This is a genomic window from Pradoshia eiseniae (assembly GCF_002946355.1).
Lineage (GTDB): Bacteria > Bacillota > Bacilli > Bacillales > Pradoshiaceae > Pradoshia > Pradoshia eiseniae.
This window is the reverse complement of record NZ_PKOZ01000005.1, coordinates 1-56,546: the sequence shown is the minus strand read 5'-3', so window position 1 is coordinate 56,546 and position 56,546 is coordinate 1. Positions and strand designations below refer to the sequence as shown.

Below are 56,546 nucleotides of genomic sequence, written 5' to 3'. Positions count from 1 at the left end.
CTAGGAGCAAACGGAGCTGGCAAGAGCACGCTATTCCGTGCAATCAGCGGGCTTCAAAGAGTTGCCTCGGGCTCCATCAGTTTCTTTGATGAACCGATCCACTCATTGAGTGCAGACCGGATTGTTCAAAAGGGAATTGTTCAATGCGCGGAAGGACGGAAGTTGTTTCCGCAAATGACTGTTCATGAAAACCTTCAGCTTGGCGCTTTTGTCCATAAACGAAAGAAAGAGCAAATCAAAGAAACAATGAATCATGTATATGAATTATTTCCGATTTTGAAAGATAAAGATACTCACGCGGCAGGCAGTCTGAGCGGGGGGCAGCAGCAAATGCTTGCCATTGGCCGGGCGCTTATGGCTAAGCCCAAGTTAATGATGCTTGATGAGCCATCCATTGGCTTGGCTCCTCTGATTGTTGAGCAGATGTTTAACATCATAGAAACCATCAATAAGGAAGGCACAACCATTCTTCTGGCTGAGCAAAATGCAAATGCCGCTTTGAAAATTGCCGATAAAGGCTATGTATTTGAAAGCGGTTCCATCGTTTTATCAGGAACATCGGAAGAGTTAATGTCCAACGAGAAGGTTAAGAAAGCGTACATTGGAGCTTAAAATGAATCCAATTCGAGAGGGGTATAGCCATGAAAAAAATTATGATGTTTTCTTTGCTGGGAGTACTGTTACTGGGCTTGATAGGCTGTTCATCCAATAATACGGCTGGCGGGAGCAATGGGGACACCGTTACAATTGGATTCACGGGTCCATTGAGCGGAGCGGCAGCCTATTATGGTGAGCGGACATTACAGGGTCTTGAGATGGCTGCGGAGGAGATTAATGAGGCTGGCGGCTTTGAGGCAGATGGAAAAACATATAAGCTGGAAATCAAAGCCCTTGATGATAAATATTTGCCTAATGAAGCAGCTGCCAATGCAAAACGCCTTGTGCAGGAGGATAAGGCCCCGATTATTTTCACGCCGCATAGCGGGGGAGTGCAGGCCTTGCAGGTATTCAATGAGCGTGACAAATTTATTATCGGAGCCTATACAAGCGAACCAGGTGTCGTTGAATCAGGGAATGAACTGACCGTACAGGTTGCTCCGCAATACAGCGGATATATTGAGCCTTTCACGACCTATTCGATAGAAACATCAGGCAAGAAATTAGCTATGCTGCCGCCTGCAACAGAATATGGGAAGGACTGGGCAGAAAGCCTTCAGCCTGAATGGGAAAAGCAAGGAGGAGAAGTCGTTTATCATTCAGCGATTGACTTTGCGAAAGATACAGACTTCTTTACGATTATCACAAATGCCCTTAAGAAGAAACCGGATGTGATGTTTATCGGGGGAGCTTCAGAAGCAACGGCAAAGGTGGCCAAACAAGCACGAGAGCTTGGCTTTAAGGGCGGATTTATTGTCATGGACCAGGCGAAGTTTGATCAAATGAAGACCATCACCGGAAGCTATGATACGTTCAACAATTCTATTGGGGTGACACCATTAATCTATTCTGACTTCCCAGGGACAGATGGATTTTTGGAAAAATATCGTGATAAATATGACGGTGTGGACCCAAGCTCCGAGTCTGGTCTCGACTATATCGCTTTATACGCCCTAGTCGGGGCTATGGAGGCTGCGGGAACGGTGGACGATGTAGAGAAGATCAGAAGCCATGTTCAGGATGGATTGGATAGTATTCCAGATGAAAAGAAAGTATACAGTATTCCAAGCATTACAAAGGAAGGCTCTTTTGAAATTGATCGAAGGCTTACGATTATAGAAGACGGGGAAGTCAAGGAATATAAAGAATAAGACTGTGTGACAATGAGGAGCCTAAGCAGTTAGGCTCCTTTTCTTTAGCAAAATGAGCCCAATTGGATATGAACAAGTGTTATAATGTGGTGTAACATACAAATGTTTCCTTTGGGCAAAGGGGGGTATTCGATTTTATGCCGCAATCCATCTTCTTTATCATGGGCTTATTTTTATATTTTCCTGAGGATAAGCGTGAATATATTCCGGCTGGCCTGACGATGGCGATTTTTCTTATTTTCACTGTATTGGCGATGAGGTTCATCATTGTGTACAATCGCAAGGAAGTACAAAAGGCGAAGGAATTTGAGGAGCAGCTGAGAAAGAAAAACATTATTGACTAAAGATTTGCTGCACTCTGGGAGTGCAGCTTTTTTAGTGATGGGGCTGGTCTAAAAGGGACAGCCTTTTCGTTTGACGGAACACTTCCTCAGAAGGTCACGCATCTAAAAAATGGCCACCCCCATAAAGAACCGCCTATAGTGTAGTTGGATCGCTCTTTAATCTAGGCGCTTGCCCTTCGTTTTCTCTAAAAAACAGCTCAAAAAATGCTTTTTAATAAATACAGGATGAAAAGCAATATACAGGCTCTTCATCCTGGAGATTAAGCTATTAAATTAAATCATCAAAGGCAGTGTATAGTCGGTTAAGTCCTTCCTTGACTGTCTCTGGACTGCAGCCAATATTCATACGTACAAATCCGCTGCCGGCTTTGCCGAATTTTGCCCCGGGTTCAAGAGCAATCCTCCCCTTTTGGATGAGGCGTTTGGTTATTTCACTATCGGTAATGTCGAGTCCGCGCAAGTCAATCCAAACGAGGAAGGATGCCTCAGGTTTGATAACCTTTACGACAGGCAGTTTGTCGTTAATGAAGCTGGTTACAAGCTCGACATTGTCTTCGATGACAGAAACAGCCTCCTTAAGCCAATCGGCACCATATGTATAAGCGGCTTCCATCGCTGGGTAGGCTAAAACATTGAGGCCGTAGAATCCTTGCTTTAGGAATTGTCCGGTCAGTTTCTTCATGATTTCCGGATTTTCAGCGATGGCAAGCGATGCTTGCAGACCTGCGATATTGAACGTTTTACTTGGCGCCATAAGCGTGATGGAGTTCGGATTTAATTTCGCGATTGGTGTATGCTCATTCCCATATAAATTTAAATCAGCATGGATTTCATCAGAGATGATTAGGACATCATATTCTTTACATAATTCAGCCATGCGGGTAATATCAGCCTTGCTCCAAACCATCCCGCCAGGATTATGAGGGCTGCATAGGATAAAGAGCTTGACGCCATCTTTTAATTTATTCTCAAAGTCTTCGTAATTAATTTCGAGGCGGTTATCCCTAATGATGAGCGGATTATCGACCAGCGTCCGGTTGTTCTCGTTAATGCAGCTGTAAAAGGGAGCATAGACAGGTGATTGAATCATGACCTTATCTCCTGGTTCTGTGAATGCATTAATAGCTGCCGCAATAGAAGGTACCACCCCAGAGCTGAAAAAGACTTGATCCTTATTTATGGTCCAATTATGCTTATCCTTCATCCAATTGATGACGGCATCATACAATGAATCATGCGGGCGGGCATACCCAAATATGGGATGGTTCACTCGTTCAATCAATGCTTCCTGAACTTGATGGGGTACACCAAGGTCCATATCCGCTACCCACATCGGCAATAGACCTTCTCCATTGAATAAGACATCGGCGTGGTCCCACTTCAGTGAGCCAGTTCCTCTTCGTTCAATGAAATTTATATTCGAATTGTCCATACTATTCCCTCCATCCATCTACTATCTGTCTATTTTAGCATACTAAAATATAGAGCCTGAAAGATGTTGCCTGTAATTAACAATCTGACTATATAGTATATTGATTGAATTTCTTACCTAATTAATGCTATGAATGATATAATATAAAAAGTTTAGACTAAATTTTCAGTCAATTAGAAAATGGAGGTGGGGTCAATGCACCTTACTGATAAAGAAATCGAAATTATGAAGATTGTGGAAGAAAATGCGAGGATCTCTGTTGACGATATAGCGAAAATGACAAGCCTCACGGTTTCGGATGTGGAAGTGACACTGAAGAAACTGGAGGATTCCAATATAATTGTCCGTTATGCAGCCCTTGTGGACTGGTCAAAGGTGGAGGAGCATGAGGGCGTGACAGCCATGATTGATGTGAAGGTAACACCGAAAAGAGGCGTTGGATTTGATGAAACGGCGAAACGGATTTACCGTTATGAGGAAGTGTCGTCAGTCTATTTAATGTCAGGCGCCTATGATTTATCTGTCGTGATTGAAGGGAAGTCCATGAATGAGGTAGCCCGATTTGTGTCAGATAAACTGTCAACGCTTGATTCCGTTATTTCGACGACTACTCATTTTATCCTTAAGAAATATAAGCATGATGGAACCGTGTTTTCCCCTCCGGAAGAAGATAAAAGGATAGTGGTATCACCATGATTAAAACGAATTATGTATCAGACACTGCGCGCAACATGAAGCCTTCCGGCATTCGTAAGTTTTTTGATTTGGCATCTGGTGTTGAAGGGGTTGTTTCTCTTGGTGTGGGGGAGCCTGACTTTGTCACTCCGTGGCGCTATCGTGAAGCAGCCATCAATTCACTTGAGGAAGGCTACACCTCTTATACGGCTAATGCGGGATTGATACAATTGAGGGAAGAGATTGCTTCCTATATGAGCAGGCGCTTCCATGTTAATTATGCGCCTGACAAACAGATCATTGTGACAGTCGGGGCGAGCCAAGCGATTGATATTGCTCTTAGGGCCATTTTGAACCCTGGTGAAGAAGTGATTGTTGTGGAGCCTTGTTTTGTCTCTTATGCACCGCTCGTGGTGATGGCAGGCGGGAAAGCAGTATCGGTTGGGACAACGAAGGAATCGGATTTCAAACTGTTGCCGCAGCAGCTGGAGGCAGCTGTCACGCCAAATACAAAGGCGATCATGATTTGTTCGCCGAATAACCCGACTGGCAGTCAGCTTTCCAAGGATGATCTGGAGGCGCTCGCCAAGATTGCTATTAAGCATGATTTAGTTGTCCTGTCTGACGAGATATATGCTGAACTTGTGTATGATGATGATTATACAAGCTTTGCCTCGATTGAAGGGATGATAGACCGGACGATTCTTATTTCCGGTTTCTCTAAAGGGTTTGCCATGACTGGCTGGCGTCTAGGATTTGTCTGTGCGAATGAGGAAATCAGCGCAGCCATGCTGAAGATTCATCAATACGCCATCATGTGTGCTCCAACCGCAGCACAGCACGCAGCCCTTGAAGCGCTCCGCTATGGCTTTGATTATGTGGAGGACATGCGAAGAAGCTATTTGCATAGACGGAATTATCTGGTTGAATCCTTCAATGAGATTGGGCTTACTTGTCATAAGCCTGGCGGAGCCTTCTATGCATTCCCATCCATTGAGAGTACGGGGATGACTTCAGAGGAGTTTGCCGAGAGGCTTTTGCTGGAGGAGAAGGTAGCGGTTGTGCCGGGTGATGTTTTTGGACTCGGCGGAGAGGGGCATATCCGCTGTTCATATGCAACATCCATGGATCAATTGCGTGAGGCGGTAACTCGTATCGAGCGCTTTATTAAGAAAACGACGTAACCATAAAGAATGGCCATGCGGTTCAAAATGAACCTCATGGCCGTTTTTTTCTTAATTATTCACTGGATCAGAGAGCATTTGAATCATGCGCAAAAAATCGGCTTCTTCGATATTTTGCGTATTTCTTAGGATGAGCTTTGCCTTTTTTTGCCCCATCTGTTGAATAAGGGTTTGTAATTCATCATCCATCTGACAGGGACCTGTTGACGAGGATATCTGTTCAATCAATTCAGAAGCTGGGCATTCAAGCGCGGATGACAGGTTTAAGATTACTTGAAGGTTGGGAATCAGTTCATTTGTTTCAATCTTCTCTAGCTTATGGGTGCCGATTCGGGAACGCATGGCCAGCTCCTCTTGACTGAGCCCCTTTTCCAGCCGGTGTGCACGTATGTTTTCACCGATTGACATATTCAATCCCTCCTAAGCTCTTTTCTTTTATTTTACCATTATTATGCAGGTAGAATGCTTGTTAATTGTTACAATAATCCGACTGAATAAAATAAAACTGCAAGAATTGCGATTGGGCAAAGATAGCGGACGGTGAAATACCAGGCTTTAAAAAATGAAACTGAAATCGCTGATCCTTTTTGCAGTTCGTTATAAATGGCTTTTCGATCCATGGCATATCCGACAAAGAGGGAAATGAATAAAGAGCCAAGTGGCAGTGCGAGATTTGATGTAATATAATCAGCTAAATCAAAGATTGTTTTCCCAAAAAGAGTGAAGTCACTCAATATTCCGAACGAAAGGGCACTAGGAATTCCGACAAGGAAGGTGACAAATCCAGCAATCCAGGTCGAGCGCTTTCGTCTTGAAGGGTTCTCACGTGAAATGACAGATACAGTGATCTCGAGAATAGAGAAAGCCGAAGTTAAAGTCGCGAACAGCAGCAGTATCATAAAAATGAAGAAGAAAACTCCCCCAAACGCCAATTCGTTAAAGACGGCAGGTAAGACGACAAAGACAAGCCCAGGACCAGAAGTAGGATCAAAGCCAAGAGCAAACACAGCTGGGAAAATTACAAGTCCAGCCAAGATTGAAATAATAATATTCAATCCTACAACCGATAGGGCAGAACGACTTAAATCCTCCGAATCATTCAAGTAGGAAGCATAGGTAACCATCACAGAGAGTCCAACACTTAAGGCAAAGAAGGCTTGACCCAAGGCTTCTAGCAAGGATTCAGTCGATAATTTCCCAAAATCGGGCTGAAGAAGGAACTTCACCCCCTCCATTGCTCCATCTAATGTAAGGGAGCGAATGGCAAGCATAAGGAACAACAAAAATAGGGCTGGCATCATGACCTTGCTCGCCCGTTCAATCCCTTTATGAATCCCGCCTTGGACGACAAGGATGGTTAAAATCATGAAGATGATTTGAGCGACCAAGGATTCGATGGGGTTTTCGATGATTTGGGCAAATAGCTGTTCAAATTGTCCATTTGCTGTCACCATGCCAAACAGAGCCCTGCCTAAATAGGAGAGAATCCAGCCGCCGACAACACTGTAAAATGATAAGAGCAATAAGGAAGCAGCCACTCCGCCTATTCCAAGGAGCTTCCAGCCCCGCTTGGGGGAAATGGCCGTATAGGCACGGATGGCATCCTTTTTGGCATGCCGCCCGATGATAAACTCAGACATTAGGATTGGTGCACCAATTAATAGCGTAAAGACAATGAAGAGAATAAGAAAGGCGCCACCGCCATTTTCGCCAGCCATATAGGGGAATTTCCATATGGCCCCAAGACCGATGGCCGAACCGGCTGCCGCCAGAATGAATCCAATCCTGGATGACCATTGTTCATGTTTTTGCATAAGAACTACACCTCAATAATTTAAAATAGATCTTTAATTGTTTTATCCTAGCATGAAGTGTTCCTGTTTGGGAAAGATAAATGATTATTTGCCATGTTTAAAACAGTGAAAAAGGGGAATGAATCTTACAACTCGGGTGATTTTTGATATTGGCTAAATTTTATGATATAATTTTATATTGCGTATTATAACGAGGATTAAATACATTGTTGGGAGTGTTATTATGACTGCAAAATATGAAGCAGGACAAGTTTTGACAGGTAAAGTAACGGGAATTCAACCATACGGTGCTTTCGTATCATTGGATGAATCCACACAAGGACTTGTTCATATATCTGAAATTACTCATGGTTTCGTAAAGGATATCAATGACATCCTTAAAGTTGGGGATGAAGTAAACGTAAAGGTTTTATCAGTGGATGAAGGAGCAGGCAAAATTGCCCTATCTATTCGTGCAACTGAAGAGGCGCCGGCAGAAAAAACAGAAGGACGCAAGCCGAGGAAAAAAGCACCGCAGCAAACGATGAAGACACCTCCGGCAGAAACTCCACAAGGCTTCAATACGTTAAAGGACAAGCTTGAAGAGTGGATTGAACAATCTAAGCGTGAAGACTTAATCAAGAAGTAATGGAATGCGAAACAGTCCAAGGGTACAAACCCAGGACTGTTTTTTTTGCCTTTAAAAAGCAATTCAATAATCAAACAGTATTAAAAAACATTAGGAATATAGAGTGGAATGGGAGATAATAACATTGTAGGCTGAATATTTATTATATTTAGAATTGGTCAATTCATTAAACGTGAAAGAATGAACATAAAGGCGTATGATGAAATAGAGTACTGTTATGATTGGAGGATTTTGCAATGAAAACATCTGAATCCAGTAAGTTGATTGAACAAACAGAAAAGTATGGAGCTCGGAATTATAATCCTTTGCCAATCGTTGTTTCAGAAGCGGAGGGCGTTTGGATCCATGATCCTGAAGGAAACCGCTATATGGATATGCTGAGTGCCTATTCGGCTGTCAATCAAGGACATAGACATCCCAGGATCATCCAAGCACTCAAGGATCAGGCTGACCGTGTTACATTGACATCCCGTGCTTTTCATAATGACCAGCTCGGGCCCTGGTATGAAAAGATATGCCAAATCACAGGGAAAGAAAAAGCTCTGCCAATGAACACGGGGGCAGAAGCAGTAGAGACTGCCTTTAAGGCAGCCAGGAGATGGGCATACGATGTGAAAGGGGTGGAGGCTGGCAAGGCAGAAGTGATTGCCTGTACAGGCAATTTTCACGGAAGAACAATGCTAGCAGTTTCTTTATCCTCTGAAGAAGAGTATAAACGCGGATTTGGGCCAATGCTGCCTGGAATTAAGCTAATCCCGTTTGGTGATATTAAAGCACTTGAGGAGGCTATCACACCGAATACGGCCGCTTTCCTGTTTGAGCCAATTCAAGGGGAGGCCGGTATTAATATTCCTCCTGATGGATTTATGAAAGAAGCTTATGAGCTTTGCAAAAAAAATAATGTTTTGTATATCGCAGATGAAATTCAGGTTGGGTTAGGACGAACAGGCAAGATGTTTGCCTGTGAATGGGAAAATGTCGTTCCGGATATCTACATATTAGGGAAGGCTCTTGGGGGAGGCGTGTTCCCAATTTCCTGTATTGCAGCCAACCATGATATCTTGGATGTCTTTAATCCGGGTTCACACGGCTCAACCTTCGGAGGAAATCCGCTCGCTTGCGCTGTTTCATGTGAGGCGCTTGATGTTATTGTCGATGAACGTCTTGCTGACCGCTCGCTCCAGCTTGGTGATTATTTCAGAGAGGAGCTCGGGAAGATAGTTAATCCAATCATTAAGGAGGTCCGCGGCAAAGGATTATTTATCGGAATGGAATTACATGGTGAAGCTCGTCCTTACTGCGAAAGATTGCAAAAGGAAGGATTATTATGTAAGGAAACACATGACACCGTGATTCGATTTGCTCCGCCGCTCATCATTTCAAAGGAAGATCTTGATTGGGCCATCGACAAAATCAAACATGTCTTTTCTTCATGAATTAAACAATGAAGAAGCCCATCCACCAAGAGAGGATGGGCTTCTGCTACTTACTTTATTTAGGACACACGCTGTGTGCTGACTTCTTCACTCGGTTTAAAGAGGAGGCCGAGATTAATCAGTCCGGCAATTCCAACGAGGGCATAAATAACGCGGGCAAATCCGCCAGCTTGGCTTCCGCCGCCAAATACGGTTGCCACTAAATCAAATTGGAAAAATCCAATTAGTCCCCAGTTGATTGCACCAATGATGGTTAATAATAGTGCAGTACGTTGAATCCAACTCATTTCAATTCCTCCTTGAAGGTGAATCTTACATATATAGAATGGATTATCTTATTGAAACTTATGCATGTTTTATGTTTCTTTCAATTGAAAAAGAGGAATTGATACAATAAATATCAAGATTGCTCAAATTTGTTTTGGGCTGTCCATACAAAAGGAGTGTCATCATGCAAAATTTTGCTTATTATAATCCAACCAAGCTTGTTTTTGGAAAAGACACAGTTGAACAATTAGCCGACCTGATTCCGGCGAAGGTGGAGCGGATTCTCTTGGTTTATGGCGGGGGAAGCATTAAGAAGAACGGTTTATATGACCGTGTCCTCGCCCAGGTTGAAAAGAGGGGTCTCCATTATCACGAATTACAAGGCGTTGAACCGAATCCTCGACTTAGTACGGTTCAAAAGGGTGTAGAAATTTGCCGAAGTGAAGGAATTGAATTTATCCTTGCCATTGGGGGAGGAAGTGTTATTGACTGTACAAAGGCAATAGCGGCAGGAGCTCTATATGATGGAGATGCCTGGGATTTGATTACGAAGAAGGCTCCTGTGGAAGCAGCTCTTCCGTTTGGGACAATATTGACGATTGCAGCGACTGGTTCAGAGATGAATGCTGGCAGTGTCATTACCAATTGGGAGACGAAGGAAAAGTATGGCTGGGGTTCTGCCTATACATATCCTCAATTCTCTATCCTTGATCCTGTTAACACATTTACTGTACCTAAGAATCAGACGATATACGGGATTGTGGATATGATGTCTCATGTGCTTGAAACGTATTTCAATCATAATGAGAACACTCCTCTGCAAGATAAGATGTGTGAATCGGTTCTAAAGACAGTCATGGAAACCGCTCCAAAACTGCTACAGGATTTAGAGAATTATGAATTGAGGGAGACCATTTTGTACTGCGGCACCGTTGCACTAAATGGTACCTTGAGTGTGGGAATCCGCGGCGATTGGGCCACCCATAATATTGAACATGCCGTTTCAGCCGTATATGACATTCCGCATGCGGGAGGGCTTGCGATTATCTTCCCGAACTGGATGGAGCATTGCATGAATGAGAATCTTCAAAAATTTGTCCGCTTAGGGGTAGAAGTATTTGATGTAGATCCTGCAGGCAAAACGGATGAGGAGATTGCCAAGGATTGTATTCGCAATATCCGCTATTTCTGGACAAGCCTTGGGGCACCATCCCGCTTGGCTGATTATGATATAGATGATCGTAATCTTGACTTGATGGCCGATAAAGCCATGGCAAATGGCGAATTCGGCAATTTCAAGAAATTGAAGAAAGAGGATGTCTTAGCAATCTTACGTGCATCTCTCTAATAGTGGAGGGATTATCCAAATGGAGGGGGAACGGCTTGAAAAAGCTGTTTTCTCTCCTTTAAAGCTGTTATCTCCTCTTTTTGTTCCATCCCTAACTTGATTATCAGAAATGGATTCTGTAAAGTGTTTTATGAGTAAACTAAATGGAGGCCTAGCAATGACTCATATTAAATTTGATTATTCCAAGGCATTATCTTTTTTCCAAGAGCATGAAGTGACGTATTTGAAAGATACTGTGAAACAATTGCACCATACAATCCACGAGAAGACAGGTGCCGGCAGTGACTATCTCGGTTGGCTTTCCTTGCCTTCAGATTATGATAAGGAAGAATTCTCCCGTATCAAGAAATCTGCTGAGAAAATCAAAAATGATTCTGACATCCTTTTGGTTATCGGTATTGGCGGTTCTTATCTTGGTGCAAGAGCAGCTATCGAGATGCTTCAGCACAGTTTCTATAACTTACTTCCAAAAGAAAAGCGCAATGCCCCGCAAATCATATTTGCAGGGAACAACATCAGTTCTACATATATGAGAGATATTATGGATTTATTGGAAGGTAAAGATTTCTCCATCAATGTCATCTCTAAATCCGGTACAACAACTGAGCCGGCGATTGCCTTCCGTATTTTCCGTAAAGTACTAGAAGAAAAGTACGGAAAAGAAGAGGCGAAAAAGCGGATTTATGCGACTACAGATAAAGCACGCGGCGCATTGAAAACCGTGGCAGATGAAGAAGGGTTTGAAACATTCGTCATCCCTGATGATGTAGGCGGCAGATACTCTGTCTTAACGGCAGTTGGTTTGCTTCCGATTGCAGCCAGCGGTGCTGATATTGATGCCATCATGAAGGGGGCGCAGCAGGCGGAGAAAGACTATTCTGAATCTGAGCTTGAGAACAATGAGGCATATCAATATGCAGCTGTTCGTAACCTTCTCTATCGCAAAGGCAAAACAATTGAAATGCTCATTAACTATGAGCCATCCCTTCAATACTTTTCCGAGTGGTGGAAGCAGTTATTCGGTGAAAGTGAAGGGAAAGACCAAAAAGGGGTTTATCCATCATCAGCGAACTTCTCAACAGACCTTCACTCTTTAGGCCAATATGTGCAAGAAGGGCGTCGTGACATCTTCGAGACGGTTATTAAGGTGGAATCTCCACGTCATGAATTGATTCTTGAAGAAGCAGATAATGACCTGGATAATCTGAATTATTTGGCGGGCCAGACTGTTGATTTCGTCAATAATAAAGCATTTGAGGGCACATTGCTTGCTCATACAGATGGCGGAGTGCCGAACCTGGTGGTCAGTATTCCAGCCTTGGATGAATACACATTCGGCTATTTAGTTTATTTCTTCGAAAAAGCATGCGCCATGAGCTGCTACTTAATGGGCGTAAATCCATTTGACCAGCCAGGTGTAGAAGCTTACAAAGTAAATATGTTCGCATTATTGGGCAAAAAAGGCTTTGAAGAGAAAAAAGCAGAGCTCGAAAAACGACTGGAAAAATAAATCGTAAGACATATCATAGGGATGGAATAAACATGCATGTAAGCATTTTATTCTATCCCTATTTATTTTGCTAAAAAACTGCATAGTGCCATTATGATAGGAAGCGGCTGCATTTTTAGACATCGACATAGTTTTACCATACATACCTACAGGCCAGGTGGAGGACGATATGGATACAGTAAATATCCAGGGGGGCTACATATGATTATTCTTCCATCAAGATTGAAAAATACCGTTGTTGCCTATTTGCACGCTCGCAGCCAGCTTAGCTCACGGGGATATATCGTCGGCGGAAATTGGGATTATGAGATGGGCTATTTCGATTATCTGCTTGATGACTCAACAAGAACCAATTATTTGCGTATTCCTTTCTATGCATGCAAAGGATCGATTGAGGACAAGAATGGGATTATCAGGATGGGGAATCCATATCTTCTATCGGTTTATGACAGGATGGGGCTGGCATGCTCAAGGGTAGATGAGGATGAGCGTGGGATACCGGCAAGCTATATCAATAGAGGGATGGAGCTGCTTGAGCAAGCGGAAGAAGCCCTCTTAGGAAGCTAAGGGACTTCAATCTGATTGGTAATCACGTCAATGAACGCCATGCCGACCAAATCATTTGTTTTGATTATAGCTGATGCACCTGCTCGCAATGCGTTCTGCACATGTGAAGGTGTTAAGATTTCACTAATACAATAAGCAGATTGATAAACCCCCTTAACGGCTAATAAAGATGTGATGACAGTCATATCCGAATCCTTCTCTGTTTTAGAAGGGTCTGCAGTGATGACGACAAGCCTGGATTTAGTTACATTGGCTTGTATCCAGATTTCCTCCCTTGTGCTGTCACCGCGGATAAAAAAGAGATCAGAATGAGGGAGGGGATGCTCCTTAAGAGTTGCATCCACAAGGACAATCGGGATGTGTGGATATGCTTCTAACGAATGGATGATTTTTTTTGACCGTTCATTATATCCGATTAAAATGATATGACCGTCTCCTTTATAGGCTTCTGTTCCAAGTGTAAGGCTTGTTTGTGTACGTATCATATAAGAAGCCATGGAGGTGAAGTAATAGGCGACAAAACCTCCTCCTAACAAGATGGCGAAGAAGGCGACTGCCCTCCCAAAAGTGCTCGTGGGTACAATGTCTCCATACCCAACTGTTGCCATCGTTTGAATCGCCCACCAAACTCCTTCTCCGATTGTGTGGAATGTGCCAGGCTCTATGAGATGAATCAGGCAGCCAAAGACAAAAACTAATAGGAGAACAACAATGATAAGCCTTATCAAAATGTGAAGCCTATTAAATAGATAATGAATCGTCCCCAACGCCGTCATCTCCTTTTGGGTATGCCTGGTTTTAATATAAGATACCATTACTGATAATATGAACTTTTACTTTCGGAACGACCTTAATATCTTTAAAATCCTTATCCCAATCATAGCCTTTAAATTTCTCTGGATTTTGAACCTGCATAATATGGCCGAGACCTAAAGCATCGCTATTGCTTTCATTCAGTGTTTTTGTGACTTCCTCGGCCATATTAGTCATCTTTTTAGATAAGAATGCAGCCAATTTATCCACATCTCTTTTGTTTAGAATCCCTTTTGTATATTCCGAGATAAATACATTTAATTTCAAATCAATGGTATAAATCGGTTTCCCTGAATCCCATTTTAGCCTGATTTTAGATTTGGATTTATTTGTAATAATGGTTATTTTTTTATTAAGTGTATTTTTAGCCCCCTTATCAACTACTGAAAATTGTGCAGTTTTGCCGCCTTTATTCTTCATAAGCAGCAAGAGGGATGCCTTCTCTCCTATTAAGGACTTCCCAGTAAATTTACGTTTGTTAAACAGAGCGATTCCTTTAAGTTTCAAGTCTCCCTTTTGTACCTGTTCAAGGAGAGGAAGAGTGATATCTTGGCCTGGATCAAACATTGTGGAAAGCAGGTTACCTACTGTAGGTTTAGGAATAAGAGATTCTTTTTCACCGCTAAGGAGCAATTCATTGATTGCATCGGTGATTAAGTTTCCTTGGATGTATCCATTCTTAAGGAAATCAACAGATTTTCCTTTTGTAATGATGACCTTCGTATTGATATTGCTGCGTGCTTCGCGGAAATATAAATCAAAGAGCGGATAAATATCTTTCTTAGCTAATTCTTCCCCGATTAAAATCACTCTAAGCTTACCCATAGAGTAAGTGCCAGGTGTTATTTCGTTCAAAGCAGCTCGCACATCAAGAGGAGTTACACCAGTTACCTCATAGGAATTATTAAAAGGTTCTGTCTGACCGCCGCCAGTGGGCTTTAGTGTACGTACAGTAGATAAGGATTTTAGTTTATCTCCATGAGCATCATAGCCTATACTGAAGGCGAGGCTTTGTTGTTTAAGGAAACTCTGATCCCAGCAGCCAGCCGTTGGTATAAGGAGAGAAAAGAGACATAGGATTTTTACTAGCTTCATGACTTTCACCTACTAATGTTTTTTTTCCTAATCACAGCAAGGATCAGCAGTATGGGAGTTACGCCAAACATAGCTATACAATTATAAGGGAGCATAAGGCTCCTGCCCTCGTGAAGTGAGTAAATGGATAATTTAGATTGTGTAGCAAGGCAACCCAGAAAGACAAAAATAAAAAGAGATAATAATATCATTTTATTTTTCTTTTGAATAACCTGCGTTAGACCGGTAAACGCCAAGTGCATATATATGACGAAAGCAGATAGAGATGGGATTAACCATACACTAATCATAAAAATATCTAGCCGTTCAAAAAAGCTAAAAATCGTAACCGTTTTTAAGAGATATAATACGGGCATAATGACTATGTCTAAAGCATGTGTCCCTAATAGCGCTAAACAGGCTGATACGATAAATAGATAAATAAAAGAAATCGTTAATAGGGAATAAAACACGGCCTTCCCTTTTGCCTTGATAGTGCCACTTGTCTTAGGCAAATAGATTAATATGCAATTAACACCACTGTAGATAGGTGCAATGTGAATAGCTCCTTTGAATATTTTTGCTAGTGGAACTTGTCCGACTGGCAGCAGGTATGAAAATTTCATATCCGGTATTGCAAAACAAATGGCGAAGATAAGCATAATAGTGATAAAAATAGCAATGCTGTTATATCTAGCGAATGCATCCAATTGTGCCATTGCCAGATATAAGGCGGGAATCAACAGAATTAAGTAGATAACTGGTTTCGGTGTTAAGGGCAAGATCCATTCCATTGTTAAGAAGCATCCATAAAGGCAAACGTATACAGCAATGAAGAGATAATAAAGGGACAATAATGTATTGAATATTTTACCAATAACTTTGCCCATTACGATTTCCGCAATAGCAAATAAATCCTTCTCCGGAAACCGCTTATGCAGGGCTATAATGAGAAAGCACATTAATTGAAATGAAATTAATAGAATAATCACTGATATCCAAGCGTTATTTCTTCCATATAGATTCGCGATATAAGGAAGAGAAAACATCATTATGCCCGTTATTGAAAGAATGATTATACAGTAAAGCTGAAATGGTGATATAGGTTTATCTTTAACTTGCATGGTAATCATCATCCCTCCTTCTTATTCGGCAGACTCAATTTCAAGGCTGACTTCATTGAACGAAAGAATCTATAAGGCAGCAAAGACGTCAAATACGGCTGGCCCATGGATTTTAATGTGCAAAGATGAATGATAATTAAGGTTATTCCTAGTGTTAAGCCCATGAGACCCAAAATATAGGATAAAACCATGAGTGGAAAGCTGAATATCCTGATAATGAGAGTCATTTCATGATTAGGAATGACAAAGGAAGAAATGGCTGTTAAGGCAATAACTATCAGCATTGTACTCGAAATAAGATTAGCCTGAACAATGGTCGTCCCAATCACTAAAGCCCCGACAACCCCAATGGTAGGAGAAATGGATTGGGGGAGCCTGATTGCGGCTTCCTTTAATAACTCCAGTATTATTTGCATAATCAATGCCTCAATTAACGGGTTAAATGGGATGATTTGCAGGGCCCCCTTAACGTTAGCCACTAGCGCATCCGGAATGATTTCGAAATTAAAGGATACGACGGCAATATAAAAAGGCGGCAGTACAATGGTCAAAAATAGAGCGAGAAACCGTAATGCTTGATCAGTATAGGAAATATATATCGGACTTTGGATATCCTCGGGAGCACGATAAAAGGCAAAAAAGGTTGTCGGTAAAATGTAAACTGTGCTGCTCCCATCTACCATTACAACAACTGCGCCATTAGAGAGATGTTCTGCTACACGGTTAGGACGTTCTGTACTCAGATATTGCGGGAAAGGTGAATACTTATTGTCCTGAAGATGATCTTGGAGTTTACCTCCAGTGATAGCCCCGTCAACACGGAAGGATTTTAATCGTTCTTTCACTTTCTCGATAACGAGTGGATCCGCCTTATTGCCCAGGTAGCCAATCCCCATTCTGATAGGCAATTCTTCTCCAATAATAATATCCTTCATGATAAACTGTTCCGTACGAAGGTATGTTCTCATTAGGCTGAGATTACTTTCATAGTTTTCAATAAATCCTTCATGAGAACCTCTAATCGATTGCTCAGAGGTAGACTCTCCTACGCTTCGATGAGCAAAATTAGAGGCATTGGCCGCGTATGCAGCGGAATCTCCTTCTTGAAATAAAATGAAATGACCAGTCGTTAAATTTTGAGTGATATCTTTCCAGCAATCTAACGGTTTAATGTCAGGAACAGGCAAATCTTGTGGATGTAAATGATCCTTAAACAATAGTGGCTTAATGATAAAATTCTCAAGTATTGTCACATCGCAAATCGTTTTGATATATACGAGACAGTAAGTTTTATCAAATGCCGAAAACTTGCGTACAACCAAATCGGTTGCGCCTGAGAATGCTTGGGTTAGATAGGCTGTATTTTCGTCAATTTTTTCAGATGGATTTTTTGTTAAATCTTGAGTAGGTTCCTGTTTCTTGTTCCATTTGGAAAAGTTCATTTTAAATCACCACTTATCGCCATTAATGGGGATTAGTATGTGCTGCATAATGAAAAATATACAAGAAGAAACGGGGCAGCCATCATGGTGGCTGCCCCGTTTCTTAAGTCCTTATTTCGTGTTGGGATATTCAATTTGCTTGCGCCATTTCTTTCTCTCCTGCTTGTCCATATACCAAATGGCAATATAGCGGATGGACAGGAAAACAGAAATGGCTACCCCTGAAACGATGACAAAGAGGGCGATGTATTCGTAAAAGCTCAAAGAGCCAAATGCGCTTGTCCAATTGATATCTTTGTCTAAATTCTCGACCATCAGGTTCATGCCGAATATACCTGTGATGACGGAATAGAGGGTGAGAATCTGCAGTAAGGAGCTGCTCTGCTTAGAAGTAAAGTTATCCTGGTATTGGTAGAGGCTTTCAAGCGTGTTGCGTGTATCCTCATAAAGCAGCTCGACCCGAAAACGATCCCGCAGCTTAACGAAAATGTCTCTTCCCTCTGACTGGGTTGCCAATTCAAAGAAAAAGTAGTTGGAGGAGAAGGCATTGATGGCATGGATCAGTTTCTCGACTTTTTTTGTATCCTGTTCAATCCGAATTTCTGAATAATTGTTCTCAAGCTTCAGCAAAACAATCTTATGGAAGAGTGTTAGGATTAATCCATAATAAAACTCTCCATAAAAGCTATTGGCGATTCTTGTGAGTTCAGTCCCTGTCTGCTTTGTTAAAATAAAAAAACCGCTCGATTCAGGCAGGATATACGTATATGGTGCCCATCGTGTATAGGCCTTCTCCTGGATGAAGCTGTGGACAAATTCTTTATTATGTGTACTTATATAAGGCTTATCCTGGAAGAAACCGTCAAGATTGCCAAGGCGGTACACATCCTCTTCTGTAATATCATCATCAAGGCTGATTAGAGCCTGAACATATAGGCGGTTATCCTCAAAGAAAGGGAAGGATTCAAAATAGGCGCTCTTCTCTGATTTATAGCTCATATATTCTTTGATATCTGGGATGACACATTCAAATATATATTCCTGAACATGTTCAAAGGACTGACCATTGCATAAAACACTTGTGATTGAATTCTTTTCTTCCATTATCCTGAATTTTGCCCCGAAGTCGAGGATCTCTGAATAGGTCAGCTCACTTTCATTTAAGAGGTCTAGTCGCACATTTAATAGACCAATCTGATAGGGGCAAATAAAGATATCAACGGAATGAATCACAAATTCTGCGGAATAAGATGGAGCTTTAAAGGTGCTTTTCATCCCCAGTGCTTTTGTATACCGCTGAAATCCTTTCCCGTCTTCTTTCTTTGGGAACAAGATACGATTCGTAAAGGGCAGGTAATAATTCTCTAAATCCTCATGGTCAATTTCATATTTTCCATAATAGTCATCTTCTTTCTCAAGCTTATCAAGCCTGAACCATTCATAGCCATTTTCTTTTAGCTTGTTTGCTGTATCATCCTCTTTTCCTTCCAAAAGTGAGAATGGGAACAAGAATTGGAAGATGGCATGGCTTACCTTCTTCTCCTTTAATTCAATCTCTTCCATTTATAATCTACCCCTTTATAATGAGTAACCATTATTTACTACCCGATAAATAATGAAGGTTAACCAAAAGAATGAAATATTACATTAAATGAAATATTTCACCTGTTTAAAGAGATAAAAGGCTGCCGTGAAACCGGCAGCCTAAACTATTAAAATGAACTATAGGATTCATCACGTGCGTCAGAGGTTAACGGTGTCCCATAACCATAACCTGGTGAGGAAAATGGTCCGCCAAATTGGCTGGCATACTGTCCGCTCCAGCCTCCGAGCGGCAAACCATAAAAGTTTCCGTATCCGCCGCTATATGGGGAAGCAGAACCATGCTGCGGAAATTGATGATAGGGTTGAGGGTGCTGCATGGGCGGGAACATGCCTGGATAGCCTCCGCCATGCCCACCATAACCACCATAACCGCCATAACCACCGTGGCCTCCGAAGTATTGTGGGCTTCCATACCCGAAAGAACCTTGCTGCTGTCCATATCCATGCGGATAATTTCCATACTGCTGTTGTTGTGTTGGCATACCATTAGGCATTTACTATTCCACTCCTTATATTTCTCAGTCATGTGCAGTATATGCCTATCAGTAAATAAAGAGCTTAGCCAAAAGGAAGTTGGGCGCCAATGATTACTTCAGGACTTGCCCTTAAGGAAAAAAAGTCCCTTCTGCCTGGAAAATGGCGAGAAGGGACTCTTTTCATATTACTGACCTGGCTTGTAATTGAAATATGCATCATAAACCTTTTGAGCAATCTTTAAGTTCAGTTGATTACCGACTGATTGATAGGCCCATGGAACAACAACGCTAATAGCTATTTCAGGGTCATCATAAGGAGCATAGGAGACAAAGGTCAGATTCCAGGTATCTGGCTGTACCGTTCCGGGAACCCAATTGGGACCGTCATAAAAGGCTTGTGCTGTCCCTGTTTTCCCTGCGGGGTTATATGGTCTGTCATCGAAGAAGCTCGCTGCCGTACCGCCTGTGTCTTGGGTTACTTGACGGAAGCCTTCCTGCACCCGATCAATCCAGCTGTCCTTCATCGATAATTTATTCAGTATCTTCGGCTCTACATCCTTAAAGACTGGGCCGATTTCCCCTTTTTTCAATACTGGTTCATGCATTTTCTTCACGATATGAGGTTCCATCCGATGACCGTCATTGGCAATGGTGGAGACATATTGGGCCAGCTGCAGAGGTGTGTATGTGTCATATTGTCCAATGGAAAAGTCCATCAGCTTTCCGGCAATTCTCTCAGAACCCTTATAGCCAATTTGCTCACCAGGAAGGTCAATCCCGGTCCGCTTCCCAAGACCGAATTCACTATAGCGATTGCGCATGATATCGAAAGACTCATCGGTCACATTCATCGTTTGGCCGGCACGTGTATATTGAGCGCCTCCGATAGCCAGGGCTGTCTTGAACATATAGACGTTTGATGAACGTTTAAGAGCGGTTAGGTCATTGAGGTAACCCATAATTGTATAAGATTTCTTAATAGGTGTTCCTTTAATCTGTACGGGTGCATCAAGCTGAACTGTGCCAGGAGAGATAACCCCTTCTTGATACCCGGTTAAGATGGTGGCCCCTTTAACGGAAGATCCCATCGCATAGGCGGTCGTATAAGTCCCTTGGGCAAAGTCGCTCATCACGTAGTTGCGCTTTTCTTCATCATAGTAATAGCGCTTTCCAGCCAAGGAAAGAATCTCTCCTGTTTTCGGGTCCATCGCGACAACGAAAGCTCGGTCCAAGTATTTTGTATTCCCAGACCCTTTATTAGCTTTCAGCTCATTCTCGATGATCGTTTCTACTTTCTTCTGGAATTCGATGTCAATGGTTAGGGCAAGGTCCTTGCCGCGCTGGCCCTCAGTCAAGCTCTCAGTGCCGATAACATTCCCGTCTTTATCAAGCGTCGTTTTAAATTTCCCCTTTTGCCCGTGCAGGATATCCTCATAATAGAGTTCTAGATTGGATAAGCCTATTCGTTCATTCAGACTATAGCCTCTTGAAGTATAGTAATCTACCTTTTCCTTTGGGAGACCAGTATCCGCTGAAGAAGTCCGTCCCAGGATAGATTTGAGCGTGGAGTCATAAGGATATTTCCGATTCCAGTCGACATAGGTGTCAACTCCCGGCAATTCGTCCAGATTCTCGCTGACAAGAGCCATTTCTTTATCCGTCACCCCTTCGTTTTTGACCATCTCAGGGGTTAAGTATGTGCCGCTATTGAACTTGCGGAAGATGGCGAGTGTCTTTAAGTCTTGTTTGGACAAGGAGGCGAGCTCTTTTTTGGTTATTCGCTCAAGCTGCAATTTATATAAGTCGCTGCTCTGCAGCTTGCCGTCACTTTCTTTCTGATATTCCGCTTTTGTGATCTTTGCCTTGGCTTCCTCCGGGTGAAGAATAATCCAAAAGTCTTTCATATCCCTTTCCTTGATCTCTTCCATATCCTCATCACTGACAGAAATATACTCTGAGAGCTTTTCAGCAACCTCGACCATTTCTGTTGTTTTAACCGTCTTGCTTCGTGTATAGGTGATGGCATTAACCCCTTCATTATCGACGATTAAATTATAATTACGGTCATAAATAAGTCCGCGGGGGACTGGTTTATTAACGGTAATGTCTTCTGTTTTCTCCACTTCCTTTTTGTATGTGTCCCCATGAACGATTTGCAGAATTCCTAAGCGCAGAATCAAAGCTGTGAATAGAAGAAAGACCGCGAAGAGAAGAATATTTGTTCGAATGGCAAGAGAAGGCTTTCTCTTTTTCTTCTTCTTTGGATTATTCAATTCAATGCCCCCCTTTTATATAACTTTAAAAATTGTCATCACTTCCAGTTTAAGGGATAATGAGGGATAATACCACAAATGAACACCTAGGAAGTAAAATAGCTCTATAGAAAATGACACAAAAAAGAATGGAGCGGATGATATGACAAATTTATTCCCAGCCAAAATGTATATAGCAGGAGAATGGATTGATACAGAAGAAAAGATTGATGTCTTTAATCCAGCCACACAGGAATTGGTCGGCATGGTTCCAGATGGAGGGGAACAGGAAGCGCAAAGAGCGGTCGAGGCAGCCTATGAAGCTGGCAAAGCATGGGCTAAACGAACAGCCGCTGAACGTTCGGCCCTTTTACTTGAATGGGCTCGTTTGATCAATGAGCATACAGATGAACTGGCTGAAACATTGACGACCGAACAAGGAAAGCCCTTGGCAGAGGCGAAGGGGGAGATTGCTTACGCGAATAGCTTTATTACCTGGTTTGCGGAAGAAGGGAAACGGATATACGGAGAGACAATTCCAGCAACGCATCCTAATAAACGGATTTTCGTCCATAAGCAGCCTGTTGGAGTAGTTGCGGCAATCACACCTTGGAACTTTCCGGCGGCAATGATTACCCGAAAAGTCGGACCAGCCTTGGCTGCAGGCTGCACAGTGGTGCTTAAGCCTTCAGAGGAGACACCATTTACGGCCTTGAAGCTGGCAGAGCTGGCAGAGAGGGCAGGGATTCCCGCAGGTGTATTGAATGTTGTAACTGGGGACGCAAAGCGAATTACGGAGGTTTGGCAAAAGGATGAGCGTGTGCGCAAGCTTACCTTTACTGGTTCCACGGAAGTCGGAAAGCTTTTAATGAGGGGAGCCGCTGATACGGTTAAGAAAATCTCGCTTGAACTTGGCGGGCATGCACCGTTTATCGTCACCAATCATGCTGATATCGATAAGGCTGTTGAGGGAGCTATCGCGTCGAAGTTCCGAAATGCGGGGCAAACGTGTGTGTGCGCTAATCGAATCCTCGTGCAAGCAGGCATTTATAAGGAATTCACGAAACGATATGCGGAGAAGGCGAGCCGGCTGAAGATAGGCAATGGATTTGAGGAAGGGATGGAAATTGGTCCGCTCATTAATCAAGAAGCAATTGATAAAGCAATGGCTCATATTCGGGATGCAGAAGAAAAAGGCGCAGAAATAGTGATTGGCGGTGATACCCTGTCTAATCAAAAAGGTTATTATATTACACCGACCGTCATCTCTGGAGCAACAGATGATATGCTTTGTATGCAGGAAGAGACATTTGGTCCAATTGCGCCGATTGCCAGCTTTGATGAGGTGGAAGAAGCTGTTGAGAGAGCGAACAATACTCCATTTGGTCTCGCGGCTTATGTTTACTCAGATAAAATCAGTGAAGCAATTTATATTGCGGAGAACTTAGAATACGGCATTGTTGGGGTGAATGACGGTATGCCATCCGTAGCTCAGGCTCCGTTTGGCGGTTTTAAGCAAAGCGGGCTCGGGCGGGAAGGCAGCCATCACGGAATCGATGAATTCCTTGAGGTTAAATATATTTCCCTTGGATTAGAATAAGCGAAATGAAAAGGCTGCCTGAAAAAAATCGGCAGCCTTTTTTGTCTTATTTCCCTTTTTTCAAAACGATTTGCCATTCGGCATTTCCGATCTGTTCAAAATTAGTAACGGTATGGCCTTCTTTTGCCGCCCAGCGCGGGATGCTTTCCGTTGCTTGTGTGCAGTCGAAGTTGATGATTAATTCTTCGCCAGCCGTTAGTTCGGTCATGGCTGCTTTTGCCTCTTCTAATGGGAATGGGCAGACCATTCCGTTTGTTTCCAATACTTTTGCCATTTTATATTTCCTCCCTTTAAGTTAGGCTGCTGAGGTTGCGCCAGAGCTAGCTCTTTGTCTTCTTTGCTTGCGAATAATGGTGAAATAGGTTGCTGTCCATGTACCGAGCAGGAAGAAGATCACTGCAACCCATCCTTGCCATGTGAAAAGGGCAGTGTTGACTAACCCATTTCCGATTGTGCAGCCGCCGGCAAGCGATGCCCCGAAGCCCATCAATAGACCGCCTGAAGTGTTGTAGCCCAACGTTTTTTTATCAGGTAATCTCCATTTGAATTCCCCGCTGCCGCGAGCCGCGATATAAGAACCGATTCCAACGCCAAGAACAAGGAATACACCCCAGTTCAAAAGTGAAGTGTCTCCATTGATGGAGAAGGTGAGCAACTGTGCTGTTGGTGTTGTAATTCCAAGACCAGCCATTCGCCCTGTCGCTGCGCTTAGCGGCCATGCAAGGATGGCAATCAAACCAACAAGTGATGCTGTGACGAATGGATGCCAGCGTTTCTCAAATAAAATATGGGCAAGCCCAGTTTTCTTCGGCTTCATGCTGAAAGTCGGCAGTTTCGGTTTTCTCAAACTGCGAATGACAAGGACCGATATTAAAAGGCCAAATGCGATAACGAGCACCCATGGGGAAAGACCAAATGTCTCATGGATATATGTTTCGCTTGTTCTATAGGATAAAACATTGCCTCCGAAGGCGCTTAAGATACCGAATTTCGTCATGGCTGCACTAAGTGCATACATGAATAAGGCGACCCAGCTTCCAATCAAACCTTCACCTGCTCTATACCATGTACCAGTGGCACATCCGCCCGCAAGGACCATCCCGATTCCGAAGATAAAACCGCCGACAATTGTGCCAAGCCATGGGAATGCATCTGCTTGTATCGTAATAACGCCGCTTGCGGCAAGGGCATACACCCCTACAGCTTGAATGGCGATGACAATCATTGTTGCCAGAAACATATGGCCGTCTCGTGCTAGGAGAAGATCACGATAAGCGCCAACGACGCAAAATCGGCCTCTTTGCAATACAAAGCCAAGCAATAAACCGACAATCAGGCCAAAACTAATTATTTGTATCATGATGTCCCTCCATACTTTTTATGTGTTTTAGTTATAATATTATAAAACTGATAAGATTACTACGAATTAAATTCAAAATAATTCCAAATACCTAGATTGGTGTTTTCGATTGATATTGTCCCATTCCTTCTGGATGATCCCATATTATTATTCTAGATATCTATTGATTAATTTTTTTCATTTTTTACATTTCTTGCAGGTGATGATGGTTAAGTGGTTGATTTTGCTATTTTCCTTGTTTATAATGAAAGCGACTCAATAATGATAATCGTTATCAATCGCTAATTGAGAAATTACTTTTGTGGGGATGCCAAATGAGATTATGGGTTTTAGTAACAGCAACAGTTGTCCTCACCTTTATTTCGCTTTTTATAGGAGCCATAGATATTAAACCTACAGATCTGCTTGATTGGGAGTCTGATGAGACACAAATCTTCCTCATGAGCCGGCTGCCGAGGTTGATGGCTATTCTATTAGCTGGTGCGGGAATGGGGATTGCAGGCTTAATCATGCAAAGCTTAAGCCGAAATAAGTTTGTATCGCCGACAACGGCAGGTACGCTTGATGCAGCGAAATTAGGTGTCATTGTTTCAATGATTTTCATCCCAAGCATGTCTTATATGGGACAGATTTTATTCAGCTTTTCGTTTGCACTAATTGGAACGTATGTCTTCATGCAATTGCTTGAGAGAATTAAGTTCAAGGATGTTATTTTCGTTCCGCTCATCGGGATTATGTATGGAAATATCATTGGAGCCATCTCAACGTTCTTAGGCTATGAAGCGGATGTCCTTCAGAATGTTGATACATTTTTCTTGGGGAGCTTTACACTGATTGTCTCGGGACGCTATGAATTACTGTATGTAGCGGTGCCGGCTATCATCATTGCGTATATTTATGCGAATAAATTTACGGTGGCAGGCATGGGAGAGGACTTTGCGAAGAATTTAGGTTTAAGTTATCGCACGGTTTTAAATATCGGCCTTGTCCTAGTGGCGATTATTTCAACAACAGTTGTTTTAACAGTCGGTATGATTCCTTTCTTAGGCTTAATCGTACCTAATCTAGTTTCTTTATATCTGGGTGACAATTTACGTAAGACGATTCCTCATACGATTTTCATGGGTGCGGCGTTCTTGCTGGCTTGTGACATTATCAGCCGTTTAATTGTTCATCCATATGAAATTCCGGTCAATACAACAGTCGCAGTCATTGGCAGTGCGATCTTCTTAATAATGTTGTTTAGGGGGAAAGCATATGCAAAAAAATAGTACAAAGCTGATGGTGCTGGCTGTTATTGCTCTCGTGTGTATGGCGCTCTTTGCCTTTTATAATATTCAAGGCAGTTTCAGCTATGCCTTTCCAAGACGTGTGGAACGTCTCATTGCGATGGTGATTACCGGTACGGCAATCGCTTATGCAACCGTTATCTTCCAAACAGTCACCCATAACCGATTATTAACTCCTTCTGTTATGGGGGTTGATTCGATGTATGAGGTTGTCCAGACGGTCATTTACTTTACGGCAGGGTCGGCCTCGGTCTTTGTTGTAAGCCGTTACTTAAACTTTAGTTTATCGATTGTGGCGATGGTAATTTTCGCCTTGCTTCTATACCGTTTTCTATTCCGGGCAGATAAATATCCAATCTTTCTCCTGCTCCTGGCAGGGATGATTATAGGGACACTCCTTGGCAGTCTTGTGACATTCATGCAGGTCATTATTGATCCGGTAGAATACGAGAGTTTGCAAGCTCGCCTGTTTGCCAGCTTCATGAACGTGAAGACCGAACTGATCCTTATGTCTATCGTCATTTTAGGTGTGGCCTTCATTTACGGCTACCGTTTATTGAGGGACTTGGATGTCGTTTCCTTGGGTCGGGATAATGCCATTAATCTTGGTGTGAACTATGACAGAATCGTATTGAAGGTATTGATTTTATCTTCCATCCTTATTGCTACATCTACGGCTTTAGTCGGTCCTGTTACCTTCTTAGGGTTAATTGTAGCTAATCTGGCCTATCAGTACTTGGCCACCTATAAGCATTCCGTCTTAATAGCCGGGGCGAGCTTAATCAGCATTATCGCGCTAGTCGGCGGACAATTTCTTGTCCAGCATGTGTTTGAACTCAGCACAACCATAAGTGTCGTCATTAACTTTGTCGGTGGAATTTACTTTATTTACTTATTACTAAAGGAAAGTAGGAAAGCAGAATGATAGAAATTAAAGAGCTTTCTAAGAGCTTCGGAAAGAAACCGGTCGTTGAAAATGTGACATTGAAAATCCACCCAAGGACCATTACCTCATTTATTGGTCCAAATGGCGCAGGAAAATCAACCTTACTATCAATGGTGAGCCGTCTGTTGGATGCTGATACGGGTGAGGTGTTTCTAGACCAGGCAGATGTTAAGAAAATGAAGTCCGATACTTTTGCGAAGCGTGTGGCCATCCTGAAGCAGTCTAATCATTTGAATATTCGCTTGACCGTACGGGAACTGGTTTCTTTTGGACGTTATCCTTATTCCAAAGGGCGTTTGACGAAAGAAGATGAGACATTTGTTGACCAGGCACTGGAATATATGAATTTATCAGATATGCAGGATAAATTTCTTGATGAGCTGTCAGGAGGACAAAAGCAGCGTGCCTTTATCTCTATGGTTATTGCACAGGATACAGATTATATCCTGCTCGATGAACCTTTGAATAACCTTGATATGAAACACTCTGTTCAAATCATGAAGATTTTGCGCCAGCTGGTAGATGAGTTAGGAAAGACTGTTGTCATTGTTTTGCATGACATTAACTTTGCCTCTGTCTACTCGGATCGTATCGTAGCATTAAAGGATGGCCGTCTGATCAAGGACGGGCCAGCTCATGAGATTATTAACTCAGAAGCGCTGCGGGATGTCTATGATATGCATATCCCCGTACAGGAGCAAAATGGCTGCCGTATTTGTGTTTACTTTAATTCACATTAATATCTATTTACCCTGTAAACCCTTAATTAGACTGGACAGTAAAAAAAGGCCAAGAAAAGAGTTGACATTATTTAAAGATTCAGTTTAGAATGATAAATGTCGAATGACAATGATAATCATTTTCAATTAAAACACTGTTTAGGGGGAAACACGGAATGAAGAAGTGGAAGTTTTTAACGGCCTTAGCGGCATTAACCTTAGTGTTATCTGCTTGTAATACAGGCGAAGAGGCATCAGGAGGAGATTCCTCAGAGAAATCATCACAAACAGAGGGTTCAGAGTCTGACTCTCAATTCCCGATGACAGTATCTTCATTAACTGATTCACGTGAGGATGAAGAAAGCGGAAAAACAACGACATTTGAAGATGTCACTTTAGATAAAATGCCAGAGCGTATCGTAACGCTTGATTATGGTTTCCTAGATACGCTTGATGCTATGGGTGTTGAAGGAATCGTAGGTGTGGCTGCCGGCGGCGGTAAAGGAAATATGCCTGAACACTTGAAAGAGAAGTATGCAAATAATGATGATGTAGCTGATGTTGGTACATTGAAACAAATCGATTTTGAAGCGGTAGCGGCAGCTGAACCAGATGTCATTTTCATCTCCGGCCGTCAAACACCGTTCTATGAAGAGCTAAAAGAAATCACGCCAAACGTCGTTTTCATTGGCTCTGACAATGAGAATTACATAGAGGCTGTATACGAAACAGTCGATCTAGCTGCTAAAATCTTTGGCAAAGAAGATAAAGCGGAAGAACTAAAAGCGAGCTTGCAGGAAAAAGTGGATGCTGTGAAGGAAAAAGCAGCGGGTTATGAAAATGCACTAGTAGCGATGTATAATGATAAGAAAATCTCTGGTTTCGACAATGGAGAAGATTCCCGTTTCGCTTATGTGTATAATGACTTCGGATTTAAGCCGTCAACTACGGATATTGAAGCTTCTTCACACGGCTCTGATTTCTCCTATGAGTCAGTCCTTTCTGTAGACCCAGAAGTATTGCTCATTATCGACCGCACCGCTTCTGATGTAGAAACAATCAAAAAAGATATCGAAAATGACATCATTAAGAAAACACGTGCCTATAAAGAAGGGAAAATCGTTTACCTTGATGGTGTTAACTGGTACTTCTCCAGCAATGGTGTAACAACTGAGGCTGAAAAACTTGATGAAATCTTAAACGAGCTTAAATAATTTGAATCAATATGGAGCATGTCTCAAAGGGGCATGCTCTTTTTTAATAAAAGGCTCTGTTAAAGTTTAGTGTTGATATCTTAGCACCGTTGATTGAAGTGGAAGGTGGCTGACTCCTGCGGGATCAGCGGACAGGGGGAGACCCCACAGACGCTGAAAGCGTCGAGGAGGCTCCCCGACCGCCCCGCGGAAAGCAGCCACCTGTAACGAAAATTAACATTTATATTTAACAGAGCCTAATAAAAAGGGCAGGAGTGATAAAATATGTTCGTACAAATTCGTAAATGGGTCGTAACAGAAGGCAATTCAGATAAAATCCTGGAGCGTTTCAGGAAGAAGCCTGGACAAGGGCCATCCTTAATTGAACAGCGCGAAGGATTCATCGGTCGTGAGCTGTTGGTTAAGAAAGTAACGCGCGGTGAAGAAGAAGTCGTTATGATAATCCGCTGGGAGTCAGAGGAAGCATGGAAGGCTTGGGAGAAGAGCCCTGAGCATATCGCGGGCCATAAGGCGAAGATCAAGGAACATGGCGGGAAACCGCCGCAGCCAGACTATGTCATCAAGATGGAACATGGAAAATATTTAACTGTAGAATAAGAGAACAAACGCCCATCTGACAGGATGGGCGTTTGTTAGGTATCAAAATTGCAATACAGGTGTCGCTTCATCCATTACCTTAAACGTGTACCCTTTGTGCTTCAGGCGGCGGATAATCTCCGGGAGTGCATCAACTGCAGTCATATTCCCGTTAAAATCGTGAAGCAGGATATACAAATTCTCTTGGTCGTTCGCGGATTTCATAATTAATGAGGTGATTTTCTTTTCAGGAACGGGAGGATTGATTCCATCCTCTGCGTCGCAGTTCCAATCAAAATAGGTATATCCGCGTTTTTTCGCTTCCTCCTTGAGACTTGGCATCAAGTTAGTACCTGCATATTGTCGGTTAATATAATTGTTTGACCCTCCTGGAAAGCGAAGGATTTTTGGGGAAGTACCAACTTCCTTTTTTAGGAAGTTTTCCAATTGCTCAATATCTGCATAGAATGCTCCCTTAGACCGGTAAATGGATGAAAAATTATGCGAATAGGAATGAAGGCCAAGAGCATGACCGCGTTTAACCATCTTTTTGTATAAATAATGATGGGATTTCTCTTTAGTGGCGGTCACGAAAAAGGTTGCCTTCACATCATAGATATCAAGTATATCCAGGATTGGTTCAGTGCAATTGGATGGACCGTCATCAAAGCTTAAATAAGCTGTTTTGGCTAAAGCTTCACTTGGCAGAAGAAGCAAAGCCAATAGGCAGAGTACAATTGATTTTTTCATGCTGTTCTCCTAAGTCATCGGGCTTTTCGGTTAGTTTGGTTAAATGGAGCAAGATTATGCAGAAATGGCTGACAGTTAGGAGGAAAAAGTGGTTAAAATGTCGGATAAATATGTATAATATGATATAGCTATGGATGAAAGGTTTGATTGAATGTTAAAGATTGAAAGCTACACTGTAGAAAAATTAGAAGATCCATTTGGCATCTTATCTGGTGACAGATACGAATTTTTTCTAGAACTGGATGTTCCGGAGGATGACGAATTATATAGCGAGAACGGTGTCATGCTGCGCGTCATTTTCATGAAGGATGAGGAGAAGGAACAAATCAGCAAATATGAATTCATCGAAAATGACACGAAGAATGTGCTCGATTTTGAGCTCGAGGAAGATGAAGAGACAGCTGTATTGACTTTTTGCCGTGAGCATTATAATGAAGAAGAGGAAGATTCGGCTATTGAGAATTTAGACAATTGAGGATAAGATAGAAAGACAACCATATGATCCGTAATAGAGTGCCTTTGATACAAGGATAATAGGGAAACCGGTGCAAATCCGGTGCAGCCCCCGCTACTGTAAGCGCTGATAAGCTGATTCACATATGCCACTGGTTCAGGATTGAACATGGGAAGGCTGAATCATGCGAATGTTATATGCGTAAGCCAGGAGACCTGCTCTATACACATGAATTCTATTTTTCGGTGGGAAGAATAGGGCGACCTGATTCTGTGCGTCTATTATCGGAATGCCGCCTTAGCTTCGTATTGGAGCTAAGGCTTTTTATATGGCTGAACATCAAGTAGGAGGAGAAATGACTATGGTTAAGAAAAGATTTGCTGGTTTATTGGCCTTCATGACGGCCTTGTCCATCATTTTGGCTGGTTGTAATGGTACATCAGACGAGGGCAAAGAAAGCAAGAAATCAGAAACGAGCGCAGAAAGCGCCTTTCCGGTAACAGTAAAGGATGACACAGGAGAAGAGATTACAATAGATGATAAGCCAGAACGTATTGTTTCCTTGCTTCCAAGCAATACGGAGACAGCTTACGCATTAGGGCTTGAGGATCAAATTGTCGGGGTATCTGATTATGATAATTATCCTGAGTCGGTTTCTGAGAAAACAAAGCTAGGCGGAATTGAGATTAATGTAGAGAAACTACTGGAGCTAAATCCTGATCTTGCCTTGTTTTCAGCCTCTCAAGGGAGGAATGATAAAGACACCGTTAAGCAGCTTCAGTCTGCAGGGATTGATGTCGTTGTAGTGCCAGACGCTAATTCTATTGAGGGTGCCTATGAGATTATTAAATTAATCGCAATGACAACCGGGAAGGAAGCGGAAGCAGAAGAAATTATTGATGGCATGAAGAAAGAGATAGCCGCCATTAAAGAGAAAGCGGCTGATGTGAAAGAGATGAAGAAGGTGTGGATTGAAGTATCGGCTTCTCCGGATTTATACACAACTGGAAGCGGAACGTTCATGGATGAGATGCTTAAAATCATCGGAGCGGAAAACCTTGCTGCAGACCAAGAAGGCTGGGTGACCATGAGTGAGGAAACGGTTATTGAGCGGAATCCTGATGTTATTTTGACGACTTATGGCTACTATACCGATAACCCAGAAGAGCTAATTTATTCAAGAAGCGGATGGACGGAACTAAATGCAGTCAAGAATAAAGAGATTTATGATGTAAATAGTGATACGGTTACTAGGCCGGGACCTCGCTTGATAGAAGGGCTTAAGGAAGTCGCAAAGGCGGTTTATCCAGACGTTTATAAATAAGAAGAAAGAGTTGGATGGCTTTCAATATAGAAAGCAGCCAGCTCTTTTTTTGTCGAAAATTATTATTTAAATTTTCAGTTAATTTTGTTGAACATTTCCAAATGCTGGGTTAAGATAGTACCAATACGTACTCGTACTCACCTGACAGAAATGGAATGATGACCATGTTACGAATGAAGGAACTGCCAAAAGAGGCTAAGGACAAGATATTTTTCTCAGCATTAAAGCTCTTTGCCGCAAAAGGATTTAAGAACACATCTGTTTTGGAGATTGTTGAATCTGCCCATGTATCCAAAACTACCTTCTATCAGCAATTTTCCAGTAAGGAAGCATTGGTGGTGGCGCTTTGCAAGGATTTAATCGATGAAATAGCCCTTGAAATCAAGAAGGCGGCCATGCAGGAATTGAGAGTTGGTTATAAAGCATATGCAGGTATTTTACGTTATTTGGAGATTTGTTTCACCAATCCTTCGGTAGCGCATTTTATCTTACTAGAGTCTGTCGGCATTTCAGATGAGGTGGAAATCGTCAGGCGTGAAGCCATGCAGAACTTTGCAGATCTGATTTTCATATTGGCCCATCAGGAATTTCCGGAGCAGGTGAGAGAGGAGGAGATACACATTATCTCTCAAGCAATGGTTGGTGCAATTAACGAGGTGGTGGTTCGTAATGTGAAAGAGGAGAATCGAGACCTTGATATGGAGGAGCTGGCCAGATTACTGAACAGACTAGTCATAGGCGCATTCGTCAATCTGTCGAACAATCATTTAACGTAAGGAGGGATTCGGCTTGGTTTCATTTAAACCGAGTGATGATGAAGCCGCTTTTATTCATGTGGCGAAGGATTTTGCGTTTGAATTTATTCGTCCGGCTGCAAGGGAAACAGAGAAGAATCGCAAGGTCAGTCAGGGGATGGTCAAGAAGCTTAAAGAGATTGGAATGGATACTCTCGAGCTGCCCGAAAGCTTTGGGGGAATGGAGCTTCCCATTCTATCACAGGTTCAGATTCTTGAGGAGTTAGCCTCTGGAGACCTTGCTACAGTGCAGGGATTCCCAGGGGCAGGAGAAGCAGGAGCCTTTATAAGAGAGGCGGGAGACCATCCAGCTTTCGCTTCCTTTAAGAAAGCCTGTCAGACAGGAAATGTACCAACCATTGCTTTTTGCCATCGAAACCAGCCGAAACTGACAATCACCCATCATGAGGAGAGCTATATTATCGACGGGGAGACGGTCCCCTTGCGGATGGGTCAGTATGCAGAGTATGTGTTATTGCATGGTAAAGAACAGAGCGGGGAGGATATCATCCTTTGGCTTCATAATGGGCCTGATGCATCCTTTAAGGCAGTGGAGGGTGATTATCGCCTAGGACTGCTGAGTGCAGGATTTGCCTGCTTGTCATTCCGTCATGCTTCCGTATCTAAGGAATCTGTGATTGCAAGCGGACGAGATGCGACGAAGCTTGCAGCACAGGCGATGAGCCGGATTCGTGTAATGGAAGCGGCCAAAGAGGTCGGATTAATCACAGGTGCATTAGACTACACGGTTGAATATACGGCCAGCCGTAAGGCATTCGGTTCTGAAATAGCGAAATTTCAAGGGGTATCCTTCAATGTGGCTCAAATGGCCATTCATGTAAAAGGAGCCCGTCATCTTGTTCTATATGCTGCCAAGCAGATTGATGAAGGCACTAGTGAGGCTATCTTTCATAGTACACAAGCCCTGCAGAATGCTCATCGTGCCGTCCGGTTTGTCACGGATTCAGCAGTACAGCTTTTGGGAGGGCACGGCTATGTTCAAGACCACCCTGTTGAGAAATGGATGAGGGATGGCCAGGCTCAAATCGCATGGCTTGAGCAGGAACGTGACTTAAACACTTATGCAGGAGAATGGATTCTTGATAAAGCGGAAAGGGGTGAAGCGGGTGATCTCGTACGAACTGTCTCCACATCAAGCCCAAGTTAGGGATGTTGTCCATTGGTTTGCTGAAAATGAAATTCGCCCGATTTCATTATTGGCTGATGAGCAAAAGCGGGTTCCGGATGATTGGCTTCAGAAAGTAAATCAATTAGGCATCTCACTCAGCATGTCCTCTTTTGGCGAGAAGGGTGAAGAGAACAAGAGTGAGTCAAAAGAACGGAAAAAACGAGAAAAGCAGGGAAATCGGCTTGGTGTGATTGCCTCTGAGGAATTGGGATGGGGCGATTGTGCCATTGCCCTTACCTTGCCGGGACCAGGGCTTGGAGGCCCGCCGATTCAACATAGCGGAACGAAGGAACAAAAGGAGAGATTCCTCTCGATTTTCTCAAGAGATGAAGAGCCTAAATGGGGTGCATATGCCTTAACGGAGCCAGAGGCAGGCTCTGATGTATCTGGGCTGCAGACGACTGCTGTAAAGGTAGATGGCGGCTATGTCCTTAATGGGGAGAAAATCTTTATTACTAATGGAAAAAGAGCTTCATGGGTGGTAGCTTTTGCTACTGTCGATAAGACCATGGGAAGAGCCGGTCATCGAGCCTTTGTTGTTGAGAAAGGGACACCAGGGTTCTCTTGTACCAGACTCGCAGATAAGATGGGCTTGCGTGCTTCTGAGACAGCCGAGCTAGTCTTTGAGAATTGTTTTGTTCCAGATGAAAACCTGCTTGGCGGAGAAGAAGCTTATGCGAATAAAGGGGCTCGTTCCGGTGGCTTTAGGGTAGCGATGAAGACTTTTGATAGTACAAGACCTATCATAGCGGCGATGGCAACCGGTATTGCAAGAGCTGCTTATGAATATACGCTTGATTTCATTCAGACAGAATTCCCTCGCCATGGAACGCATTACAAGATGGCTAGTCAGCTGCTTGCTGAAATGCAGCAGAAAATCCAAGTAGCACGCCTATTAACCTGGGAATCTGCCTGGAAAGGAGACCTTGGGAAGCCCAATGCGCAAGAGGCTGCCATGTGCAAGGCATTTGCCGGGAAGATTGTCCTGGAAGTAACCTCTGCCAGTCTTGAGATCATGGGTCCTTATGGACTAGAAGGGAATCTGGTAGAGAAGCTTTATCGTGATGCAAAAATCTATGACATCTTTGAGGGAACGAATCAAATCCAGCAATTAATCATTGCCCGGCATCTGTATGAGCCTTATGGCATAAGGGTCTAAGAGAATGTCTTTATAGGAGGTGATGCCTGTATTTTAAGTAGGTGTTTCCAAACAAGTAGTTTACTAGAGAAAATTCATGTGCCGATAGGCTAATAAATGAAGGAGGAAAAGAAAATGGGAAAAGCGATTGAGGATTACACGTTGTCAGAGTCATTTGCAAAGATTGAGGAGGCTTTAAATGCTAATCCAGGCCCAATTGAAGGAATTACGACAAGATATCAATTTACGATAACTGGAGCAGAGGAAGGAGTTTATCAGTTAAACCTGCAAAACGGAAAGGCAGAGGTCGCTGAAGGTGAAGAAATTCCGGCGGATTGTACATTAATTATGTCTGTCGACAATTTCCGCCAGTTCTTATTAGGTAAACTGAACGGGACTGTCGCTTTCATGTCAGGAAAGCTGAAAATTAAAGGTGATATCGGAAAAGCCATTAAACTTGAGGGAATTCTGAAGCAATATAATGTCCAGGATCATTTGTAAGTAATGCCATGTCCCAGCAGCAGAAGCACCGGGTTTGGAAGGGATAATCAGGTTGTATATCTAAGCCTGATTATCCCGTAAAAGAGGAGGTGTCCTATGAAACCTTTGAATCTGGTCGAAATGGTCTTTAGAACGGTTCAAAAATATGGCCAGAAGGATGCGCTTATGGCAAAGGACAAGGGTGTTTACAAAGCGATTACGTATGATGAACTTTGGGAGCGCGTTGCCTATACGGCTCACGCCCTAGTTCAAAGGGGAGTGGGAAAGGGAGATAAGGTAGCGATTTTAGCGGATAATAATCCGTATTGGGCAATCAGCGATTTGGCGATTATGAGTATTGGAGCGGTGAGTGTGCCAATCCATTCAACTCTTCCTAGTGATCAAGTTAGCTATATTCTTCATAATTCTGCTAGTAAGTTTATTTTCGTCGGCAATGAGAGTCAGTTTAAAAAAATTGATTCAAAGGACTTCCCGCATGAAAGCATTGTCATCTATGATTCCCCGGAAAAAACGGCTTTAAGCGATATGCCGTCAACCATGGAAGCATTCATGGCGAGCGGACAAGGATACTCTCCAGAAGAGTGGCAAAAAGGCTTTATGGAAATAAAGAGAGCGGATTTAGCGACCATCATTCACACATCAGGCACGACTGGAAAACCGAAGGGAGCCATGCTGACCCATGGCAATATCCTAGCTAATGTGGAAGGAGTCCAATTCTGGGTGCTGGAATGCCGTCCGGACGACCTGATGCTTTCTCATCTGCCGTTATCACATATATTCGAGCGCATGGCTGGGCAATTTTTCCCCCTTTATGTCGGAGCGACAATTGCTTATGCAGAAAGCATTGATACTGTACAGGATAATCTTCTTGAGGTAAGGCCGACTGTCCTCGTTAGCGTACCGCTCTTATTTGAGCGGGTGTATGCACAAGCCTTGAAGATGGTGGAATCCGGAACACCCATTCGGAAGAAAGTCTTTAAGTGGGCATTAGGGGTAGGGGAAGAGCGCTACCGCTATTATTTGTCATGCGCTACGGATGAGCTGATGCGCAAGGCTGAGCTGCCGAAGGAATTTAGGCGAAGGTGGAAAATATCAGAAAGACTCGTGTATCAAAAGGTAAAGCGAAAGCTAGGAGGGCGTATTAGAGGCTTTATCTCAGGAGGGGGAGCTTTAAACCCGGAGATTGGCCGATTTTTTTGGTCAGTTGACCTGCCTGTCCTTGAAGGATACGGTTTGACAGAAACAGCTCCAGTCATTTGTGTGAATCCCTTTTCCCGTTCGAAGGTCGGAACGGTTGGGAAGCCGCTGCCCAATCTTGATATCCGCCTCGCGGCAGACGGTGAAGTGCTAGTAAAGGGGCCGAGTGTGATGAGCGGTTATTATCGCGATCCGCAGGCAACTGCAGAGGCCTTTGAGGGGGAGTGGTTTAAGACCGGTGATATTGGCTTATTAGATGAGGATGGTTATTTACGAATCATTGACCGGAAGAAACGGATACTTGTCCTTACCACAGGAAAGAATGTAGCCCCGCAGCCGGTTGAGAATGCACTGCACCAGAGTCCATATATTGAGAATGCCGTCTTAGTCGGCCAGAACAGAAAATATGTGATTGCCCTGCTGGCACCTGATTTCATCAATATAAAGGAATGGTGCAGGCACAAAGGGATTCATGGTTCACCTCAGGAGCTTTTAGCGAATAAGCATGTCCAAGCTTTATTAACGAGAGAAGTAAAAAAATACACTAAGGGTTTTGCCCGATATGAACAGCCTAAGAAGCTCATCTTCGTCAATAAGGAATGGACCGTTGAGACAGGAGAATTGACACCCTCTTTAAAAGTGCGTTATGCAGAGGTAGAAAAGAAATTTAAGCATGTTATTGATCACATGTATACAGACACTGCCAGTGGAGAAATGGACATTGCTGCTAATGAGACAGCGGTGGGGATTTCATTATCAAAAGTGAAAGGAGAGCATTAATATGCCGTTTTCATTAGAAGGAAAGGTAGCGCTTGTAACGGGGGCATCCAGAGGGCTTGGAAGAGCGGATGCTCTTTGTTTAGCCAGGGCAGGGGCGGATATCATTGTTACGGATATTCTTCTTGAAGATGATGAACAAAACGACGCTACATCTGAAAAACTCGGCCCGGTCTCACAGATTATGGTCCAATCAAAGACGGTTTATACAAAATCAACCACACAGCAAATAAAGGATATGGGAAGAAAATCAGCTGCTTTTAAGATGGACGTGACAAATAAGGAGGAAGTAGAACGGGTAATGGGTGAGGTCATCAGCCAATTTGGCCGTATTGATATACTCGTCAACAATGCAGGAACTTTAGATCATACAGCAAGGCTTGAAGATCAAAATGATGATTATTGGAATAGGGATTTAAATGTCAATTTGACAGGTGCCTATAACTGCTGCAAGGCTGTATGGAAATATATGAAGGAACAAAAGGACGGGCGCATCATTAATATGGCATCAGTAGCAGGGACACATGGCGGATATGGGCAAGCGAGCTATGCAACCACAAAGGCAGGCATTCTGGGATTGACGAAGTCTTTAGCTCTTGAGGGTGCCAAATATCAGATTACCGTCAACGCGATTGTGCCGGGAATTATCAATACGGAAGCCTTTCAATTCACAAACCCATCAATGAGAAATCGGATGATTGAGCGAACTGCCTTTAAACGGCCTGGTGAACCGGAGGATATTGCCAATGCGATTGCCTTCCTCTCAAGCAAGGAAGCCTCCTATATTACCGGTGTTGCCCTTCCAGTGGCTGGCGGCATTGATTTATTCACGTTCTAAGAGAGGGGGAGGATAAGATGATAAGTGAAAGAGATGCCGTCATCATTGATGCTGTAAGAACACCCATTGGCCGAAAAGGGGGAACCCTCTCTAAGAATCGCCCGGATGAGATGGCAGCACATGTATTAGGGAGACTTGCGGAACGGACGAGGATAGACCCAATTGAAGTCGAGGACATCAAGATGGGATGTGTGACCCAAATAGGGGAACAAGGGATGAATATTGGAAGGATTGCTGGCCTGATAGCTGGTTTTCCTGTAGAGGTATGCGGGTCCAGCACAAACCGGATGTGCGGATCGAGTCTTGATACACTTGCTCAATCAGCTCATGCCATTATGGCGGAAATGAGTGATTGTTCAATTGCCGCAGGAGTTGAAAGCATGAATCGGGTGCCGATGGGGAGCGATGGAGGTGATTTTTCCAATCGTCTCATGAATCAGCACACCATTATACCGCAAGGATTCTCAGCAGAGCTGATTGCACAAAGATGGGGAATTTCGCGGGAGGAAATGGATCAATTCTCTTATGCAAGTCATCAGAAAGCTCTTCATGCGATAAAAGCAGGAAGGTTTGAGCATGAAATCGTGCCAATTGAGATTCCAGATGATTCTTTGGAGAAATGGTTTGAGGCTGATGAGACACCACGTGCCAATACATCCATTGAGCGGTTGGCTGACCTTAAGCCATCCTTTCTTCCGGATGGCCATGTGACAGCAGGAAACTCCAGCCAAATCAGTGACGGGGCCGCTGCGGTTTTGCTAACATCCCGCAAGAAAGCAATGGAGCTCGGATTAAGGCCGCGGGCAAAGGTAATTGCAACGGCACTTGCCGGAGTGGATCCAGAAATCATGCTGAGCGGGATTATACCGGCAACAAGGAAAGTACTGCAAAAGGCAGGCTTGAGGATGGAAGACATCGATTTATTTGAGGTAAATGAAGCCTTTGCCTCGGTCGTACTCGCTTGGTCAAAAGAGCTCGATGCAGATATGAACAAGGTAAATCCTAATGGAGGTGCGATAGCGCTCGGGCACCCGCTTGGCGCAAGCGGCGCGAGAATCGTGGCAACAATGCTTCCTGAACTAGAGCGAATAAATGGAAGATATGGACTTGCGACAATGTGTATCGGATTCGGACAGGCAATCGCTGTCATTATCGAAAGGGAGGCATAAGAATGGGAGTGAATTGCACATTAGAAGTCAGAGGAAAGGTGGCTATTTTGACGATTGATCGGCCTCCATTGAACACTCTCAGCAGAGAGACACTCTATGAGATTGATGCATATTTGGATGATTTCGAGAGCGATGATGGAATTCGCTCAATCCTTTTGACAGGAGCTGGGGAGAAATCATTCTCAGCTGGAGCTGATGTCAATGAATTTGCCGACCTGGCTGACCCGAATAAAGCAAGGGAAACCATCGGCCGGATACATGAATTGTTTAGTCGGATTGAAAGCTTTCCGAAGCCAATTATCGCCGCAGTGAATGGGCGGGCGCTAGGAGGAGGGAATGAGCTTCAAATGGCGTGCCATCTAGCAATCGCAAGCGAATTAGCGGAGTTTGGTCTTCCGGAAATCAAGCTGGGTATTATTCCTGGCTATGGCGGAACACAGCGCCTTCCACGTTTGATTGGGAGGAGGAGAGCGCTCGGTCTTATGCTAAGCGGTGAAACGATTTCAGCACAAATGGCGCTTGAATATGGGCTTGTCAATACGGTGGTGCCGGCAGAGAGTTTTCTGGAGGAAGCCGTTGCTTATGCGAAGCAATTGGCTGAAGGTCCGCCGCTGGCTATTCAAGGGATCTTGGATGCAGCTAATAGAGGGATGGAGACATCACTTGACGAGGGATTAGCGATTGAGCTGGAGCATAATTTGAGGATTACTCGCTCTGAGGATGCGATTGAAGGAATCAGTGCCTTTTTCATGAAAAGAAAGGCTCAATTTAAAGGGAAGTAAAGAGGATAGGGCAACCGGATGATTGGCAGTGACCCCTAAGAGTCAAAATGAAAAACTGACTATGGGGTGTGTAACCATTTAGGTTGCCCTTTCTTATGAGGTTAATTCTGTTTTGTAAAGCCCTCTTCCATCAGATAGGATTTGGCTTCATTGTAGGAAGGGAAGGTGCCGTCTAAATAGATGCCTGCATACACATTCCACATATCTTCCTCCACAATGACAGTGAGCGTATGCCCCTCTTCATTGCGCCAAATCTCTTCCATCACATCGCTATCATTCATAGATTCTTGCTTAGGTTCCGCAGATAGCTTATCAATGGATTTTTGGATAAGGGTGTGCAAATCTTCTTCAGAAAAATCTCGGATATTGACCATTCCTTTCTGGTCGACCTGATATCCGGAAATCCCCTCTGCATAAACAAAACCATTTCCGTTTGGATGCAGATGATAGATTACATTCTTTTTGTCTGTTTTGCTCTCAGGGTATTGGAAATTCACTCGTCCAAGGGACACCTTTTTTTCTTCAAGTTCTGGAAAGCTCTTCGCGATAGCGAGTTTTTCATCAAACGTTAACATACTTCCTCCAAATAAGTGGATTTTTCTATTCGTCCATTATATCATTAGTTCCTAAAAAACCATCATATTCAGAGTGTAAAATAATAATGGGAGGTGAAAAGGGAATGACTAATGGGCAGAATCGCAGTCAAATCAAGCCCGGGCTTGAAGTTGATATTGTCTTAAAGAAGGATCAGCGGAGTGGTGCGTTAACAAGAGGCATCGTGAAGGATATTTTGACGAATTCTCCGACTCATCCGCATGGCATTAAAGTAAGGCTGACAGACGGCCAGGTCGGTCGGGTTAAGCATATTGTGCAGTAACTGTCCATAAAAGATTAAGCGAAAGCTGCCCTAAAGCCCATATCTGGGTGTTCGGGGCAGCTTTTTGGTTTTAGCGGATATCTTTATGATGGAATGGACATTTTCCCGCTATTGGTTCACTATCATCTCCAATGAAGAATTGCTTCCATTCATTATGATTCGGATCACCGAAATGACTGATGTCCGGGTGTTTCGGTAGGTTGTCCCATGCCTCGACGCGCTCACGCACTTTTTCGCGGGACATGATTCCGCCTTTCTCCGTACCTTCAAGGCCAACGAATATCTTCCGCGGCTGAAAACCGATGACGAGGCTGTTGCCGAGGTCTCTTGTTTTCCTTTGTTTATACGCCGGACAATTTCCGAAAGCGAATATGGGCTCAGTGCCAAAATGAAAATCCCATAAGAAATGATCGGGGTCCTTAGGAGCGGTTTCAGGCCAAGGAGCGGGATCATGTTCATGTAAGTACTGAAGAATTCTCCAGAAATAATCGCGGTAATATGGAATATCCCTCGTTTCTTTTTCTGGCTCTACAAACAGAAAAAAACCGTGCCGAACTTTTGTCGGCTGCTTAAATAACTCCAGGAAGCCAGAGAGCGCTTTCGGCAAATTGGACCAGTCGTCATGCGTGATATAGGCATAACGAAGCTCGCCCTTCTTCTCAGCTTTCATCCCGAAATAGCATGGGAAGGTCGGATCAGTCACTATAGTTTGAAAGGTTTTATATTCCCTTGTTACCCAGGCAGGGAGATTATCGGGATTTTCCATATCCTCCTTTTGGAGCAATACGCTATTCATTTGGTTCGTTAAAGACATATGAAGATTCTCCTATCTATTTAGTTGGTAAATTATTCCCTTATAAAACTATTTTAAACAATTCGTGAACGTGCTTTTATTGTTTGTGTATTTTTTGAAAAAACGGTATATTTTGATTATAAGTTTATTAAATTATTTAACAAAGTTGAAAACGGTTTCGCAGGAGGCCGATTGAGGAGAATAACGATGCCATCTATCTGTCAAACAATTCAACGCTTGCTCCAATATGGGATTGAAAATAGTCTTATGGCGAAAGAAGATGAGTTTTATACAAGGAATAGACTTATGTCTGTTCTTGGCCTTCATGAATGGGAGATAAGTGAACCGCTTGAAGGAAATCCATCCATTCACGAAATAATGGATTCTATCATGGAATTCGCCGAAGAAAAAGGAATCATCTCTGATACGATGATAGAACGTGATTCTTTAAATGCGGAGCTGATGACCTGCCTATTACCAAGACCTTCAGAAGTTATCCGGACGTTCTGGGAGAATTACACGGAAAGTCCGGTTAAGGCTACTGACCAATTCTATGCATTCTCCACCCTATCCAATTACATCCGCATGGACCGCATTCAAAAAAACAGGATATGGAAGACGAGGACCCGGTATGGGGAACTGGACATTACGATTAATCTTTCTAAGCCTGAGAAGAATCCCAGGGAAATTGCAATGCTGAAGAATGCACCATCTTCCTCCTATCCGCAATGCCTGCTGTGCCCGGAAAATGAAGGCTACAAGGGGACGCTCACTCATCCTGCCAGGGGAAATCACCGTATAATCCCGCTCTCTATCAATCAAGAAGAGTGGTATTTTCAGTATTCTCCTTATGTTTACTATCCTGAGCATTGCATCGTGCTGAAGAAGGAGCATGCACCAATGAAGATTTCAAGGGAAACGTTTGATCGATTGCTGGATTTTGTCGATGAGTTTCCTCATTACTTCATTGGGTCCAATGCAGACCTGCCGATTGTCGGCGGATCAATTTTAAATCATGATCATTTCCAGGGGGGACGTTATACATTTGCGATTGAGGAGGCCCCAATCATGCAAGATTTTGTGCTTGCAGAATATCCCAACGTATCGGCAGGCATTGTTAAGTGGCCAATGTCAGTCATCCGACTTCGAGGCGCAAAAGAGGAAGTAGCTGAGGTGGCGGAGCTTATCTGGAAGTCATGGCTGACCTATAGCGATGAAAGGGCTGATATCTGCGCTTTTAGCGATCATGTCCCTCATAATACAGTCACACCGATTGCCAGAAGAAGAGATGGTTTATATGAACTCGACATCGTCCTTAGAAATAACCGAACATCTGAAAAGCATCCTGATGGCATCTTCCATCCGCATCAGGAATTGCATCATCTAAAAAAAGAGAATATCGGATTAATAGAAGTCATGGGTCTTGCCGTGCTCCCCGGACGGCTGGTAGAAGAAATATCGATGCTGTCTCTTTATCTTCTGGAGGGCACGAAAAAGGAAGAGTGGCAGACTGATATGCTCAAGCATTATGACTGGTATGAGGATATTAGGATAAGACGAGGGCAACTGACAAGAGAGACGGTGGAAGGAGTCATGCAAGATGAGATTGGAAGCCGTTTCCTGACTGTGCTTGAGCATTCGGGTGTCTTTAAGCAGACAGAGGAAGGGCAGCAGGCTTTCATCCGTTTTATTGAGAAGTTTACCAACAAATAAAAGGTGGGATAGTTGATGGAGAAACAAGCATTGCTTCAAGAGTTTCATGAGAGATTTGGACGGAGAGAAGCAGAGGCAAGAGTGTTTTTCACACCAGGCCGCGTGAACTTAATTGGTGAATATACGGACTTCAATGGAGGGCATGTCTTTCCGGCCTCCCTTTCTGTAGGGACTTGGGCAGTCGCCCGCCCACGCAAGGATGGCATCTACCATTTCCAATCCACTAATTTTGAGCTGGCGGTACAGACAGAGGCTGCTTCTATTGTCTACAAAAAAGAAGATGATTGGGCAAATTATCCGAAGGGTGTACTTTGGGAGCTTCTTAAACTCGCGGGTGATGAAGCTGCACGCTACACAGGGGCTGATATCATGTTCCATGGGAATATTCCTAACGGTGCGGGGCTTTCTTCCTCGGCATCGATTGAGGTGCTGACTGGCATGGCCTTGAGTGAATTGGCTGGCTGTCCGCTCGACAAAATTGAATTGGCGAAGCTTTCCCAAAGGGCAGAAAACAAATTCGTCGGTGTTAATTGCGGCATCATGGACCAGTTTGCCGTCGCGATGGGAAAAGCGAATCATGCGATCATGCTCAAATGTGATACGCTTGAGTATCAATATGTGCCTGTAGAGCTTGAAGGGTACACGATTGTCATCACGAACACAAATAAACGGCGAGGTCTCGCGGATTCTAAATATAATGAGCGCCGCTCTGAGTGTGAAACCGGACTGGCAATCTTGCAGCAGTCTATGCCTGATATTGAAACTTTGGGTGATGTCAGCTATGAAGATTGGCAAAAGTATAAGGATACCATCAAGGATGAAGTGGTACAAAAGCGGGTCAATCATGTTATCAGTGAGAATACCCGTGTCTTAAAAGCAACAGAAGCCCTGCAAAATAATGACGTGGCTTTATTTGGGGATTTGATGAAACAGTCCCATGAATCCTTGCGTGACTTATTTGAGGTAACCGGGACAGAATTGGATGTTTTGTTTGAAGCAGCAAGCAAGGTTGAAGGCTGTGCCGGAACGAGAATGACCGGAGCAGGCTTTGGCGGGTGCAATGTCAGCGTGGTCAAAAATAAGGCAGTTGCTCTATTTCAAGAGGAAGTTGCGAAGCATTATGAAGCGAGAACGGGACTTGTACCTGAGTTTTATCTATGTGACATTGGTGATGGAGCAAAGGAAATATAAAGTAAAAAGAAAGAAGCAGGATTGGCCGACTGGCTGTCCTACTTCTCCCTTTTAATCGGTGCTCCCGAGATTTGAGAAAAGCTTACGTAAGATAAGAGATACTGCTCCCATAACGGTTGCGTGATTCCCAAAACTGGAGATGACTATCTCTGTTTGCTTCGCCTTCTCAGTCAAGGCCCGTTCTTGAATCGTCTTCTGTACACTGTCTAGAAGGTATTTCTTTGCCTGGATTACCCCTCCGCTTAAGACGATTCTTTCAGGATTTATAATATGTATTAGGTTCGTCAAGCCAATCCCAAGGTATCTCCCTGCCTCACGCAAGGTTTCCTGTGCAAGCAAATCTCCAGCCTCCGCAGCTTCAAATACATGTTCTCCGGTAATCGTCTCATCCATGCCCTCCGCAAGCCTATCAGAGAGCATACTTCTCTCACCTTGGCTGAGCTTCATGCGCATCCTGTCTGCAATTGCAGGACCTGTAGCAAATGTCTGGAGACAGCCATGATTGCCGCAAGAACACTTCGGCCCATGCAAATCAATCGCCATATGGCCGATCTCTCCGCTGATAAAATCATGGCCGAGATATAGCTCCCCACCTATGATAAGACCGGCGCCAATTCCGCGTCCGACATTGATGTAAGCAATGTCGGAAGCAATTTCAGGATTGAACCATTGGTGGCCATGAGCAATGGCACGCACATCGTTTTCGACAACGACCATAAGGCCGAATTCTTCTTCAAGGATATCCTTAATGGGAATATGGTGAAGATTGAGATTTGGGGCGAAAATGGATTCACCCTTCGATACATCCACGATCCCGTGCATAGCCACCCCAATGCCGACTAATTTATCCGATTCTGGAGCAATGTCGGTCAAGGCACGTATGCCTTTTATTAACAAGGAGAGGAGCAAGTCCTTTGAAACGGGAGAGGGAATGGTCTGCACGAGGCAATGCTTGCTCTCCCCTATTAAATTCGTTAGAATCATATTCAATTCATGAGAGCCGATATCAACTCCAATGAGATAATGCCTTTCACTATTAAGTGTAAGCAACGTCGGCTTTCGTCCGCCGCTTGATTCACCGAGTGATTTTTCCATGATTAACTCTCTTATTAGAAGTTCCCTCGTCAGGTTGCTGATGGTAGGAGGAGTCAGTTTCGTCAATTTGGCGATATCCGCTCTTGAGATTGGCCCCTTTTCACGAATGAGATTCAAGACGATGGAGAGGTTGGTTGATTTCATTCTTTGAAAGGTTCCCGTTACGAATTCTTTACTCATGTGGCCTCCCGAGTCACGAATTGTAGATCTGGCCTTATTATATAAAGCCTATCATTATTATAAATGAATAGTGACAGAGTTCATATTTTCTCCTTTGGATTAGTCCACTTTTTGAACAAAGGGCCATTATCCCCGAATACAGGATCTTCATTAGGAAGAGGGACATGCTTAATATCTTCAAGTACCTCAGGTCTTTCCTCTGGCTTGCCATAGTTCATGTTATAGTCCATCCCATTAGGATAAGCGCCGATGACAGTAAAACCGTTCGATGATTCAAGACATTTATGTCCTGTTCCAGCCGGAAGAACAATGACATCACCTGCCATTACTTCAATCATATCACCGCTGGGCCCGCCAATCATCAGCCTGGCGTCTCCTTTGATGACTCCGAGAACCTCATGAGTATTACTATGATAGTGATGATCATTCAAAATTCCATTGGTCCAGCTATTTGACCAATTATGCTTATGAAAAGCAGCTTCCATTTTCTCGGGGGGAAGCGCATTTTTATAGATTGCTGCCGGTAAGAGAGGATTGTTCGGAATAGAACCATCATCCTGAAAGAACATAAATTGAACATCAGTCATTCTAATTCCTCCTTTTTATTGCCGTTTTCCCGATGCAGGGTCATATTAAACGATTTTAAAAAAGACCTTAACAAAAGCAGGATGGCTAAGCTTTTGTTAAGGTCCCATAATCGTGCATGATTTTATTGATAGGAGATTTATTATCCAGCAATTAATGTTTGGCCTTACGAAAACCGTCATATATGTTATACGCCGCACCAAGGAAGAAAAGAAAGATTGACCCATTGATTAACCAGCTTTCCCAGCCATAATCAAAAACATTATCCATATATCCGATAAAACCGGAATCGAAAAAGCTTGCATGGTTCAGCATGATAATCAATACGATAGTGGCGGTGACTTGTAAGAGTGTATTAAATGCGGCTAGCTTCATGGTCCATTTTGCTGTGTACAATTTTAAAAGCGAGAGGGCAATCTCCATGGCGATGATGAGGAGAATGACAGGCCAGAATAGCTGCAGCACGTCTTGGTTGAAGACAGGCGTAATAAACTCAAGCCCATTGCCCTTATTTTCATAAATGACGACGAGATGATCTGCATAAAAATAGCCTGTTGCCCATACAGCTGTCCAAAATATCCCTCCGTATATTTCAAACTTTGATATCTTTCTTTCCTTCGCGCGATCAGGAAGGTCCTTCAAATTATCAGGGGACCATTGGTGACATAGCTGCCCGTCTTTTATAGGAACCACCCTTTCTATAAAAGCAAAGCTTAATGTCGTCCAAAAGAATACATGCATGGCTACCTCGATCACTGAGCCTGCCGCACCGATTATTATGGCTGGCAAAAGACGTAAGAAAGGTTCCTCGCCTGTAAAACCGGCTGCTTGCTGGGCAAGATAAGCAATCAATGCGATTGCTGCTCCAAAAGACAAGGCTAATTTTAATAGGGTCATATAGCTCTCAAAATAGCGGGGTCCTATTAAATGCTGAGGCCAATCGCGATATTCCCTTGCGAGCGCAGCCGGGTCTCCTAACTCTGTGAGAGCATCCTTTACGTCCTGCTCTGTATAACCTTCAGGCAACATATCCTCAATTGTTGACCGCAGCTCAAGAGCGATGTCATCACGACTTTTTTCGGGAAGTCTTCTGGTGACCTCTTGAATATAAATGTCAATTAGTTTCATCTTCATTGCCTCCTTTTATTAACATGTCATGCAATTGCTTCGAATTATGAAGCCATTCCTCTTTGAGCTGCTGATACACCTCCATTCCTAATGAGCTGAGTGAATAATATTTGCGAGGCCTGCTTTCTGTTGTATCCCAATAACTCGTCACCAATTGCTGCTTCTCCAGCCGTCTCAGTAATGGATATAATGTGCTTTGTTCAATGGTAATTCCAGCCTCTTCTAATGAACGAACAAGGGAATAGCCATATTGAGGCTTCTGAAGCTGGCTAAGAACCGCAAGCGTCAGCGTTCCTCTTCTTAATTCCGTCATTAATGAGTTCAATAACGTACTCATTTGCGCACCCCCTACGACACATACTATGTGTTATACAGTATTATGATACTACATATATTAAAAATAGGAAAATATTATGAAAATAAAAAGACCCTTGCAAAAAGCTCATTCTCTGAACTTTTGCAAAGGTGTCTTAAGAAGTTCGGCTTGTTTCTCTTTTGCGATAGATGATAGTAATTCCGGCAAGTATCGCCATAATAAATAAGAAATCCACCTGTCATGCCATAGCAAAGAAATGCCCCTGCTGTAATGAGTGCATTTGTGAGTGCATAGGGGATTTGTGTCAGCCCATGGTTCATATGGTTACATCCCGCTGATGATCGCATGGGGCACAAAGGTCGTCTCCTTTTACGTATGATAAAACCAAAGGTCACGAGGCAGGCAGCTGACCCATGAGAAGAGAAAACCTTACTTACCCATTGGCGAACCAATCAATTATGCTTGTGGTGTCACTATTCCGATAGCTATTCCATATTAATAAACCAACAGAGCTTAACCATATTATGCATGACGGATAGGACTGCAATGGTTGATGTGATATTTCTCCATCATCATAGAATAAATGATAAATGTTTAATTCAATTCGTGTCAGGGTGGCAGTGAAATAAAAATCCTCCTAGATATGAGTAGATAAGATAATCCCCGCGCCAAGTGATGGATTTACGCGTCTTATCATTAGTACAAGCATAATAATGACCAGAGGTGGTATAAGAACAATAGCGTTCCAATCAAGTGGTTACCTTCTTACAAGTATCATATTATATTAATATAATATAACGTTAAAAAAGAGAATTTCATATAAATAAAACACTTAAAATTTATTTATATGCGAAAATTCGTGCAATTACTATGGTTTTTATTTAAATTTACACCTCGTGCATGCTATAATGCACATTAATATAAATGAACGATTATAAATATTCAGTTTTCTAAAGGAGGAGAGAGAAATGAGGGATGTTACCTTACTAGATATATTTGATCATCGTATTACTCAAAAGTATTTGAATCGTTCCGGCTTGGCTCATGCGATTGCTGTCGCCTATCATGCTTTTAACCTGGCGAGGGAGCAGGGGGAGGATGCTGATGCCGCAGCCAAGGCAGGTCTGCTGCATGATATGGGGCATTTTACATGGTACCGGAATGGAAAATGGGATTATGACCTCTATCGCAAGAATGATATTCATCCTATTAAAGGTGCGGAGCGTGCACATAAATTACTGATTAGACTTGGTGAAAATCCTGTTAAAGCGAAAACAATCTCGCTAGCGATTTTATTTCATACGGACTCCTTTCTGCCGACAAATGATATTGTTCGGACGCCTTTGCAGCAAATCGTGAAATGGGCCGATGAGATGGATGAAGAAGAAGGCGGCTTGCATCACTACCGAAAGATTGAATATGAAAGGGCAAGACAAAGCATCATTAAGCTGGATGAGAAGATTGATGATGCCCAATTCGAGAACAAGAAATCTGTATAAAACAAGCAAATGGGAGCCGTGAGCTCCTTTTTTATTTGGCAGTATTCAATTGAACAGGATAAAATTTCACAAATTAGTCCATTTTGACTGTATTTGAATAAGAATATAATTAAATCAGAGGTGAAGGGATATACCCAGCTAAATAGTGGTAAAGAAAAGCAAATCTAAAGACGGGAGGATGAAGCATGGCGTATAAAAGTCCGCAGGATATTGCTGCATATGCTGTTGAAGCAGGTGTGAAGAAGACAAGCTTGAATTTTAAAAGCATGATGCTATTAGGCTTTTTAGGAGGGGCTTACATATCAGCTGGATATCTGTTATCTGTTCGGGTCACAGCAAGTTTACCGGCGGAATGGGGCACATTTGGCTCGTTCATAGGTGCGGCTGTTTTCCCTTTAGGTCTTATTTTAATCTTAATTGCTGGAGGAGAGCTCCTGACGGGTAATATGATGGCTGTGCCAATGGCATGCCTGACAGGAAGGGTGCGCTGGTCGAGGCTCGCTCATAACTGGTTTTGGATAACTGTTAGTAATTTCGCTGGCGCCCTTTTTGTGGCCTACTTTTTCGGACATTTGGCGGAGCTGACAACTAGTGGAGCATTCTTGGAGAAAGTGGTTGATACAGCCGGTCATAAGCTTGAGGCAGATTTCTGGCCAGCACTGATTTCAGCTGTCGGATGCAACTGGCTAGTGGGACTCGCTGTCTGGCTTTCCTACGGGGCGGAGGACATTGGAGGCAAGATCGCTGCTATATGGTTTCCAATTATGGCCTTTGTCGCAATTGGCTTTCAGCACGTGGTCGCGAATATGTTCATCATCCCTGCCGCTATCTTTGAAGGGTATTTCTCTTGGGGAGAGTATTTCGGCAACTTCATCCCGGTGTTTCTCGGCAATGCGATTGGGGGAGCAGTCCTAGTGGCACTCGTTTATTGGCAATCCTATCAGGGTCATTTGCAATCCGTATCACAGGCGGATAAGCAAGAATCAAGGGAAATACAAGGATAAGGGAACAATGGCATTTCTTCTTCGGGAGAAATGCTTTTTTAGTGATGTAGACATTTCCGCAGATTATAGCTTTCTAATAGGCTCCGTATATGAAGTTTTTTTGGTGCGAAAAAATTTCCTGTAAGTATATGAGTTTACGAATATTCCGTCTAAAAGGTACGATATTGGTAATGATTCAATAGTATACATAGAAGGAGCCTTTAAAGGATGAATCAAAAACAATCCTCCATACCAAGCCCTTATCGGAGCTTGCGAAAGTTATTTGAAGAGAATATCCATGTAAACCATATTTCTGAGGTATTGGTCAGCTTTGAGGCAAGCGTCAGGATGGACGAGATTAAGGACTATATGGAGCGGACAGGCTTTGATGTGGTCGGGATAAAGGAAGAAGGCAAGGTAACCGGCTATTTAGAGAGAGGGAGAGGAACTGTGGTCCGATTTCATCCTGCCAATCTAGTCTCGGAATCAACCCCATTGATTCACCTTCTTTATTTATTTGAGCATATTGACCGAATATTTATCCTGGAGAGGAATGAAGTCACAAGGCTTGTTACCTTGGCTGACCTTCAAAAACCGCCAGTCAGAATGCTCTTGTTCGGGATTATTTCCTTAATGGAAATGCATCTCCTCCATGTCGTCAAGCATGTATATCGGGATGGGAGCTGGAGAGAGAAAATCAGTGCTGAACGGCTGAGAAATGCTGAACACTTATATGAGCTGAGAAAGGAACGGAATGAGGAAATTACACTTCTTGACTGCCTGCAATTAAGCGATAAGAAAACCTTGATTGTAAAGAAAAAGGAGTTGCTGGCAAATCTGGGCTTTTCATCAAGAGCCGAGGCTGAGCGCTTCTTTAATAAGCTTGAGCGGTTGCGTAATAATTTGGCTCACTCACAAGAACTCACTGGAGGAGGATCCTTTAGGGAAATCATCCAGACAGTGAGGCAATGTGAACGGGTTCTTGAGGCATGTGAGCAAATGCATTCGGATTGATCCTCTTCTGGATGAAAAGGATGTATTGACCGTTAACGCACTTTATTCAAACTTTTGAGATAAATATGGTAGGATAGTTTAGAGGGGGCTGCATGCATGAATACGATTCCTTTGATTATCGCCATTATGACCGGAATTTTTTATGGTTCCATCCAATCAATCAAACTGAGCAAGCAGGAAGAAGAAGAGTCGCCAAAACAAGCAGCGTGGTTATACATAAAGAGTATTATCCTCTGCTTAGTTGTCTACTTGGCTGTTAGCGCAGTGATGGATTTAAGTTAAATGCCTAGAAGCTGTCATTTGATAGACAGCTTTTTTATTTGGCTTTTTAGGGATAAAAAATAAACGCAGCCTTTCAAAACAGGCTGCGTTTCATTTATAAATCTATTCATCGGTTAACTTTTTCTGGGTTCAATGACAAGAACGAAGATTGTCAAGATTGTCATAACAGAGATTTCTAGGACAGCTTCAACTGGATCAAAGCCAATCTTTCCTGTTTGCTCTGCAGCATAAACATGTGTCAAATTCTGGTACAGAACAAAAAGCATGGCACATAGAAAAAGTAATTTTACTAATATAAATTTCATGAAAACCATCCTCTCTTAGGTGCATCATTAACTTGAGGGCCATATAATCGCAGCAATGCAATGCTTCGATTTCTTTTCATCATTAAAAGCTAATCAGCAAGTAATGACTGGCCTGCTGTCGGATTTTCGAAAGCTTATATAGGTATATGGAGTTCCTATCAATTAAATAGGGGGCTCTTCGTTTAGGGAAAAAGAAAAAACCCTTGGTCTGCAAGAGTTGCTCTATTATGTTATCAGAGTTAATCTCATAAATTGTAAGCTGCAGAAATCAGCTAGTACAACTTAATGAGTTTACTATTTATACATAGGTTTGTCATTAAAAAACATACCATAGAACAAATCGAAATTAAACTGGAAAATTGAACAATGGATGAGACGGATTCCTTCATTATTCTATATATGGCTCCATGTCAATAAAACAAAAGAAACTCGCAGTGTTAGTTGCGAGTTTCTTTCTGTATAGTGAGTAAAACCTAGTATCGAAAAGATGGTTCTTCTTTGTTTAATGTTACAGTAGTGCTCTTGGTGTTGAAATAAGCATCCACGAGCTCTTTCATCTCATCCATTGCTTGATTGGCACGCTTTGCTTGTTCTTTGTTTATGGATTCCATAACAAGAATCGCATCTGTCGTATCGTCGGTCAGCATTGTCCGCTGAGCCTCTCGCCAGTTTAAACACCGGCAAATAGCACCCTCCGTATCGTAATAGATGATTTCCTCAGGAAGTGCTGGTGAATCATGGTCAGCCCCTAAAGGAAGGAACGATTCCCCGCCTTGTGCTTTACCAAGATGTAAGTCACCATTGATGAGATGTAAATCCTCACCTCCGCAAGGGACGGCATATTTAAGCGAAATGCTGTTATATATGTCCACTAGGGGATTGATAGGAGAGAATGCTCTGTCCTGGCTGACTCTCTTGAGAAGGGCTTCAATCGAAGAGCGCGCCCCCTTTTTTGTCTTGAATTGGCCAAATGCTCTTCTCCATTCATCAATCACTGGATTTTGGCTGAAACTCTCATTGACCAAGTACTTTTTTGCTTCATTGGATGCTTCATGCAATAACTCTGTAAAATAATGTTGCTCATCTTCTGAACAATGGTTATCAATGTTTTTTACAATCATTACATTCAGTTGAGCATATGGGAAGACATCCCAAAATTCACGATCAACAATTATTTTCCCCATGGCATAGCAACTCCATTTCTTCAGACAAAATTAGTATAACTCTATTATATATCTATCATTGAAATGATCGTAAACACAAGTTGATGCTGTGACTATTTATACTAGCCAAGGATGAGGAAAAGGGAGAATTCTTTTTGAAGTAGAAGTCTTTCATGAACAAATTCAAGTCTTAATAAAAGAAAACCAGTATGCTCTTTTACCTTTGGGATTCTCTCTCATTGAGTTATGGAGACCATACACGACTTACGTCACTTGCACGCGACTTTGATGCTGGAGAGCGGCGTGAACCCGAAGGTTGTGGCTGAAAGGCTAGGCCATAGTCGAGTCGGTGTGACACTGGATCTCTATTCTCACGTATCCTCCGATATCCAAGAGGAAGCGGCTATCCGATTTGAAGAGGCGTTCTTCCAACAATCATCATAGCCAAAACAACTTGTGCACTAAATGTGCAATAACAACCGTTCCTCGAAAAGAAGTTTCCTCTAAAACAAGAAAAAACCCTTGATACACAAGGGTTTCCCGGTATGGAGCTAAGGGGATTCGAACCCCTGACCTCTTCGCTGCCAGCGAAGCATTCTCCCGCTGAACTATAGCCCCGAAATAATATCTTTTTTTTCTTACAAATTCTATTTTAACGAAATTAATTAGAAAGTCAACGCGAATTTAATAGTTTGATTTTTCAAAAAAATATATCGATATCAGCATAAGAAGAGTAAAAAGGCAGCAGGAAGTGATTAGCGGCTGCCTTTATAGGTTTGAGATTAAGCATTTTCGATTTCTATACTCATAATTCCTTCAATCTCTGAAACAGAATAATAAACATCGGTTATTCTGCGTTTATTATCGACCGTCGTTCGTAGCTGAACAAGGTGGTTTGCTGCCAAGTCTTTGATCCGAACGGATTTGATGGCGATATTATGATGTTCAATTAGTGAGATAATGGAGGCAATCTTTGCTTTATCGCCAATGACAAGCTTAAGATGCAGTTCTTTTTCTCGGAATTTACGCGGCCCTATGAGATTAAATAAGTATGGCAATAGTTCTACACTAATAATCAGTAGCAAAACCCCAGCGATGGCTTCCATATAGAATCCGGCGCCAACAGTAATACCTATACCGCCTGCACCCCAAATAAGCGCAGCTGTCGTGATACCGGATATCGTATCATTTCCTCTTCTTAGTATGACACCTGCTCCGATAAAGCCTATGCCGGATACAATTTGTGCGGCTAGCCGGAGAGGGTCCATCGTAACGGCGACCCCGAATTCTGAGCCTTTTGCGGTATACGCTGATTCAATAGAAACAATGGTCAATAGGCAACTAACAATAGAAATAACTAAGGAGGTCTTTAACCCAACGGGTTTTCTTTTGATCTCCCGTTCAAGACCGATGATTAGCCCGAGTGCGGCTGAAATGCATAGTTTCATCAGCATCTGAGCATCGAGTAGGATGAAATCCACTTTATCAACCGCCTTCCTATAGAATCTTTTCTCCAGAATAAAATATGTTATGATAAAGTTCCACTATTATGAATATTAGGTTTAAAATAGCATTTGAAGAAATTGAAAAGGTCGGGGCTGCGCATGAAAAACATAACCTATAAACCGTACATGGCCATTGCGATCGGAGTGGCAGCTATTTCTTTCTCGGCAATCCTTGTGCGTTATTCGAACGCTTCCTCTGGCGTCATGGCGTTTTATCGTTTGTTTTTTTCAAGCCTGCTGCTGTTGCCGATTTTTTTACGCGGGCCAATAAAGGAAGTGGGAAACTTTAGTTTTCGGGAGTGGGTTTTTTCAGCTGTTTCTGGAGTGTTCTTGGCCTTTCACTTCATTCTATGGTTTGAATCCTTAAGGTATACTTCTGTAGCCAGCTCTACTGTGCTGGTGACGATGCAACCCTTGTTCGCCTTTGTCGGTGCCTTCTTTCTATTTAAAGAAAGAGTGACGGTTGCTGTGTTAGCAAGTGTCATTTTAGCCATAAGCGGAAGTATTATCATTGGTGCAGGAGATTTTACAGCTAAAGGAGCAGCGCTATATGGGGATGTGCTCGCTTTATTATCTTGTGCACTCATCACTGCCTATTTTATGATAGGCCAGGTTTTGAGAAGAAAGGTCGGTCTTACTGCATATACCTTTACCGTTTATAGCTTGAGCGCAGCTGTGTTAGGTGTTTATGTATGGGTGAAAGGAGAGTCGTTTGGACCGTATCCGGGGGTGGAATGGGGGATTTTCCTGCTGCTCGCCGTTATTCCGACTTTATTTGGACATTCTTTATTGAATTGGGCACTTGGGTGGGTAAGTAGTACAACGATATCCATGGCAATCCTGTTTGAACCAGTAGGTGCAAGTGTGCTAGCTTATTATTTATTCCATGAGCATATAAGTTCAACTCAAGCAATTGGATCGTTGCTGATATTATTAGGGCTCTCTTTCTTTATTATTATGTCGAATAGAAGCAGGGAATCATCGATAAACCAGGAACATATATAGATAGATTTAGCGCTCTGCGAGTCAATTGGTAAAGAAGCTATGCAAAAATAGAGAGGGAAATTGAAAAAAGTTGTAAAAAAGTACTTGCGCAACTTTAGCAGTACATGATATATTAACTATCGTTCACTTCGAGTGAATGAAATGTTGAAAAAAGTCGTTGACTCTAAAGAGTTATTCTGATATATTATAAAAGTCGCTTATGCGGCATCAGGTAATTACGAAAAAGTGTTGATAAAAACTTTTTTTAAAAAGTTGTTGACACCAAAAAGTTATCCTGATATAATATAAAAGTCGCTAAAACGACAACTAAGAAAATTGTTCTTTGAAAACTAAACAAAACGAAACGCTAAGCAAGTCTTAAAATTTGAGAGAATATCTCTCGTCAATGTTTTAAATTATAGCTAGATCAAACATCTTTCGGAGAGTTTGATCCTGGCTCAGGACGAACGCTGGCGGCGTGCCTAATACATGCAAGTCGAGCGAATCAGATGGGAGC

General features: G+C 42.9%; 57 protein-coding genes, 1 tRNA gene, 1 rRNA gene, 1 pseudogene and 1 riboswitch (1 of these 61 running past the window's edge). Of the genes and pseudogenes, 36 read left to right on the top strand and 24 right to left on the bottom strand.

Annotated elements, in window-relative coordinates:
* The 3 genes from CYL18_RS10210 to CYL18_RS10200 form a co-directional block, all read left to right on the top strand.
* Positions 1–612, top strand: the 3' portion of a protein-coding gene (locus tag CYL18_RS10210) for an ABC transporter ATP-binding protein (RefSeq protein WP_104849409.1). Its footprint begins 96 nt before the window's first position; 612 of the gene's 708 nt are visible here — the last part of the coding sequence; its start codon lies beyond the left edge, outside the window; it ends in the stop codon at positions 610–612.
* A 29-nt stretch (positions 613–641) separates the two neighbouring features.
* Positions 642–1,808, top strand: coding sequence for an ABC transporter substrate-binding protein (locus CYL18_RS10205; RefSeq protein ID WP_104849408.1), 1,167 nt, complete (start codon positions 642–644; stop codon positions 1,806–1,808).
* A 137-nt stretch (positions 1,809–1,945) separates the two neighbouring features.
* Entirely contained in the window at positions 1,946–2,152 is a 207-nt protein-coding gene (locus CYL18_RS10200) for a hypothetical protein (protein ID WP_104849407.1), read from the top strand.
* Between the two features lie 268 nt (positions 2,153–2,420).
* Here CYL18_RS10200 and CYL18_RS10195 read toward each other — a convergent pair whose 3' ends face one another.
* On the bottom strand, positions 2,421–3,584 hold the full coding sequence (locus CYL18_RS10195; protein ID WP_104849406.1) for a MalY/PatB family protein: 1,164 nt from the start codon (positions 3,582–3,584) through the stop codon (positions 2,421–2,423).
* 195 nt (positions 3,585–3,779) lie between these two features.
* Here CYL18_RS10195 and CYL18_RS10190 point away from each other — a divergent pair, with 195 nt between their 5' ends.
* Both CYL18_RS10190 and CYL18_RS10185 read left to right on the top strand, forming a co-directional pair.
* A complete protein-coding gene (locus CYL18_RS10190; protein ID WP_104849405.1) occupies positions 3,780–4,280 on the top strand; it encodes an Lrp/AsnC family transcriptional regulator in 501 nt (166 codons plus the stop codon).
* Complete coding sequence (locus tag CYL18_RS10185; RefSeq protein ID WP_104849404.1) at positions 4,277–5,443, top strand: aminotransferase; 1,167 nt, start codon at positions 4,277–4,279, stop codon at positions 5,441–5,443. The genes CYL18_RS10190 and CYL18_RS10185 overlap by 4 nt, the downstream gene beginning before the upstream one ends.
* A 51-nt stretch (positions 5,444–5,494) precedes the next feature.
* Here the strand turns inward: CYL18_RS10185 and CYL18_RS10180 are convergent, their stop codons facing one another.
* Both CYL18_RS10180 and CYL18_RS10175 read right to left on the bottom strand, forming a co-directional pair.
* A complete protein-coding gene (locus CYL18_RS10180; RefSeq protein ID WP_104849403.1) occupies positions 5,495–5,851 on the bottom strand; it encodes a helix-turn-helix domain-containing protein in 357 nt (118 codons plus the stop codon).
* Positions 5,852–5,919: 68 nt separating this feature from the next.
* A complete protein-coding gene (locus CYL18_RS10175) occupies positions 5,920–7,257 on the bottom strand; it encodes a sodium-dependent transporter (RefSeq protein WP_104849402.1) in 1,338 nt (445 codons plus the stop codon).
* A gap of 223 nt (positions 7,258–7,480) precedes the next feature.
* Between CYL18_RS10175 and yugI the strand changes: the two genes are divergently transcribed.
* Together yugI and CYL18_RS10165 are read left to right on the top strand one after the other, a co-directional pair.
* Positions 7,481–7,885 (top strand): S1 domain-containing post-transcriptional regulator GSP13, encoded by a 405-nt coding sequence (gene yugI, locus CYL18_RS10170; RefSeq protein WP_104849401.1) that lies wholly within the window; start codon positions 7,481–7,483, stop codon positions 7,883–7,885.
* A 236-nt stretch (positions 7,886–8,121) separates the two neighbouring features.
* A complete protein-coding gene (locus CYL18_RS10165; RefSeq protein ID WP_104849400.1) occupies positions 8,122–9,321 on the top strand; it encodes an ornithine--oxo-acid transaminase in 1,200 nt (399 codons plus the stop codon).
* Positions 9,322–9,380: 59 nt separating this feature from the next.
* Here CYL18_RS10165 and CYL18_RS10160 read toward each other — a convergent pair whose 3' ends face one another.
* Positions 9,381–9,608, bottom strand: a complete 228-nt coding sequence (locus CYL18_RS10160) for a DUF378 domain-containing protein (RefSeq protein ID WP_104849399.1) — start codon at positions 9,606–9,608, stop codon at positions 9,381–9,383.
* A 164-nt stretch (positions 9,609–9,772) separates the two neighbouring features.
* Between CYL18_RS10160 and CYL18_RS10155 the strand changes: the two genes are divergently transcribed.
* From CYL18_RS10155 to CYL18_RS10145, 3 genes are all read left to right on the top strand, one after another.
* Complete coding sequence (locus CYL18_RS10155) at positions 9,773–10,936, top strand: iron-containing alcohol dehydrogenase (protein ID WP_104849398.1); 1,164 nt, start codon at positions 9,773–9,775, stop codon at positions 10,934–10,936.
* A 157-nt stretch (positions 10,937–11,093) separates the two neighbouring features.
* Complete coding sequence (locus tag CYL18_RS10150; RefSeq protein WP_104849397.1) at positions 11,094–12,446, top strand: glucose-6-phosphate isomerase; 1,353 nt, start codon at positions 11,094–11,096, stop codon at positions 12,444–12,446.
* A gap of 201 nt (positions 12,447–12,647) precedes the next feature.
* Entirely contained in the window at positions 12,648–13,013 is a 366-nt protein-coding gene (locus CYL18_RS10145) for a YugN family protein (protein WP_161497122.1), read from the top strand.
* Here CYL18_RS10145 and CYL18_RS10140 read toward each other — a convergent pair.
* From CYL18_RS10140 to CYL18_RS10110, 7 genes are all read right to left on the bottom strand, one after another.
* A complete protein-coding gene (locus CYL18_RS10140) occupies positions 13,010–13,780 on the bottom strand; it encodes a potassium channel family protein (protein WP_161497121.1) in 771 nt (256 codons plus the stop codon). The two genes, CYL18_RS10145 and CYL18_RS10140, sit on opposite strands and share 4 nt — an antisense overlap.
* A gap of 31 nt (positions 13,781–13,811) precedes the next feature.
* Complete coding sequence (locus CYL18_RS10135) at positions 13,812–14,921, bottom strand: Ger(x)C family spore germination protein (RefSeq protein WP_104849394.1); 1,110 nt, start codon at positions 14,919–14,921, stop codon at positions 13,812–13,814.
* A 5-nt stretch (positions 14,922–14,926) separates the two neighbouring features.
* Complete coding sequence (locus CYL18_RS10130; protein WP_104849393.1) at positions 14,927–16,036, bottom strand: GerAB/ArcD/ProY family transporter; 1,110 nt, start codon at positions 16,034–16,036, stop codon at positions 14,927–14,929.
* A complete protein-coding gene (locus CYL18_RS10125) occupies positions 16,033–17,466 on the bottom strand; it encodes a spore germination protein (protein WP_104849392.1) in 1,434 nt (477 codons plus the stop codon). The genes CYL18_RS10130 and CYL18_RS10125 overlap by 4 nt, the downstream gene beginning before the upstream one ends.
* A gap of 111 nt (positions 17,467–17,577) precedes the next feature.
* The gene (locus CYL18_RS10120; protein ID WP_104849391.1) at positions 17,578–19,029 is read right to left on the bottom strand and encodes a hypothetical protein; all 1,452 of its coding nucleotides are present in this window, start codon (positions 19,027–19,029) and stop codon (positions 17,578–17,580) included.
* A gap of 149 nt (positions 19,030–19,178) precedes the next feature.
* On the bottom strand, positions 19,179–19,565 hold the full coding sequence (locus CYL18_RS19385; RefSeq protein ID WP_201741267.1) for a hypothetical protein: 387 nt from the start codon (positions 19,563–19,565) through the stop codon (positions 19,179–19,181).
* A 167-nt stretch (positions 19,566–19,732) separates the two neighbouring features.
* Positions 19,733–21,820, bottom strand: a complete 2,088-nt coding sequence (locus CYL18_RS10110; RefSeq protein WP_104849390.1) for a peptidoglycan D,D-transpeptidase FtsI family protein — start codon at positions 21,818–21,820, stop codon at positions 19,733–19,735.
* Between the two features lie 142 nt (positions 21,821–21,962).
* Between CYL18_RS10110 and CYL18_RS10105 the strand changes: the two genes are divergently transcribed.
* Positions 21,963–23,399 carry an NAD-dependent succinate-semialdehyde dehydrogenase gene (locus CYL18_RS10105; protein ID WP_104849389.1) on the top strand — a complete coding sequence of 479 codons (1,437 nt, stop codon included), beginning with the start codon at positions 21,963–21,965 and terminating at the stop codon, positions 23,397–23,399.
* Between the two features lie 46 nt (positions 23,400–23,445).
* On the opposite strand, the gene CYL18_RS10100 is transcribed toward CYL18_RS10105, so the two are convergent.
* Together CYL18_RS10100 and CYL18_RS10095 are read right to left on the bottom strand one after the other, a co-directional pair.
* Positions 23,446–23,673 (bottom strand): sulfurtransferase TusA family protein, encoded by a 228-nt coding sequence (locus CYL18_RS10100; RefSeq protein WP_104849388.1) that lies wholly within the window; start codon positions 23,671–23,673, stop codon positions 23,446–23,448.
* Positions 23,674–23,694: 21 nt separating this feature from the next.
* Positions 23,695–24,759 carry a YeeE/YedE family protein gene (locus CYL18_RS10095; RefSeq protein WP_104849387.1) on the bottom strand — a complete coding sequence of 355 codons (1,065 nt, stop codon included), beginning with the start codon at positions 24,757–24,759 and terminating at the stop codon, positions 23,695–23,697.
* Between the two features lie 314 nt (positions 24,760–25,073).
* Between CYL18_RS10095 and CYL18_RS10090 the strand changes: the two genes are divergently transcribed.
* The 5 genes from CYL18_RS10090 (at position 25,074) to CYL18_RS10070 (ending at position 29,524) form a co-directional block, all read left to right on the top strand.
* Positions 25,074–26,030: an ABC transporter permease gene (locus CYL18_RS10090; protein WP_104849386.1), complete on the top strand. Its 957-nt coding sequence runs from the start codon at positions 25,074–25,076 to the stop codon at positions 26,028–26,030.
* Positions 26,017–26,973 carry an iron chelate uptake ABC transporter family permease subunit gene (locus tag CYL18_RS10085; RefSeq protein WP_104849385.1) on the top strand — a complete coding sequence of 319 codons (957 nt, stop codon included), beginning with the start codon at positions 26,017–26,019 and terminating at the stop codon, positions 26,971–26,973. Before CYL18_RS10090 ends, CYL18_RS10085 begins: the two co-directional genes overlap by 14 nt.
* The gene (locus tag CYL18_RS10080) at positions 26,970–27,734 is read left to right on the top strand and encodes an iron ABC transporter ATP-binding protein (protein WP_104849384.1); all 765 of its coding nucleotides are present in this window, start codon (positions 26,970–26,972) and stop codon (positions 27,732–27,734) included. Before CYL18_RS10085 ends, CYL18_RS10080 begins: the two co-directional genes overlap by 4 nt.
* Positions 27,735–27,889: 155 nt before the next feature.
* A complete protein-coding gene (locus tag CYL18_RS10075; protein ID WP_104849383.1) occupies positions 27,890–28,927 on the top strand; it encodes a siderophore ABC transporter substrate-binding protein in 1,038 nt (345 codons plus the stop codon).
* 264 nt (positions 28,928–29,191) lie between these two features.
* A complete protein-coding gene (locus CYL18_RS10070; RefSeq protein WP_104849382.1) occupies positions 29,192–29,524 on the top strand; it encodes an antibiotic biosynthesis monooxygenase family protein in 333 nt (110 codons plus the stop codon).
* A 42-nt stretch (positions 29,525–29,566) separates the two neighbouring features.
* Here CYL18_RS10070 and CYL18_RS10065 read toward each other — a convergent pair whose 3' ends face one another.
* Entirely contained in the window at positions 29,567–30,253 is a 687-nt protein-coding gene (locus CYL18_RS10065; protein ID WP_104849381.1) for a polysaccharide deacetylase family protein, read from the bottom strand.
* 151 nt (positions 30,254–30,404) lie between these two features.
* Here CYL18_RS10065 and CYL18_RS10060 point away from each other — a divergent pair, with 151 nt between their 5' ends.
* From CYL18_RS10060 to CYL18_RS10015, 10 genes are all read left to right on the top strand, one after another.
* Complete coding sequence (locus tag CYL18_RS10060) at positions 30,405–30,728, top strand: DUF6509 family protein (protein ID WP_104849380.1); 324 nt, start codon at positions 30,405–30,407, stop codon at positions 30,726–30,728.
* A 19-nt stretch (positions 30,729–30,747) separates the two neighbouring features.
* Positions 30,748–30,944, top strand: a riboswitch (cobalamin riboswitch).
* Positions 30,945–31,068: 124 nt separating this feature from the next.
* Positions 31,069–32,031, top strand: coding sequence for an ABC transporter substrate-binding protein (locus tag CYL18_RS10055; protein WP_104849379.1), 963 nt, complete (start codon positions 31,069–31,071; stop codon positions 32,029–32,031).
* A 164-nt stretch (positions 32,032–32,195) separates the two neighbouring features.
* Positions 32,196–32,807: a TetR/AcrR family transcriptional regulator gene (locus CYL18_RS10050; protein WP_161497120.1), complete on the top strand. Its 612-nt coding sequence runs from the start codon at positions 32,196–32,198 to the stop codon at positions 32,805–32,807.
* A 13-nt stretch (positions 32,808–32,820) separates the two neighbouring features.
* Positions 32,821–33,993: an acyl-CoA dehydrogenase family protein gene (locus CYL18_RS10045; RefSeq protein ID WP_104849377.1), complete on the top strand. Its 1,173-nt coding sequence runs from the start codon at positions 32,821–32,823 to the stop codon at positions 33,991–33,993.
* Positions 33,953–35,173 carry an acyl-CoA dehydrogenase family protein gene (locus CYL18_RS10040; protein WP_104849376.1) on the top strand — a complete coding sequence of 407 codons (1,221 nt, stop codon included), beginning with the start codon at positions 33,953–33,955 and terminating at the stop codon, positions 35,171–35,173. Before CYL18_RS10045 ends, CYL18_RS10040 begins: the two co-directional genes overlap by 41 nt.
* A gap of 114 nt (positions 35,174–35,287) precedes the next feature.
* Positions 35,288–35,653, top strand: coding sequence for an SCP2 sterol-binding domain-containing protein (locus CYL18_RS10035; protein WP_104849375.1), 366 nt, complete (start codon positions 35,288–35,290; stop codon positions 35,651–35,653).
* 96 nt (positions 35,654–35,749) lie between these two features.
* Entirely contained in the window at positions 35,750–37,630 is a 1,881-nt protein-coding gene (locus tag CYL18_RS10030; RefSeq protein ID WP_104849374.1) for an AMP-dependent synthetase/ligase, read from the top strand.
* 1 nt (position 37,631) lies between these two features.
* On the top strand, positions 37,632–38,465 hold the full coding sequence (locus tag CYL18_RS10025; RefSeq protein WP_104849373.1) for an SDR family NAD(P)-dependent oxidoreductase: 834 nt from the start codon (positions 37,632–37,634) through the stop codon (positions 38,463–38,465).
* Positions 38,466–38,482: 17 nt separating this feature from the next.
* Positions 38,483–39,634 carry a thiolase family protein gene (locus tag CYL18_RS10020; protein WP_104849372.1) on the top strand — a complete coding sequence of 384 codons (1,152 nt, stop codon included), beginning with the start codon at positions 38,483–38,485 and terminating at the stop codon, positions 39,632–39,634.
* 2 nt (positions 39,635–39,636) lie between these two features.
* Complete coding sequence (locus CYL18_RS10015) at positions 39,637–40,416, top strand: enoyl-CoA hydratase/isomerase family protein (protein WP_104849371.1); 780 nt, start codon at positions 39,637–39,639, stop codon at positions 40,414–40,416.
* 101 nt (positions 40,417–40,517) lie between these two features.
* Here the strand turns inward: CYL18_RS10015 and CYL18_RS10010 are convergent, their stop codons facing one another.
* Complete coding sequence (locus CYL18_RS10010; protein WP_104849370.1) at positions 40,518–40,991, bottom strand: hypothetical protein; 474 nt, start codon at positions 40,989–40,991, stop codon at positions 40,518–40,520.
* 104 nt (positions 40,992–41,095) lie between these two features.
* Between CYL18_RS10010 and CYL18_RS10005 the strand changes: the two genes are divergently transcribed.
* On the top strand, positions 41,096–41,293 hold the full coding sequence (locus CYL18_RS10005; protein ID WP_104849369.1) for a YwbE family protein: 198 nt from the start codon (positions 41,096–41,098) through the stop codon (positions 41,291–41,293).
* A gap of 70 nt (positions 41,294–41,363) precedes the next feature.
* Here the strand turns inward: CYL18_RS10005 and CYL18_RS10000 are convergent, their stop codons facing one another.
* Positions 41,364–42,107 carry a YqcI/YcgG family protein gene (locus tag CYL18_RS10000; protein WP_104849368.1) on the bottom strand — a complete coding sequence of 248 codons (744 nt, stop codon included), beginning with the start codon at positions 42,105–42,107 and terminating at the stop codon, positions 41,364–41,366.
* Between the two features lie 186 nt (positions 42,108–42,293).
* Here CYL18_RS10000 and galT point away from each other — a divergent pair, with 186 nt between their 5' ends.
* Together galT and CYL18_RS09990 are read left to right on the top strand one after the other, a co-directional pair.
* Positions 42,294–43,799, top strand: coding sequence for a UDP-glucose--hexose-1-phosphate uridylyltransferase (gene galT, locus CYL18_RS09995; RefSeq protein WP_104849367.1), 1,506 nt, complete (start codon positions 42,294–42,296; stop codon positions 43,797–43,799).
* 15 nt (positions 43,800–43,814) lie between these two features.
* Positions 43,815–44,990 carry a galactokinase gene (locus CYL18_RS09990; RefSeq protein ID WP_104849366.1) on the top strand — a complete coding sequence of 392 codons (1,176 nt, stop codon included), beginning with the start codon at positions 43,815–43,817 and terminating at the stop codon, positions 44,988–44,990.
* A gap of 51 nt (positions 44,991–45,041) precedes the next feature.
* Here CYL18_RS09990 and CYL18_RS09985 read toward each other — a convergent pair whose 3' ends face one another.
* The 4 genes from CYL18_RS09985 to CYL18_RS09970 form a co-directional block, all read right to left on the bottom strand.
* A complete protein-coding gene (locus CYL18_RS09985) occupies positions 45,042–46,265 on the bottom strand; it encodes an ROK family transcriptional regulator (protein ID WP_104849365.1) in 1,224 nt (407 codons plus the stop codon).
* Between the two features lie 80 nt (positions 46,266–46,345).
* Positions 46,346–46,852 carry a cupin domain-containing protein gene (locus tag CYL18_RS09980; protein WP_104849364.1) on the bottom strand — a complete coding sequence of 169 codons (507 nt, stop codon included), beginning with the start codon at positions 46,850–46,852 and terminating at the stop codon, positions 46,346–46,348.
* Between the two features lie 151 nt (positions 46,853–47,003).
* The gene (locus CYL18_RS09975) at positions 47,004–47,978 is read right to left on the bottom strand and encodes an HAAS signaling domain-containing protein (protein WP_104849363.1); all 975 of its coding nucleotides are present in this window, start codon (positions 47,976–47,978) and stop codon (positions 47,004–47,006) included.
* Entirely contained in the window at positions 47,965–48,315 is a 351-nt protein-coding gene (locus tag CYL18_RS09970; protein ID WP_104849362.1) for a PadR family transcriptional regulator, read from the bottom strand. The genes CYL18_RS09975 and CYL18_RS09970 overlap by 14 nt, the downstream gene beginning before the upstream one ends.
* Positions 48,316–49,262: 947 nt before the next feature.
* On the opposite strand from CYL18_RS09970, the gene CYL18_RS09960 reads away from it, so the two are divergent.
* The 4 genes from CYL18_RS09960 to CYL18_RS09945 all read left to right on the top strand — a co-directional run bounded on the left by CYL18_RS09960 (position 49,263) and on the right by CYL18_RS09945 (position 52,072).
* Complete coding sequence (locus CYL18_RS09960; protein ID WP_104849360.1) at positions 49,263–49,793, top strand: HD domain-containing protein; 531 nt, start codon at positions 49,263–49,265, stop codon at positions 49,791–49,793.
* Positions 49,794–49,978: 185 nt separating this feature from the next.
* Positions 49,979–50,797, top strand: a complete 819-nt coding sequence (locus CYL18_RS09955) for a formate/nitrite transporter family protein (RefSeq protein ID WP_104849359.1) — start codon at positions 49,979–49,981, stop codon at positions 50,795–50,797.
* Between the two features lie 207 nt (positions 50,798–51,004).
* Positions 51,005–51,790: a hypothetical protein gene (locus CYL18_RS09950; RefSeq protein WP_104849358.1), complete on the top strand. Its 786-nt coding sequence runs from the start codon at positions 51,005–51,007 to the stop codon at positions 51,788–51,790.
* A gap of 96 nt (positions 51,791–51,886) precedes the next feature.
* Positions 51,887–52,072 carry a hypothetical protein gene (locus tag CYL18_RS09945; RefSeq protein ID WP_104849357.1) on the top strand — a complete coding sequence of 62 codons (186 nt, stop codon included), beginning with the start codon at positions 51,887–51,889 and terminating at the stop codon, positions 52,070–52,072.
* Positions 52,073–52,185: 113 nt separating this feature from the next.
* Here the strand turns inward: CYL18_RS09945 and CYL18_RS09940 are convergent, their stop codons facing one another.
* Both CYL18_RS09940 and CYL18_RS09935 read right to left on the bottom strand, forming a co-directional pair.
* Positions 52,186–52,377 carry a hypothetical protein gene (locus CYL18_RS09940; RefSeq protein WP_104849356.1) on the bottom strand — a complete coding sequence of 64 codons (192 nt, stop codon included), beginning with the start codon at positions 52,375–52,377 and terminating at the stop codon, positions 52,186–52,188.
* Positions 52,378–52,850: 473 nt separating this feature from the next.
* Positions 52,851–53,561 (bottom strand): B3/B4 domain-containing protein, encoded by a 711-nt coding sequence (locus tag CYL18_RS09935; protein ID WP_104849355.1) that lies wholly within the window; start codon positions 53,559–53,561, stop codon positions 52,851–52,853.
* A 231-nt stretch (positions 53,562–53,792) separates the two neighbouring features.
* Here CYL18_RS09935 and CYL18_RS09930 point away from each other — a divergent pair.
* Positions 53,793–53,984 (top strand): annotated as a pseudogene (locus CYL18_RS09930) (tyrosine-type recombinase/integrase); the annotation flags it as partial.
* 102 nt (positions 53,985–54,086) lie between these two features.
* On the opposite strand, the gene CYL18_RS09925 reads toward CYL18_RS09930, so the two are convergent.
* A tRNA-Ala gene (locus tag CYL18_RS09925) sits at positions 54,087–54,158 on the bottom strand.
* A 164-nt stretch (positions 54,159–54,322) separates the two neighbouring features.
* Positions 54,323–54,994 carry an MgtC/SapB family protein gene (locus CYL18_RS09920; RefSeq protein WP_104849573.1) on the bottom strand — a complete coding sequence of 224 codons (672 nt, stop codon included), beginning with the start codon at positions 54,992–54,994 and terminating at the stop codon, positions 54,323–54,325.
* A gap of 150 nt (positions 54,995–55,144) precedes the next feature.
* On the opposite strand from CYL18_RS09920, the gene CYL18_RS09915 reads away from it, so the two are divergent.
* Both CYL18_RS09915 and CYL18_RS09910 read left to right on the top strand, forming a co-directional pair.
* Positions 55,145–56,050 carry a DMT family transporter gene (locus CYL18_RS09915; protein ID WP_104849353.1) on the top strand — a complete coding sequence of 302 codons (906 nt, stop codon included), beginning with the start codon at positions 55,145–55,147 and terminating at the stop codon, positions 56,048–56,050.
* Positions 56,051–56,464: 414 nt separating this feature from the next.
* Positions 56,465–56,546: ribosomal RNA gene (locus tag CYL18_RS09910) — 16S ribosomal RNA — on the top strand; the annotation flags it as partial.

Bases quoted from the DNA above. Each gene is read 5' to 3' on its own strand.
- CYL18_RS10135 (WP_104849394.1), bottom strand. From the start codon at position 14,921: ATGAAGCTAGTAAAAATCCTATGTCTCTTTTCTCTCCTTATACCAACG.
- CYL18_RS09945 (WP_104849357.1), top strand. From the start codon at position 51,887: ATGAATACGATTCCTTTGATTATCGCCATTATGACCGGAATTTTTTAT.
- CYL18_RS10155 (WP_104849398.1), top strand. From the start codon at position 9,773: ATGCAAAATTTTGCTTATTATAATCCAACCAAGCTTGTTTTTGGAAAA.
- CYL18_RS10105 (WP_104849389.1), top strand. From the start codon at position 21,963: ATGACAAATTTATTCCCAGCCAAAATGTATATAGCAGGAGAATGGATT.
- CYL18_RS09955 (WP_104849359.1), top strand. From the start codon at position 49,979: ATGGCGTATAAAAGTCCGCAGGATATTGCTGCATATGCTGTTGAAGCA.
- CYL18_RS09960 (WP_104849360.1), top strand. From the start codon at position 49,263: ATGAGGGATGTTACCTTACTAGATATATTTGATCATCGTATTACTCAA.
- CYL18_RS09980 (WP_104849364.1), bottom strand. From the start codon at position 46,852: ATGACTGATGTTCAATTTATGTTCTTTCAGGATGATGGTTCTATTCCG.
- CYL18_RS09990 (WP_104849366.1), top strand. From the start codon at position 43,815: ATGGAGAAACAAGCATTGCTTCAAGAGTTTCATGAGAGATTTGGACGG.
- CYL18_RS10195 (WP_104849406.1), bottom strand. From the start codon at position 3,584: ATGGACAATTCGAATATAAATTTCATTGAACGAAGAGGAACTGGCTCA.
- CYL18_RS09920 (WP_104849573.1), bottom strand. From the start codon at position 54,994: ATGCTGATGAAACTATGCATTTCAGCCGCACTCGGGCTAATCATCGGT.
- CYL18_RS10205 (WP_104849408.1), top strand. From the start codon at position 642: ATGAAAAAAATTATGATGTTTTCTTTGCTGGGAGTACTGTTACTGGGC.
- yugI (WP_104849401.1), top strand. From the start codon at position 7,481: ATGACTGCAAAATATGAAGCAGGACAAGTTTTGACAGGTAAAGTAACG.
- CYL18_RS10050 (WP_161497120.1), top strand. From the start codon at position 32,196: ATGTTACGAATGAAGGAACTGCCAAAAGAGGCTAAGGACAAGATATTT.
- CYL18_RS10000 (WP_104849368.1), bottom strand. From the start codon at position 42,107: ATGTCTTTAACGAACCAAATGAATAGCGTATTGCTCCAAAAGGAGGAT.
- CYL18_RS09915 (WP_104849353.1), top strand. From the start codon at position 55,145: ATGAAAAACATAACCTATAAACCGTACATGGCCATTGCGATCGGAGTG.
- CYL18_RS10200 (WP_104849407.1), top strand. From the start codon at position 1,946: ATGCCGCAATCCATCTTCTTTATCATGGGCTTATTTTTATATTTTCCT.
- CYL18_RS10065 (WP_104849381.1), bottom strand. From the start codon at position 30,253: ATGAAAAAATCAATTGTACTCTGCCTATTGGCTTTGCTTCTTCTGCCA.
- CYL18_RS10180 (WP_104849403.1), bottom strand. From the start codon at position 5,851: ATGTCAATCGGTGAAAACATACGTGCACACCGGCTGGAAAAGGGGCTC.
- CYL18_RS10090 (WP_104849386.1), top strand. From the start codon at position 25,074: ATGAGATTATGGGTTTTAGTAACAGCAACAGTTGTCCTCACCTTTATT.
- galT (WP_104849367.1), top strand. From the start codon at position 42,294: ATGCCATCTATCTGTCAAACAATTCAACGCTTGCTCCAATATGGGATT.
- CYL18_RS19385 (WP_201741267.1), bottom strand. From the start codon at position 19,565: ATGCCTAATGGTATGCCAACACAACAACAGCAGTATGGAAATTATCCG.
- CYL18_RS10080 (WP_104849384.1), top strand. From the start codon at position 26,970: ATGATAGAAATTAAAGAGCTTTCTAAGAGCTTCGGAAAGAAACCGGTC.
- CYL18_RS10060 (WP_104849380.1), top strand. From the start codon at position 30,405: ATGTTAAAGATTGAAAGCTACACTGTAGAAAAATTAGAAGATCCATTT.
- CYL18_RS10030 (WP_104849374.1), top strand. From the start codon at position 35,750: ATGAAACCTTTGAATCTGGTCGAAATGGTCTTTAGAACGGTTCAAAAA.
- CYL18_RS10070 (WP_104849382.1), top strand. From the start codon at position 29,192: ATGTTCGTACAAATTCGTAAATGGGTCGTAACAGAAGGCAATTCAGAT.
- CYL18_RS09950 (WP_104849358.1), top strand. From the start codon at position 51,005: ATGAATCAAAAACAATCCTCCATACCAAGCCCTTATCGGAGCTTGCGA.
- CYL18_RS10175 (WP_104849402.1), bottom strand. From the start codon at position 7,257: ATGCAAAAACATGAACAATGGTCATCCAGGATTGGATTCATTCTGGCG.
- CYL18_RS09940 (WP_104849356.1), bottom strand. From the start codon at position 52,377: ATGAAATTTATATTAGTAAAATTACTTTTTCTATGTGCCATGCTTTTT.
- CYL18_RS10010 (WP_104849370.1), bottom strand. From the start codon at position 40,991: ATGTTAACGTTTGATGAAAAACTCGCTATCGCGAAGAGCTTTCCAGAA.
- CYL18_RS10025 (WP_104849373.1), top strand. From the start codon at position 37,632: ATGCCGTTTTCATTAGAAGGAAAGGTAGCGCTTGTAACGGGGGCATCC.
- CYL18_RS10035 (WP_104849375.1), top strand. From the start codon at position 35,288: ATGGGAAAAGCGATTGAGGATTACACGTTGTCAGAGTCATTTGCAAAG.
- CYL18_RS10130 (WP_104849393.1), bottom strand. From the start codon at position 16,036: ATGATGATTACCATGCAAGTTAAAGATAAACCTATATCACCATTTCAG.
- CYL18_RS10120 (WP_104849391.1), bottom strand. From the start codon at position 19,029: ATGGAAGAGATTGAATTAAAGGAGAAGAAGGTAAGCCATGCCATCTTC.
- CYL18_RS10100 (WP_104849388.1), bottom strand. From the start codon at position 23,673: ATGGCAAAAGTATTGGAAACAAACGGAATGGTCTGCCCATTCCCATTA.
- CYL18_RS10005 (WP_104849369.1), top strand. From the start codon at position 41,096: ATGACTAATGGGCAGAATCGCAGTCAAATCAAGCCCGGGCTTGAAGTT.
- CYL18_RS10160 (WP_104849399.1), bottom strand. From the start codon at position 9,608: ATGAGTTGGATTCAACGTACTGCACTATTATTAACCATCATTGGTGCA.
- CYL18_RS10085 (WP_104849385.1), top strand. From the start codon at position 26,017: ATGCAAAAAAATAGTACAAAGCTGATGGTGCTGGCTGTTATTGCTCTC.
- CYL18_RS09975 (WP_104849363.1), bottom strand. From the start codon at position 47,978: ATGAAACTAATTGACATTTATATTCAAGAGGTCACCAGAAGACTTCCC.
- CYL18_RS09935 (WP_104849355.1), bottom strand. From the start codon at position 53,561: ATGGGGAAAATAATTGTTGATCGTGAATTTTGGGATGTCTTCCCATAT.
- CYL18_RS10015 (WP_104849371.1), top strand. From the start codon at position 39,637: ATGGGAGTGAATTGCACATTAGAAGTCAGAGGAAAGGTGGCTATTTTG.
- CYL18_RS10055 (WP_104849379.1), top strand. From the start codon at position 31,069: ATGGTTAAGAAAAGATTTGCTGGTTTATTGGCCTTCATGACGGCCTTG.
- CYL18_RS09970 (WP_104849362.1), bottom strand. From the start codon at position 48,315: ATGAGTACGTTATTGAACTCATTAATGACGGAATTAAGAAGAGGAACG.
- CYL18_RS10095 (WP_104849387.1), bottom strand. From the start codon at position 24,759: ATGATACAAATAATTAGTTTTGGCCTGATTGTCGGTTTATTGCTTGGC.
- CYL18_RS10125 (WP_104849392.1), bottom strand. From the start codon at position 17,466: ATGAACTTTTCCAAATGGAACAAGAAACAGGAACCTACTCAAGATTTA.
- CYL18_RS10165 (WP_104849400.1), top strand. From the start codon at position 8,122: ATGAAAACATCTGAATCCAGTAAGTTGATTGAACAAACAGAAAAGTAT.
- CYL18_RS10075 (WP_104849383.1), top strand. From the start codon at position 27,890: ATGAAGAAGTGGAAGTTTTTAACGGCCTTAGCGGCATTAACCTTAGTG.
- CYL18_RS10145 (WP_161497122.1), top strand. From the start codon at position 12,648: ATGATTATTCTTCCATCAAGATTGAAAAATACCGTTGTTGCCTATTTG.
- CYL18_RS09985 (WP_104849365.1), bottom strand. From the start codon at position 46,265: ATGAGTAAAGAATTCGTAACGGGAACCTTTCAAAGAATGAAATCAACC.
- CYL18_RS10190 (WP_104849405.1), top strand. From the start codon at position 3,780: ATGCACCTTACTGATAAAGAAATCGAAATTATGAAGATTGTGGAAGAA.
- CYL18_RS10020 (WP_104849372.1), top strand. From the start codon at position 38,483: ATGATAAGTGAAAGAGATGCCGTCATCATTGATGCTGTAAGAACACCC.
- CYL18_RS10185 (WP_104849404.1), top strand. From the start codon at position 4,277: ATGATTAAAACGAATTATGTATCAGACACTGCGCGCAACATGAAGCCT.
- CYL18_RS10150 (WP_104849397.1), top strand. From the start codon at position 11,094: ATGACTCATATTAAATTTGATTATTCCAAGGCATTATCTTTTTTCCAA.